This is a genomic window from Cellulomonas taurus, assembly GCF_012931845.1.
In the GTDB taxonomy this organism is placed as follows: Bacteria; Actinomycetota; Actinomycetes; order Actinomycetales; family Cellulomonadaceae; genus Cellulomonas; species Cellulomonas taurus.
Window position 1 is genome coordinate 1261558 of the sequence record NZ_CP051884.1, and the last position, 50677, is coordinate 1312234.

At 70.4% G+C, this 50677-nt stretch carries 74 protein-coding genes and 1 other RNA gene (2 of these 75 running past the window's edge); 16 read left to right on the forward strand and 59 right to left on the reverse strand.

Features of this window, described 5'->3' with window-relative positions; genetic code table 11:
* On the forward strand, positions 1-189 hold the 3' end of the coding sequence (locus HGK68_RS05655; protein ID WP_206155808.1) for a Type 1 glutamine amidotransferase-like domain-containing protein. Its footprint begins 399 nt before the window's first position; only the last 189 of its 588 coding nucleotides appear in the window; its start codon lies off the left edge, out of view; it ends in the stop codon at positions 187-189.
* Between the two features lie 114 nt (positions 190-303).
* Here HGK68_RS05655 and HGK68_RS05660 read toward each other — a convergent pair whose 3' ends face one another.
* On the reverse strand, positions 304-1008 hold the full coding sequence (locus HGK68_RS05660) for an SOS response-associated peptidase (RefSeq protein ID WP_169165077.1): 705 nt from the start codon (positions 1006-1008) through the stop codon (positions 304-306).
* 511 nt (positions 1009-1519) lie between these two features.
* On the opposite strand from HGK68_RS05660, the gene HGK68_RS05665 reads away from it, so the two are divergent.
* From HGK68_RS05665 to HGK68_RS05680, 4 genes are read left to right on the forward strand one after another with little or no spacing between them, the layout of a single operon-like run.
* Entirely contained in the window at positions 1520-2569 is a 1050-nt protein-coding gene (locus HGK68_RS05665; protein WP_169165078.1) for a zinc-dependent alcohol dehydrogenase family protein, read from the forward strand.
* 17 nt (positions 2570-2586) lie between these two features.
* The gene (locus HGK68_RS05670) at positions 2587-3771 is read left to right on the forward strand and encodes a Nif3-like dinuclear metal center hexameric protein (RefSeq protein ID WP_169165079.1); all 1185 of its coding nucleotides are present in this window, start codon (positions 2587-2589) and stop codon (positions 3769-3771) included.
* On the forward strand, positions 3768-4508 hold the full coding sequence (locus HGK68_RS05675; protein WP_169165080.1) for a zinc ribbon domain-containing protein: 741 nt from the start codon (positions 3768-3770) through the stop codon (positions 4506-4508). The genes HGK68_RS05670 and HGK68_RS05675 overlap by 4 nt, the downstream gene beginning before the upstream one ends.
* Entirely contained in the window at positions 4508-5209 is a 702-nt protein-coding gene (locus tag HGK68_RS05680) for a histidine phosphatase family protein (protein ID WP_169165081.1), read from the forward strand. The genes HGK68_RS05675 and HGK68_RS05680 overlap by 1 nt, the downstream gene beginning before the upstream one ends.
* A 12-nt stretch (positions 5210-5221) precedes the next feature.
* Here the strand turns inward: HGK68_RS05680 and HGK68_RS05685 are convergent, their stop codons facing one another.
* A complete protein-coding gene (locus HGK68_RS05685; protein ID WP_169165082.1) occupies positions 5222-5971 on the reverse strand; it encodes a YaaA family protein in 750 nt (249 codons plus the stop codon).
* 55 nt (positions 5972-6026) lie between these two features.
* Between HGK68_RS05685 and rnpB the strand changes: the two genes are divergently transcribed.
* The 3 genes from rnpB (at position 6027) to HGK68_RS05700 (ending at position 7463) form a co-directional block, all read left to right on the forward strand.
* Positions 6027-6411, forward strand: an RNA gene (rnpB, locus tag HGK68_RS05690) — RNase P RNA component class A.
* Positions 6412-6545: 134 nt separating this feature from the next.
* A complete protein-coding gene (locus tag HGK68_RS05695; protein WP_169165083.1) occupies positions 6546-6791 on the forward strand; it encodes a hypothetical protein in 246 nt (81 codons plus the stop codon).
* A 324-nt stretch (positions 6792-7115) separates the two neighbouring features.
* Positions 7116-7463, forward strand: a complete 348-nt coding sequence (locus tag HGK68_RS05700) for a nuclear transport factor 2 family protein (protein WP_169165084.1) — start codon at positions 7116-7118, stop codon at positions 7461-7463.
* 577 nt (positions 7464-8040) lie between these two features.
* On the opposite strand, the gene HGK68_RS05710 is transcribed toward HGK68_RS05700, so the two are convergent.
* From HGK68_RS05710 to HGK68_RS05810, 22 genes are all read right to left on the reverse strand, one after another.
* On the reverse strand, positions 8041-8220 hold the full coding sequence (locus HGK68_RS05710) for a hypothetical protein (RefSeq protein WP_169165085.1): 180 nt from the start codon (positions 8218-8220) through the stop codon (positions 8041-8043).
* A 25-nt stretch (positions 8221-8245) separates the two neighbouring features.
* Entirely contained in the window at positions 8246-9328 is a 1083-nt protein-coding gene (locus HGK68_RS05715) for a hypothetical protein (protein WP_169165086.1), read from the reverse strand.
* Positions 9329-9510: 182 nt separating this feature from the next.
* Positions 9511-9936 carry a hypothetical protein gene (locus tag HGK68_RS05720; RefSeq protein WP_246260625.1) on the reverse strand — a complete coding sequence of 142 codons (426 nt, stop codon included), beginning with the start codon at positions 9934-9936 and terminating at the stop codon, positions 9511-9513.
* 14 nt (positions 9937-9950) lie between these two features.
* Positions 9951-10328 (reverse strand): hypothetical protein, encoded by a 378-nt coding sequence (locus HGK68_RS05725; RefSeq protein WP_169165087.1) that lies wholly within the window; start codon positions 10326-10328, stop codon positions 9951-9953.
* A 5-nt stretch (positions 10329-10333) separates the two neighbouring features.
* The gene (locus HGK68_RS05730; RefSeq protein ID WP_169165088.1) at positions 10334-10819 is read right to left on the reverse strand and encodes a hypothetical protein; all 486 of its coding nucleotides are present in this window, start codon (positions 10817-10819) and stop codon (positions 10334-10336) included.
* Positions 10816-10947: a hypothetical protein gene (locus HGK68_RS16240; protein ID WP_281358424.1), complete on the reverse strand. Its 132-nt coding sequence runs from the start codon at positions 10945-10947 to the stop codon at positions 10816-10818. Before HGK68_RS16240 ends, HGK68_RS05730 begins: the two co-directional genes overlap by 4 nt.
* Positions 10948-10951: 4 nt before the next feature.
* On the reverse strand, positions 10952-12034 hold the full coding sequence (locus tag HGK68_RS15930; RefSeq protein WP_206155809.1) for a peptidoglycan recognition protein family protein: 1083 nt from the start codon (positions 12032-12034) through the stop codon (positions 10952-10954).
* A 42-nt stretch (positions 12035-12076) separates the two neighbouring features.
* On the reverse strand, positions 12077-12946 hold the full coding sequence (locus HGK68_RS05740) for a hypothetical protein (protein ID WP_169165089.1): 870 nt from the start codon (positions 12944-12946) through the stop codon (positions 12077-12079).
* Entirely contained in the window at positions 12946-15639 is a 2694-nt protein-coding gene (locus HGK68_RS05745; RefSeq protein WP_169165090.1) for a peptidoglycan-binding domain-containing protein, read from the reverse strand. Before HGK68_RS05745 ends, HGK68_RS05740 begins: the two co-directional genes overlap by 1 nt.
* A 65-nt stretch (positions 15640-15704) precedes the next feature.
* On the reverse strand, positions 15705-16064 hold the full coding sequence (locus HGK68_RS05750; RefSeq protein WP_169165091.1) for a hypothetical protein: 360 nt from the start codon (positions 16062-16064) through the stop codon (positions 15705-15707).
* A complete protein-coding gene (locus HGK68_RS05755) occupies positions 16064-16486 on the reverse strand; it encodes a hypothetical protein (protein ID WP_169165092.1) in 423 nt (140 codons plus the stop codon). The genes HGK68_RS05750 and HGK68_RS05755 overlap by 1 nt, the downstream gene beginning before the upstream one ends.
* 42 nt (positions 16487-16528) lie before the next feature.
* A complete protein-coding gene (locus HGK68_RS05760) occupies positions 16529-20074 on the reverse strand; it encodes a tape measure protein (protein ID WP_169165093.1) in 3546 nt (1181 codons plus the stop codon).
* Entirely contained in the window at positions 20071-20592 is a 522-nt protein-coding gene (locus HGK68_RS05765) for a hypothetical protein (RefSeq protein ID WP_169165094.1), read from the reverse strand. Before HGK68_RS05765 ends, HGK68_RS05760 begins: the two co-directional genes overlap by 4 nt.
* A 50-nt stretch (positions 20593-20642) precedes the next feature.
* Complete coding sequence (locus HGK68_RS05770) at positions 20643-21206, reverse strand: hypothetical protein (RefSeq protein ID WP_169165095.1); 564 nt, start codon at positions 21204-21206, stop codon at positions 20643-20645.
* 73 nt (positions 21207-21279) lie between these two features.
* Positions 21280-21774, reverse strand: coding sequence for a phage tail tube protein (locus tag HGK68_RS05775; protein WP_169165096.1), 495 nt, complete (start codon positions 21772-21774; stop codon positions 21280-21282).
* A 1-nt stretch (position 21775) separates the two neighbouring features.
* Positions 21776-21994, reverse strand: a complete 219-nt coding sequence (locus HGK68_RS05780; RefSeq protein WP_169165097.1) for a hypothetical protein — start codon at positions 21992-21994, stop codon at positions 21776-21778.
* Positions 21995-22094: 100 nt separating this feature from the next.
* Positions 22095-22526: a hypothetical protein gene (locus HGK68_RS05785; protein WP_169165098.1), complete on the reverse strand. Its 432-nt coding sequence runs from the start codon at positions 22524-22526 to the stop codon at positions 22095-22097.
* Positions 22523-22945, reverse strand: a complete 423-nt coding sequence (locus HGK68_RS05790; RefSeq protein WP_169165099.1) for a hypothetical protein — start codon at positions 22943-22945, stop codon at positions 22523-22525. Before HGK68_RS05790 ends, HGK68_RS05785 begins: the two co-directional genes overlap by 4 nt.
* Complete coding sequence (locus HGK68_RS05795) at positions 22942-23358, reverse strand: hypothetical protein (protein WP_169165100.1); 417 nt, start codon at positions 23356-23358, stop codon at positions 22942-22944. Before HGK68_RS05795 ends, HGK68_RS05790 begins: the two co-directional genes overlap by 4 nt.
* Complete coding sequence (locus tag HGK68_RS05800) at positions 23358-23717, reverse strand: hypothetical protein (protein ID WP_169165101.1); 360 nt, start codon at positions 23715-23717, stop codon at positions 23358-23360. Before HGK68_RS05800 ends, HGK68_RS05795 begins: the two co-directional genes overlap by 1 nt.
* A gap of 10 nt (positions 23718-23727) precedes the next feature.
* Complete coding sequence (locus HGK68_RS05805; protein WP_169165102.1) at positions 23728-24726, reverse strand: phage minor capsid protein; 999 nt, start codon at positions 24724-24726, stop codon at positions 23728-23730.
* The gene (locus HGK68_RS05810) at positions 24723-25061 is read right to left on the reverse strand and encodes a hypothetical protein (protein ID WP_169165103.1); all 339 of its coding nucleotides are present in this window, start codon (positions 25059-25061) and stop codon (positions 24723-24725) included. Before HGK68_RS05810 ends, HGK68_RS05805 begins: the two co-directional genes overlap by 4 nt.
* Positions 25062-25141: 80 nt before the next feature.
* Between HGK68_RS05810 and HGK68_RS05815 the strand changes: the two genes are divergently transcribed.
* Positions 25142-25588 (forward strand): hypothetical protein, encoded by a 447-nt coding sequence (locus HGK68_RS05815; protein ID WP_169165104.1) that lies wholly within the window; start codon positions 25142-25144, stop codon positions 25586-25588.
* 16 nt (positions 25589-25604) lie between these two features.
* Here the strand turns inward: HGK68_RS05815 and HGK68_RS05820 are convergent, their stop codons facing one another.
* From HGK68_RS05820 to HGK68_RS05870, 12 genes are all read right to left on the reverse strand, one after another.
* Complete coding sequence (locus HGK68_RS05820; protein ID WP_169165105.1) at positions 25605-25781, reverse strand: hypothetical protein; 177 nt, start codon at positions 25779-25781, stop codon at positions 25605-25607.
* Positions 25781-26767, reverse strand: a complete 987-nt coding sequence (locus HGK68_RS05825) for a hypothetical protein (RefSeq protein ID WP_169165106.1) — start codon at positions 26765-26767, stop codon at positions 25781-25783. Before HGK68_RS05825 ends, HGK68_RS05820 begins: the two co-directional genes overlap by 1 nt.
* Complete coding sequence (locus HGK68_RS15995; RefSeq protein ID WP_216859262.1) at positions 26764-27159, reverse strand: hypothetical protein; 396 nt, start codon at positions 27157-27159, stop codon at positions 26764-26766. Before HGK68_RS15995 ends, HGK68_RS05825 begins: the two co-directional genes overlap by 4 nt.
* Positions 27160-27755: 596 nt before the next feature.
* Positions 27756-28154 (reverse strand): hypothetical protein, encoded by a 399-nt coding sequence (locus tag HGK68_RS15935; protein ID WP_206155811.1) that lies wholly within the window; start codon positions 28152-28154, stop codon positions 27756-27758.
* Entirely contained in the window at positions 28154-28630 is a 477-nt protein-coding gene (locus HGK68_RS05835; RefSeq protein ID WP_169165107.1) for a hypothetical protein, read from the reverse strand. The genes HGK68_RS15935 and HGK68_RS05835 overlap by 1 nt, the downstream gene beginning before the upstream one ends.
* Positions 28631-28709: 79 nt before the next feature.
* Positions 28710-29741 (reverse strand): major capsid protein, encoded by a 1032-nt coding sequence (locus tag HGK68_RS05840; protein WP_169165108.1) that lies wholly within the window; start codon positions 29739-29741, stop codon positions 28710-28712.
* Positions 29742-29752: 11 nt separating this feature from the next.
* Complete coding sequence (locus HGK68_RS05845) at positions 29753-30139, reverse strand: head decoration protein (protein ID WP_169165109.1); 387 nt, start codon at positions 30137-30139, stop codon at positions 29753-29755.
* Between the two features lie 124 nt (positions 30140-30263).
* Complete coding sequence (locus HGK68_RS05850) at positions 30264-30506, reverse strand: hypothetical protein (protein ID WP_169165110.1); 243 nt, start codon at positions 30504-30506, stop codon at positions 30264-30266.
* 151 nt (positions 30507-30657) lie between these two features.
* Complete coding sequence (locus tag HGK68_RS05855; protein WP_169165111.1) at positions 30658-31275, reverse strand: hypothetical protein; 618 nt, start codon at positions 31273-31275, stop codon at positions 30658-30660.
* 53 nt (positions 31276-31328) lie between these two features.
* A complete protein-coding gene (locus HGK68_RS05860) occupies positions 31329-31721 on the reverse strand; it encodes a hypothetical protein (RefSeq protein ID WP_169165112.1) in 393 nt (130 codons plus the stop codon).
* Positions 31718-31933, reverse strand: a complete 216-nt coding sequence (locus HGK68_RS05865) for a hypothetical protein (protein ID WP_206155812.1) — start codon at positions 31931-31933, stop codon at positions 31718-31720. The genes HGK68_RS05860 and HGK68_RS05865 overlap by 4 nt, the downstream gene beginning before the upstream one ends.
* Entirely contained in the window at positions 31930-33555 is a 1626-nt protein-coding gene (locus HGK68_RS05870) for a hypothetical protein (protein WP_169165113.1), read from the reverse strand. The genes HGK68_RS05865 and HGK68_RS05870 overlap by 4 nt, the downstream gene beginning before the upstream one ends.
* Positions 33556-33691: 136 nt before the next feature.
* On the opposite strand from HGK68_RS05870, the gene HGK68_RS05875 reads away from it, so the two are divergent.
* Entirely contained in the window at positions 33692-33982 is a 291-nt protein-coding gene (locus HGK68_RS05875; RefSeq protein WP_169165114.1) for a hypothetical protein, read from the forward strand.
* A gap of 9 nt (positions 33983-33991) precedes the next feature.
* Here the strand turns inward: HGK68_RS05875 and HGK68_RS05880 are convergent, their stop codons facing one another.
* Entirely contained in the window at positions 33992-35443 is a 1452-nt protein-coding gene (locus HGK68_RS05880) for a phage terminase large subunit family protein (RefSeq protein WP_169165115.1), read from the reverse strand.
* A 68-nt stretch (positions 35444-35511) separates the two neighbouring features.
* On the opposite strand from HGK68_RS05880, the gene HGK68_RS05885 reads away from it, so the two are divergent.
* Positions 35512-36033 (forward strand): hypothetical protein, encoded by a 522-nt coding sequence (locus HGK68_RS05885; protein ID WP_169165116.1) that lies wholly within the window; start codon positions 35512-35514, stop codon positions 36031-36033.
* 11 nt (positions 36034-36044) lie between these two features.
* Here HGK68_RS05885 and HGK68_RS05890 read toward each other — a convergent pair whose 3' ends face one another.
* Together HGK68_RS05890 and HGK68_RS05895 are read right to left on the reverse strand one after the other, a co-directional pair.
* Complete coding sequence (locus HGK68_RS05890; protein ID WP_169165117.1) at positions 36045-36431, reverse strand: hypothetical protein; 387 nt, start codon at positions 36429-36431, stop codon at positions 36045-36047.
* 401 nt (positions 36432-36832) lie between these two features.
* The gene (locus tag HGK68_RS05895; RefSeq protein WP_169165118.1) at positions 36833-37426 is read right to left on the reverse strand and encodes a COG1361 family protein; all 594 of its coding nucleotides are present in this window, start codon (positions 37424-37426) and stop codon (positions 36833-36835) included.
* Between the two features lie 193 nt (positions 37427-37619).
* Here HGK68_RS05895 and HGK68_RS05900 point away from each other — a divergent pair, with 193 nt between their 5' ends.
* Both HGK68_RS05900 and HGK68_RS05905 read left to right on the forward strand, forming a co-directional pair.
* A complete protein-coding gene (locus tag HGK68_RS05900; protein ID WP_169165119.1) occupies positions 37620-37898 on the forward strand; it encodes a hypothetical protein in 279 nt (92 codons plus the stop codon).
* A gap of 159 nt (positions 37899-38057) precedes the next feature.
* Entirely contained in the window at positions 38058-38573 is a 516-nt protein-coding gene (locus HGK68_RS05905; RefSeq protein WP_169165120.1) for a hypothetical protein, read from the forward strand.
* Here the strand turns inward: HGK68_RS05905 and HGK68_RS05910 are convergent.
* From HGK68_RS05910 to HGK68_RS06000, 19 genes are all read right to left on the reverse strand, one after another.
* Positions 38557-39033, reverse strand: coding sequence for an ASCH domain-containing protein (locus HGK68_RS05910; protein ID WP_169165121.1), 477 nt, complete (start codon positions 39031-39033; stop codon positions 38557-38559). The two genes, HGK68_RS05905 and HGK68_RS05910, sit on opposite strands and share 17 nt — an antisense overlap.
* Positions 39034-39044: 11 nt before the next feature.
* Positions 39045-39509 carry a hypothetical protein gene (locus tag HGK68_RS05915; protein WP_169165122.1) on the reverse strand — a complete coding sequence of 155 codons (465 nt, stop codon included), beginning with the start codon at positions 39507-39509 and terminating at the stop codon, positions 39045-39047.
* Positions 39509-39757: a hypothetical protein gene (locus HGK68_RS05920; RefSeq protein ID WP_169165123.1), complete on the reverse strand. Its 249-nt coding sequence runs from the start codon at positions 39755-39757 to the stop codon at positions 39509-39511. The genes HGK68_RS05915 and HGK68_RS05920 overlap by 1 nt, the downstream gene beginning before the upstream one ends.
* Positions 39757-39933, reverse strand: a complete 177-nt coding sequence (locus tag HGK68_RS05925) for a hypothetical protein (protein WP_169165124.1) — start codon at positions 39931-39933, stop codon at positions 39757-39759. Before HGK68_RS05925 ends, HGK68_RS05920 begins: the two co-directional genes overlap by 1 nt.
* A 35-nt stretch (positions 39934-39968) precedes the next feature.
* Entirely contained in the window at positions 39969-41255 is a 1287-nt protein-coding gene (locus HGK68_RS05930) for a replicative DNA helicase (protein WP_169165125.1), read from the reverse strand.
* 148 nt (positions 41256-41403) lie between these two features.
* Positions 41404-42159 carry a hypothetical protein gene (locus HGK68_RS05935; RefSeq protein ID WP_169165126.1) on the reverse strand — a complete coding sequence of 252 codons (756 nt, stop codon included), beginning with the start codon at positions 42157-42159 and terminating at the stop codon, positions 41404-41406.
* Positions 42156-42542 carry a hypothetical protein gene (locus HGK68_RS05940; protein WP_169165127.1) on the reverse strand — a complete coding sequence of 129 codons (387 nt, stop codon included), beginning with the start codon at positions 42540-42542 and terminating at the stop codon, positions 42156-42158. Before HGK68_RS05940 ends, HGK68_RS05935 begins: the two co-directional genes overlap by 4 nt.
* A complete protein-coding gene (locus tag HGK68_RS05945; protein ID WP_169165128.1) occupies positions 42539-42871 on the reverse strand; it encodes a hypothetical protein in 333 nt (110 codons plus the stop codon). The genes HGK68_RS05940 and HGK68_RS05945 overlap by 4 nt, the downstream gene beginning before the upstream one ends.
* Before the next feature lie 5 nt (positions 42872-42876).
* Positions 42877-43074 carry a hypothetical protein gene (locus HGK68_RS05950; protein WP_169165129.1) on the reverse strand — a complete coding sequence of 66 codons (198 nt, stop codon included), beginning with the start codon at positions 43072-43074 and terminating at the stop codon, positions 42877-42879.
* Positions 43071-43265 carry a hypothetical protein gene (locus tag HGK68_RS05955; protein ID WP_169165130.1) on the reverse strand — a complete coding sequence of 65 codons (195 nt, stop codon included), beginning with the start codon at positions 43263-43265 and terminating at the stop codon, positions 43071-43073. The genes HGK68_RS05950 and HGK68_RS05955 overlap by 4 nt, the downstream gene beginning before the upstream one ends.
* Positions 43262-43621: a hypothetical protein gene (locus HGK68_RS05960; protein WP_169165131.1), complete on the reverse strand. Its 360-nt coding sequence runs from the start codon at positions 43619-43621 to the stop codon at positions 43262-43264. Before HGK68_RS05960 ends, HGK68_RS05955 begins: the two co-directional genes overlap by 4 nt.
* Complete coding sequence (locus HGK68_RS05965) at positions 43618-44043, reverse strand: RusA family crossover junction endodeoxyribonuclease (protein ID WP_169165132.1); 426 nt, start codon at positions 44041-44043, stop codon at positions 43618-43620. The genes HGK68_RS05960 and HGK68_RS05965 overlap by 4 nt, the downstream gene beginning before the upstream one ends.
* 1 nt (position 44044) lies before the next feature.
* The gene (locus HGK68_RS05970) at positions 44045-44518 is read right to left on the reverse strand and encodes a single-stranded DNA-binding protein (protein ID WP_169165133.1); all 474 of its coding nucleotides are present in this window, start codon (positions 44516-44518) and stop codon (positions 44045-44047) included.
* 2 nt (positions 44519-44520) lie between these two features.
* On the reverse strand, positions 44521-44871 hold the full coding sequence (locus HGK68_RS05975) for a hypothetical protein (RefSeq protein ID WP_169165134.1): 351 nt from the start codon (positions 44869-44871) through the stop codon (positions 44521-44523).
* On the reverse strand, positions 44868-45812 hold the full coding sequence (locus HGK68_RS05980; protein WP_169165135.1) for a hypothetical protein: 945 nt from the start codon (positions 45810-45812) through the stop codon (positions 44868-44870). Before HGK68_RS05980 ends, HGK68_RS05975 begins: the two co-directional genes overlap by 4 nt.
* Positions 45809-46852, reverse strand: coding sequence for a ParB/RepB/Spo0J family partition protein (locus HGK68_RS05985; protein WP_169165136.1), 1044 nt, complete (start codon positions 46850-46852; stop codon positions 45809-45811). Before HGK68_RS05985 ends, HGK68_RS05980 begins: the two co-directional genes overlap by 4 nt.
* Entirely contained in the window at positions 46839-47312 is a 474-nt protein-coding gene (locus HGK68_RS05990) for a WhiB family transcriptional regulator (protein ID WP_169165137.1), read from the reverse strand. The genes HGK68_RS05985 and HGK68_RS05990 overlap by 14 nt, the downstream gene beginning before the upstream one ends.
* Positions 47309-47566 (reverse strand): hypothetical protein, encoded by a 258-nt coding sequence (locus HGK68_RS05995; protein WP_169165138.1) that lies wholly within the window; start codon positions 47564-47566, stop codon positions 47309-47311. Before HGK68_RS05995 ends, HGK68_RS05990 begins: the two co-directional genes overlap by 4 nt.
* Entirely contained in the window at positions 47563-47892 is a 330-nt protein-coding gene (locus tag HGK68_RS06000; RefSeq protein WP_169165139.1) for a WhiB family transcriptional regulator, read from the reverse strand. The genes HGK68_RS05995 and HGK68_RS06000 overlap by 4 nt, the downstream gene beginning before the upstream one ends.
* A 131-nt stretch (positions 47893-48023) precedes the next feature.
* Between HGK68_RS06000 and HGK68_RS06005 the strand changes: the two genes are divergently transcribed.
* From HGK68_RS06005 to HGK68_RS06015, 3 genes are all read left to right on the forward strand, one after another.
* Positions 48024-48896, forward strand: a complete 873-nt coding sequence (locus HGK68_RS06005) for a YDG/SRA domain-containing protein (RefSeq protein WP_169165140.1) — start codon at positions 48024-48026, stop codon at positions 48894-48896.
* Position 48897: 1 nt separating this feature from the next.
* Complete coding sequence (locus HGK68_RS06010; protein WP_169165141.1) at positions 48898-49443, forward strand: hypothetical protein; 546 nt, start codon at positions 48898-48900, stop codon at positions 49441-49443.
* A gap of 154 nt (positions 49444-49597) precedes the next feature.
* Positions 49598-50176: a hypothetical protein gene (locus HGK68_RS06015; protein ID WP_169165142.1), complete on the forward strand. Its 579-nt coding sequence runs from the start codon at positions 49598-49600 to the stop codon at positions 50174-50176.
* 10 nt (positions 50177-50186) lie between these two features.
* On the opposite strand, the gene HGK68_RS06020 is transcribed toward HGK68_RS06015, so the two are convergent.
* Positions 50187-50677 carry the 3' portion of a hypothetical protein gene (locus HGK68_RS06020; protein ID WP_169165143.1) on the reverse strand. 13 nt of this gene lie beyond the right edge of the window, so the window shows 491 of its 504 coding nt (coding positions 14-504); its start codon lies beyond the right edge, outside the window — the gene reads right to left on this strand; the stop codon is at positions 50187-50189.

Here is a 50677-nt window from a genome sequence, read left to right on the forward strand (position 1 = left end):
CTCACCGGCCTCGCGCTGATCCCGGACGTGGTGCTGCCGCACGCCGACGGCAAGCTGCCGCCGTACCCGCCCGAGCTGATCGCCCGCACCGTGTCCGAGTACGGCGCCTCGCACCGGCTGCTCCCGCTGGCCGACGACCAGGCGCTGCGGGTCACCGACGACGGGTGGTCGGTGATCGAGTCCCGGTGAGCGCCGACCGCGCCTGATCCACCGACCGGACCTGCCCCACCGACCGGCCTGACCCACTGACCGAACCTGGCCCACCGGACCGGACCTGCCCCACCGCACCCGCTGACCCGTGGGTCAGGGCTGCTCGACCGGTGCCACCAGACCCGGGCCGTCGTTCGCCACATTGCCCACCGCGCGCCCGACCTGGCGGGGCACCAGGTGCGGCTCCGGGACGTGCGCGATCAACGCGCCGACCTCGTCCGGGGCGGTGATCGCCGGGCTGAGCCAGTCGTCCCAGCGGTCGGCGGGCAGCAGCACCGGGCACCGGTCGTGGATGTGGCCCAGGGCGTCGGTGGCCGGTCGGGTGATGATCGTGACCGACCACAGCCACCGGGTCGGATCGTCGTCGGACTTGCTGCGGTCCCGCCACAGCTCGTACAGCCCCGCCGCGGCCAACGGCGCATCCGCGTGCAGGAAGAACGGCGTCTTCGGCCCGTGCTCGTGCTGCTGCCACTCGTAGTAGCCGTCCATCGGCACCAGCGCGCGACGAGCGGCGGCCGCCTTGCGGAAGGACGGCTTCTCCAACACCGTCTCCGACCGGGCGTTGATCATCCGGGCGCCGATCGAGGTGTCCTTCGCCCACGACGGCACCAGTCCCCAGCGGGCGGTGCGGAGCTGGCGTTCGACCCCGTCGTCCTCGCGGCGTTCCAGCACCACCGGGACGTCCTGGGTCGGCGCGACGTTCCACGACGGGGCGCGCGGCTCACCCAGGATCCGGTCCACCAGGAGGTCGCGCTCCAGCGCATCGTCGGCGCGGGTCTGCGCATAGCGGCCACACATAGCGCCATTGTGCGGCGACTCGGACGAGTTTGGCGCTTTGTCCGTTTGGGGTTCGCGCCACCCAGTGCTCGGGCCACCCCCGCCCTCGCGCCACCCAACGCTCGGCCGCCAGCGCTCGCTCGCCCACCGCCGCTCGCCCACCGCCGCTCGCCCGCCCGGCCACGCCCGCCCCGCCGCCGCTCGCCCGCCCGGCCACGCCCGCCCCGCCGCCGCTCGCCCGCCCGGCCACGCCCGCCCCGCCGCCGCTCGCCCGCCCGGCCACGCCCGCCCCGCCGCCGCCGAGGTCGGCAGAACCGGCCACTTCGGGCACGGCGAACTGCCGACTTCGGGTGCGAACTGCCGACCTCGGGCACGGTCCGCGCGAGTTGCGGTGCGAACTGCCGACCTCGGGGGCGCGGTGGATGCGGGTCCGGGGGCACTGCCGGGTTCGGGTCGGCGCGGCCCGCGGGCGGCGGGCAGCGGGTGGACGCGGCCGGGGGTGGCGCGTGCGGCGCGGTCGTAGGGTGGGCGGATGCGCGCGACCCTGCTCTACGGCCCCCACGACATCCGCCTGGACGAGGTGCCCGACGCCACGATCCTGAGCCCGACCGACTCGGTGGTCCGGGTGGTCGCCGCCTGTGTCTGCGGCTCGGACCTGTGGGGCTACCGGGGCGTGAGCCCGACGCCGCAGCCGCGCCGGATCGGGCACGAGTTCGTCGGCGTGGTCGAGGAGGTCGGCGCCGCGGTCCGGGACATCCGGGTCGGCCAGTTCGTGGTCGCGCCGTTCATGGTCTCGGACAACACCTGCGCCCACTGCCGCAACGGGGTGCACACCTCCTGCGAGAAGTCGTCGGGGTGGGGTGGCACGGACGCCGAGGGGCTGGCCACCGACGCCGGGCAGGGCGAGTACGTCCGGGTGCCGCTGGCCGACGGGACGCTGGTGGCGATGCCGGAGGCGCCGTCCGAGGACCTGCTCGGGTCGGTGCTGACGCTGAGCGACGTGATGGGTACCGGACACCACGCCGCCTTCACCGCCGGGGTGCGCGCCGGGTCGACGGTGGCGGTGGTCGGTGACGGCGCCGTCGGGTTGTGCGCGGTGATCGCCGCCCGTCGTCTGGGTGCCGAGCGGGTGATCGCGATGTCGCGGCACGCCGACCGGCAGGCCCTGGCCACCGAGTTCGGCGCGACCGACATCGTCGCCGAGCGGGGTGACGAGGGTGCCGCCGCGGTGCGTGACCTGCTGGGCGGTGTCGGCCCGGACGCGGTGCTGGAGTGCGTCGGCACCAAGGAGTCGGTGGCCCAGGCGGTCGCCACCGTGCGGCCCGGCGGCCGGATCGGGGTGGTCGGCCTGCCGACCGGCGGCGGGGAACTGCCGCTGGGCACGCTGTTCCGGTCGAACATCGGGATCGTCGGCGGGGTGGCCCCGGTGCGGGCGTACATCGAGGAGCTGGCCGACGACGTGTGGTCCGGCGCCATCGACCCGGGCCGGGTGTTCGACCTGGTGCTGCCGCTCGACCAGGTCGCCGAGGGCTACGCCGCGATGGACGAGCGCCGGGCGATCAAGGCCATGCTGCGGCCCTGACCGGTAGATTCGCCGCCATGAGTGTCACCCTGGCCGAGGTCGTCCGACTGCTCGACCGCCGTTACCCGCCGCGCACCGCCGAGTCGTGGGACCGGGTCGGTCTGGTGGCCGGGGACCCCGACCACCCGGTGCGCAAGGTGCTGTTCGCCGTCGACCCGGTCGCCACCGTCGTGGACGAGGCGCTCGACTGGGGCGCCGACCTGATCGTCACCCACCACCCGCTGCTGCTGCGCGGGGTGCACTCCGTCGCGGCCACCGAGTTCAAGGGCGCCCTGCTGCACCGGCTGATCCGCGGCGACTGTGCGCTGTACACCGCGCACACGAATGCGGACGCGGCGACCGGTGGGGTCGCCGACCAGTTGGCGACGCTGCTCGGACTGGTGGACACCCGGCCGCTGGTGCCCCAGGCTGCGGAGTCGTTGGACAAGCACGTGGTCTTCGTGCCGGTGGAGCGGACCGCCGCGCTGGTGGACGCGCTGGTGGACGCGCTGGCGGCCGCGGGGGCCGGAGCACTGGGGGAGTACAGCCGCTGCGCCTGGACCACCACCGGGGAGGGCACCTTCACGCCCTCCGACGCCGCCCATCCGACCGTCGGCCGGGCGGGGGAGGCGGCCCAGGTGGTCGAGGCCCGGGTGGAGATGGTTGCGCCCCGTCGACTGCGCGGTCAGGTGATCGCCGCGATGCGGGCGGCGCACCCCTACGAGGAGCCGGCCTTCGACGTGCTGGAGCTGGCGACCTGGGACGGCCCGACCGGGATCGGCCGGGTCGGCGAACTCGACCCGCCACTGACCCTGCGGGCGCTCGCCGAACGGGTCGCCGCCGTGCTCCCCGCCACCGCGCAGGGCATCCGCTACGCCGGACCCGACGACGCCACCGTCCGCACCGTGGCCGTGCTGGGTGGTTCCGGAGACTCGCTCTTCGACCAGGTGCGGGCCAGCGGCGCCGACGCCTACGTCACCAGCGACCTGCGCCACCACCCCGCCTCCGAACTCCGTGAACGCGCCGAGTTCGAGGGCGGCGCCCCGTACCTGATCGACACCGCACACTTCGCCTCCGAGTGGCCCTGGCTGCCCGGTGCCGCCCGCGCCCTCGTCGACGACCTCGCAGCCCACGGGACTACCGTGGAGACCCGCGTCAGCACCCGCCGCACCGATCCCTGGACCGGCCGCGTGCCCAGCCCTTCGGAAGGACCCACCCCGTGACGACTGCCACCCCGGCCGACCAGCGACGACTGCTCGACGTGCAGGCGCTGGACACCAAGCTCGACCAGCTGCGCCACCGCCGGAACTCGCTGCCCGAGCTCGCCAGGATCGCCGAGCTGGACGCGCAGATCGAGGACCTGGACGCCGCGATCGCCACCTCGCGCACGGCGGTCGGTGACCTGCGCCGGGAGCTGGCCAAGGCCGAGGCCGACGTGCAGCAGGTCCGCGACCGGGCGGCCCGCAACGAGCAGCGGCTCGCCTCCGGCACCGGCTCCGCGAAGGACCTGCAGGCGCTGCAGAGCGAGATCGAGTCGCTCGCTCGGCGCCAGGGCGACCTGGAGGAGGTCGAGCTGGAGGTGATGGAGCGGCTGGAGTCGCACGAGTCGGCCCTGAACGAGCTGACCAGCGCGCACGCCGCCCTGTTCAACCAGCGCGCCGAGGTCCAGGCCACCCGGGACGCCGCCTGGGCCACCATCGACGCCGAGGCCGACCAGGTCGCTGCCGAGCGCGCCCGCACCGTCGAGCCGCTGCCGGAGAACCTGGTCGCGATCTACGAGCGGCTGCGCGGCAAGCTCGGTGGCTTCGCGGTCGCCTCGCTGCGGCACGGCCGCTCGGAGGGCTCCGGGATGATGGTGCCGCCGATCGAGCTGAACGCGATCAAGGCCACGCCCGAGGACCAGCTGGTCTACTGCGAGGAGTCCGGCCGGATCCTGGTGCGCGGCGAGGACGCGTTCTGATGGCCCGCCCCGGACGCCCCTCGGGCGCCGCCCCGCGTTGGGACGACGCGCAGCCCACCACCGTGGTGCTGGTCCGGCACGGCGAGACCTCCATGACCGTCTCCCGCGGGTACTCCGGTTCCTCGGAGCCGGGTCCCTCGCTCACCGAGCGCGGCCGGGCGCAGGCGGCCGACGCCGCCGGGCTGGTCTGCCGGGTGGGTCACGACCTGTGGGGCGACATCCCGTTCCCGACCGAGCTGATCTGCTCGCCGATGGTCCGCACCCAGGAGACCGCTGGGATCATCGGCGCCAAGCTCGGCCTCGACCCCCGGGTGGACCCCGGGTTCCAGGAAGCCGACTTCGGTGCCTGGCAGGGGCTGACCGCCGAGCAGATCGAGGAGCGGTGGCCCGGTCAGCTCGAACCGTGGCACACCCGCGCCGACATCCGACCCGAGCACGGCGAGTCCATCGCCGATGTCGGCGTTCGGGTCGGCGCCGCACTGGACGGACTGCTCGACGCCGGCACCGACCGCACCGTGGTCGTGGTCTCGCACGCGGTCGCGATCCGGGCGGCGCTCGGCGTGACCATGGGCGCGCAGCCCGGGTCGTGGAGCCAGCTGCGGGTCGCCCCCGCCTCGGTCAGCATCATCCGGCTGTTCCACGACCGTCGGCACGAGATCGCCGTCGTCGGTGTGCCCAGCGAGGGCTGGCGTCAGGGCTGACCCTCGGCGCGCTCAGACCACCAGGGACAGCGTGCGCCCGCGAGCGTCCAGCTCCACGTCGATCAGCTCGCTGCCCACCAGCTCCCACGCCGCCTTCGCCAACGACTCCGGATCGGTCGGGGCGGCACCAGCACGGGTCAACAGGTGCCGGGTCAGCACACCCCGGGTGTGCTTCGCGTGGTGCGAGACCACCGACCGCTTGCCGTCCAGCTCGCGCAGTACCCGCACCTGCACCCACGGCACGTCCTTCTTCGGCTTCCACGCCGCCAAGTACGCCGCCGACCGACAGTCCACGACCAACTCGTCCCGCCCGTCCAGCACCGCGCCCACCACCGGTCGCCAGGCCGCCGCCAACGGGCCGACCCCCGGCAGGTCCACCCCCATCGACAGCCGGTACGCCGGAATCCGATCGGTCGGCGACACCAGCCCCCACAACCCCGACACCGTCCGCACCTGATCCAGCACGGCCGGATCCTCGATCGTGTCCAGCCCCGCCGCCGCGTACAGCACCCCGGTGTACACCCGCCGCGCCTGCGCCGTCGGAGCCTCGCGCAGCAGGGTGTTCCGGGCCACCTCCTCGCCCAGCGTCGCCCCCACGCCCAGCAGCTCCACCGCGTTCCGCCGGCCGCTGGCCGTGATCAGCGCCGACAGGGTGCGCCGGCGCCGCGCGGTCAGCGCGGGGGAGGACAGTGCCGCGAGATCGAGCGCCGGGCCGTCGGTCGGGGCGGTCTTGCCCTCGGAGGGCGGGAGCAGGATCAGCACCGGAAGATCGTAGTCGGCGCCGCGAGGGTGTGAAGGCGGGTACCCTGATCGCGGATGAGCTGGCCAGGCGGTCGCGTCGGATCTTCGGATCCGCCGAGGAACGTCCGGGCTCCTTAGGGCAGGGTGGTGGGTAACGCCCACCCGGGGTGACCCGCGGGACAGTGCCACAGAGAACAGACCGCCGACCACGACCCTCGGGCCGAGGTCGGTAAGGGTGAAACGGTGGTGTAAGAGACCACCAGCGTGCCGGGTGACCGGTGCGGCTAGGTAAACCCCACCCGGAGCAAGACCAGACAGGGAGCGTTCGAGGGCTGCCCGCCCGAGCTCCCGGGTAGGTCGCTGGAGGCGTGCGGCAACGTACGTCGTAGATGGATGACCGCCACTCGCACTCGGGAGACCGGGTGCGGGGACAGAACCCGGCGTATCGGCCAGCTCATCCACCTTTCTTGGCCTCTGACCTGCGAGGATGTCTCGGTGATCGGCGCTTCGGGGGCCTTTTGGGGGCTCACGCCTTACCAGCGTTGACCAGCACTTACGCCAATCGGCCTGAACGCGCAGCCCCCAGGGAGCCCCCATGGATCAGCCCGAGTACGCGCGCCGGACGCCCGAGCAACTCGCCGCAGCGGCGGCCGCGATGGACCGCGCGCGGGCGGCCGGTCTACCGGCCGACGTGCTCTCGATCCTTCTGACCGCACGGCGCGCCTGGTGGGGGCAAGCAGCGTGGCCGGCGCGAGCCGATCTGATCTACGTCCTCACCCAGCCCGCCGCGCGCGGCGTCGACGAACTGCTCTGGCGCGAGATTCGGAGGCGACTCGGCTGAGCTGGCATGACGACAGGGCTTCCGTCCCCCGGGGTAAGGGCATAGGTCGGCGCGGGGGTGTTTCGAAGACGGTCGGTTCGCTGGCGCACAGCTATCGGTCTACCGTGAGGCACTTCACCACCAAGGTCTCGGAGACCCGCTGTGCAGCATCGCCCGGCGGGATCGTCGCCTCGTGGACACCTCACCAACACAAGCGCAGCGCGGTCGCTCGCGAGCTCGCCGACGTCGCCGTCCGCTTCAGTCGCAGGCACCATCGAGGCTGCGTCGTCCGAGACCCCAGCTTTTCGGCCACGCCCGACCGTGGTCGTCCGCCATAGTGGCGGTGTGGACACCACGCGCGATCTCGTTCAGCGACACCTCGACTCCTTCAACGCGGGAGACGCGGACGGTCTTCTGGCTGACTTCGCACCCGACGCCATCTGGGTCACCGGGGACTACGCGGTGCCTGCTGGTGAGCTTCGCTCGTTCTTCGAGGGGGCGATGCGCTCGATCAGGCCGCGTCTGAGCTTGGTCAGGACAATCGCCGATGGGGAGGCAGTCGCTGTTGAGATGACCGAGACGTGGACCCACGACGATGTGACCAAGCGTGCGTCCCTGATCGCCGTGTTCGACCTGGCGGCCGGTCGGATCAAGAAGGCGAAGATCTATCGGGAAGGCTCGGCGGACGCCTAGGGCCACGGCCTCCCGACGATCGCTCGCGTGTGGGGGAGGCTTTGCTGGTGGCGTGCTCTAGCCACCCGCTACGACAAGCTCGCCATCACCTACCGCGCCGCAGTCGTCATGGCCGCCTGCATCACGTGGTCACGGGTTTAGGAGACACGCCCTAGCTCTTCGACCGTACGCCGGCTCGCCGTCGCGCGCGCCCTGACCAGAACGCGTCAGCACGACCAGCGCAGATCGTCCGGCAGCCCCGCCGGCGTCGTTGCGCGCCCCCACTGCGAGACGTCCGTGCACCCGACGGCGACGATCGCGCCGCACGAGCACGTCCACGCAGTGTGGGAGTGGCCGGGCGTACACCCGCAGAACATCGACCCTTCACGCGCGCGGTACTTCCCGAGCGCCGGCCAGCCCCAGCCGCACGCCGGGCAAGTCGGCGGAGGTATGCGGACGAATCCGCTCGGGGTCCGGATCCAGCCGGGGGGTCGATCACCGGGCGAGTGTGGGCGCCGGGTGTGACACGGTGAAAGCTGCCCAGCAACGACGAACGCCCTACCCGAAGACCGGGAAGGGCGTTCGTGCACTACAGGAGCTACCTGCCTGCCAGCATCGAGTGGCGGCCGTCAGCTTCGTCGAGGACTCGCTGTCGCTCTTCGAGCCGACGCTCTTGTTCCTCGAGTGATCTGAGCACCTCGATGCTCGGATGCATGCTCTTGTGCTTGGCGATGTAGTCGCGAGCAGCTGCGATCGCGCGCTCTTCGCTCGTTGCCATGCTCATCTCCCCCTTCCGCGGACACTCACACCGTAGAACTTGGGATAAGGCTCCGCAGCCCTTCGGCCGCCGTCGCCAGGACGAGTCTGACCTCCCGAGAGTCCAGGCACCGGGAGTCCGGTGCTGGCCGGTCTGCCGGGATGTCGACTGACAAGCATCCAATCATCTTTCCCTGTGAATCGGTGATCGGCACGGCGATAATCTGCTGGTACTTCCGGATCAGGTCGAGGTACTCGTCTCGCTCGAAGCCCCACCGATCGCGGTCGGGCACCTGACGCCAGGCGGCCTCGTTCATCTCCGACTTGTTCTCATGCTTGCGCTGCAGCTCGCCCCAGTCCTGGAAGCGTGCCTCGCCCTTCTCCCAACATCGGCCGATCAGACCCTTGCCTTTAGTCCAGGCACGGTCGCTCATCTGAGGGTGCGAACTGAGTCGTTCGTGAGCCTCACGAAAGAGGCACGGGGCTTCGCCGCCTCGGGGGGTGTAGATGCTCCAGACGTTGGCGCCCGCGACGTCGACGTCGACCTTGGTCAACTTCGCGACCTCGACGAGCACGCTGACCAGGGTCTTGTGGAGCTCAAGCTCCTTCTTCTCTCGCCGACGCCGCGTCTTGATGCGGGCAAGTCCCCAGATCGACTCGACCGCCGTGCCGGCGACCAGGAGGAGAGCAGTCCAGAGGGCAATGGTTGGCCAGGGCGACGGATCCTTCTCCGATCCTGGGTACGCCCTAGCCACCACCTGAGCCACGCCAGCGATGACTGTCACGCATACCATCACGATGCGCAGCTCCGTCACATGCTGCTCGACACGCGCAAGTCGTTGCGCGATGACGCTGCCTTTCACCCTGTCACCCCTGCTAGTGATGCCCGCCAGGGCGGCAGGCTGCCCGGACAGTACCGCACCAACTCCTTCGATCACGAGCAGACTCAAGGGGTCAAGCCGTGCGGCGCACCCAGTTGAGGTCGTAGCCGTCAGGCACTGCACCCGAACTGCGGCCATCGCTTCTTCGTAGGTGTCGCCCGACTCGGTGAGCTCCCGGGTATGCGGGTCGTGCCCGGTCGCGTCGTGGTTCGGCGGCTTGAGCGAGATTGACGCGTGCAGGGTGGTCACCGCGGGATCGTGGGCCGTGCCGCGCGGGCACGAAGACCGTGCTCCTCCCTCCCGGGAGAGAGCGGCGCACGGTCGTTTGGGCGCTCAGGCTGCCTGCTGATCTGTCTCCCACGCAGGGTCGCAGCATTCGGCCGCGGCCAGCCGGGACGGCCACTCGCGCCCGCACGACGAGCACGCGTGCATCAGTTCGCCCGGTGCTTCGCGCCGACAGCCTGGACGGCGGCGCTGACACCCGTGGGCTTCCACAGCCCGTAGTGGGTGGCGACCGACACCACGAACGCCGGCAGCGCCGTCATCAGCGCGACCCCGAGGTCGAACACGCTGCCCTGATCGATCGCGCGTGCCAGCTCCACGAGCAGCGACGTGACCAAGGTCAGCGCGGCCAGCAGCCACGCCTTGGATGACCCGGACACGACCCGGGTCGTGACCAGGCCCACGAGGACCGGCAGGACCACGGCGATCAGGAACTGCACGACGGCGGCCGGGTCGAGGGTGAACGCCGCCACCTCGGCGCCCGGCTCGGCCGCGGTCGCCGGGAGCACGGGCAGCAGCAGCACGGTGAGGAACAGGGCGACGGTCAGCGCCGCCCGGCGGAACAGTCGGGACATGGTGGAACCTCCGGTCAGTGGTCGGTTGTTTCGTGGCGCTTGGCCCGTTCGACGGCGATCCGTGCCATCTCCTTGGCGACTTCGTCTCGCACGACCCCGGTCAGGGTCGTGACCGTGGTGATGAGCCCCGCCTGCGAGGTTGAGCACCGCTCCTGGTCGGCGCGCCGGGCGGCCTCCGAGCGGTCGACCGCGACGGACAGGCGCGAGTTCTCTGCTTCGAGTCGGGTGTTGAGTGCTTCGAGCCGGTCGAACTCGTTGTCGCGTGCGGTGAGCCGGTTCGCGGCTGCCTGAGAGTCCTCCTGGCGGGCTTCGCCGCGGCGCTTGTAGACCATGCCGAGCACGGTGCCGATCAGCCCCAGGACGGCGACGATGATGGTCGTCGGGTCGATCACAGCCGTTACCCCCTGGTGGACCCGGAACGCTCCTCCTTGCGGATCAGCGGCTCGAACGGATTGCGGAGCGGGTCCTGCAGCATCGTGAGGTCCTTCAACGTGATCGCGGCCCACACGATGACCCCGGACCAGCCCGCAGACTGCCCGGTCCAGATCGACGCGATGAACCCCCCGACCCAGCAGAACGACACGATCACCGACCCCAGCAGGCCGTTGCGTGCGACCTCCGGGCGTCCGGTGAGGACCGCGGCCACCGCGAGAGCCGCGACGACGCCGAATGCCACGCCCCAGATCCTGAGCATCGGGTCACCCGGGATCGCCCAGTGCAGGAAGTTCCTCACGCCGGAGAACGAACCCGACGTGAAGTCCTGCGGCCGGACCAGGCACGCAAGCCCGAGGAGCCCGTGCCGGGCCGCGCAGATCGCCATGTACACCCGCGCCCGGGGTGTCATGCGTTCGCCAATCGGCGGCGGGGACGGGAGCAGGCTCACATCGCCTCCACGATCGTCGCGAGGACCCGCAGCGGGATCATCAGGGCGTACATCACCAGGTAGATGACCCCGGCGGCGCCGGCGACACCGAACGCGACCGCGGCGGTGACTGCGAGGAAGGTGCGCACCGGGTCACCAGGTCTTGTAGTTGTTCGCGCGGGCGGTCGCGTACGCGGCCTCGGTCTTCGGGCCCCAGACACCGTCCGAGTCGGTGCCCCACGCCTTCTGCAGTGCGGCGATGGTGGCAGTGAGCGCGGCGACAGACTTCGGTCCCCAGACGCCGTCAGGAGTGGTGCCGATGACCTGCTGGGCTGTGGCGTCGCGCTGCCCGTTGATCGCCGCGCGCACGATGTTCACCCGCCAGTCGGTGTCGTCACCCCAGTATCCGTCCTGATCTGCCCGGACCGCGGCCTGGGTCGCGCGGGTGACGCTGGCGCTGCGGGGGCTCGGGCCAGCTGTCGCGTGGCGTCCCGCGTTGATCGCCTCCCACGTCACCGGGCCGACGATCCCGTCACCGGTGAACCCGAGCGCACGTTGGTACGTCACAACAGCGGCATGAGTCGCGGGGCCGAAGACGCCGTCAGCGCTCACCCCGAGGAACGTCTGCACGCGCGTGACCAGCGTGCCGCGCGACCCCTGCCGGATGGTCGCGGTGGGCACCGGCGCGGGGATCGGGTTGGTGGCCTGGGCCGTGGCGCCCGCCAGTGCTGACACCCTGGCGAGGAACGACGTCCAGGGGAAGTTCGGGCCCGGGTCCCAGTGCGTCGACCGCTTGAAAGCCTTCGACACGTCGTCGTGTGCCACGAAGCCCCTGTGCCCGGCCTTGAGTTCCGCGACGGACAGGTGCTTGACCGGGATCCCGTACTTGCGGACCCACTCAGCGCACTGCTGGGCCGTGAGTTCCAGCATGGCCGTGGAGAACTCGTCACTCCACTCGGCTGCTGTCTGTCGCGCGTACCCAGCGAGTTCGATCTGAAGACCGTTCGCGTTCGCGCCGGGTGCCGCCCATGCGGTGTCCTCGTCGGCGACGCAGCGCACCAGGGAGTCGTCGTCCGCGCAGATGTGGGCAGACGCGCGAGTGGAGGCCTTTGCGAAGTACGCGGCGATGTTCTCCGCCGTTCGCGACGTCTCGGCCGCCTCCATGGTGTGGATGACGATGACCTCGACTGCGGATGCGCGACCCGCGTACTTGTTCGGGCTGGCGATGGTAGCCATGGGCTCCTCCTGGTAGACGAGCCCAGCGTCAGGGTGGGGGTGTCACACACCCCGCTGTCGCTGGCGCAGTGACCAGGACCCGGTGTGGCCGCCGTTCTGTCGTTGGCGCAGCGGCCAGGAGTCGGTACCGGTGAGGGTCTGGCGCTGCCGGAGCCGCCAGGCCCCGTTCACGGTGACAATCCGGTAGCGGGGTGGGGTGTACGTGAACGAGGCGGTCGCCTCGCGCACCCGCACGCTCTCGTTCGTTCCCAGCAACGGCAGGGGCGGGTGCTCCCACATCGCCCGGGTGGAAACCACGACCCGGGGGTCACCGGTGTACGGGACGCTCAGCACGACACCGGGGCCAGGCTCAGGTCCGGGGCGCTCGGGTCTGGTGCCGGTGTCGGACGGCCACTCGTTCAGGTCAGCGGGGGTGATCCAGTCGCTGAGCGGGATCTCGTCGAGGCTCGGCCATACCGGGGCCCACGTCGAGGGCGGCACCGCTGCTCGCACGTCCGTCGCTGGCGTGCCGGCCACTGTCGCCCCGTCGACCACGACGTTCACGACGTCGTCCGCCCACGTGCCCTGGTCCGTCTCCCACTCCACGCGGGCACCGTCGGGCACCAGCGGATCGACCGGAGTCAGATCCCGGTCCCGCGTGTCCCACGCGTACAAGCCCCACGCCTGCCGGGCGGTCCACTCGGGACGATCGGTCGTGCCCTCACTGGTGTACCCGATGCCCGATTCCGCGAGCCCGTACAGCACCGTCCACGCACCAGGTTCCACCGGCGGAGCGGGTACCGGCCACACCCACCACGGCGGCGGAGTCTCGTGCTGGCCGACGTTCGAGGCGACCATGATCGCCTGAGCGACCGGCCCGAGCTGACGGGTACGGATCTCGTCAGGCGGCTGGATCCAGTCCGAGGTCCCCATCAGTCGGCGCCCGGCCAGAACCGGCCTTCGATGTAGCAGGAACCGGACGCGATCTCGGCGACCCACAACCATGGGGGCTGCTCGGTCCCGTACTCCCAGGACGCGTCGTCCAGCATCCGCCCGGTCACGGGGGCCGCGTCCTCGTCTTCGTCGGGGTTCGCGTACTCCTGCGGGTAGTACCCGGCGGGCTGGTTCGCCCACCCCCACGACATGATCAGCCCTGCCTCGTCGAGCTCGTCGGCGTACTCCGACCACGGGTTGGTCTCCGCGGTCAGGGGGTTCCCGATCAGGCTCAGGAGCCGGGCTGCGGTGATCGGCCGGCTGAATACCGCCACCGAGAATGGGCGCGCGGCCCCGGACGTGGTCAGCTCCGTGCGGACGATCGACCCGTAGGACCCGAACGGCACTCGGATCACGGTCCATAGGTTCGAGAACAGGGCATGCCGGGGCACGTACCCGGCCGGCGACTCAGCGTCGAACGTCGCCCGCGCCTCGGTCACGGAGCCCTTCGAGAGGCGCTTGACTGCGGCCTTCGCCGGGTCGGTCGCGTTGCGCTCACGGTCCCGGATGGCGTCGAGGGTCGGGTAGTCGCGGGCGTTCGTGTCGACCGTGACCGTCACCGAGTCCTCGGAGTAGTCCACCGCTGCGGCGTGCACGATCAGGTCCTGCCCTCGGAACCCTCGGATGCGCCCGTTGAGCCCCTCCTGGATCTCGTACCGGGACAGCTCCTGCGGGTCGATGTCCGCGAAGGTCACGGTGCCGGTCCACCCTGGGTGGATGTCGCGGGCGAGCATCTGCGCACCGGCCTGCAGGCCCTCGTTCTTCGCGACGTTCTGCCCGAAGTCGATCTTCTCCTCCACACGCAGGATGTTCGGGTTGTACTCCGGGTTCGGGCCGAGGTCGTCCCCGTCCGGGCCGTAGAGGCGGGGCATCACGGCCGGGGCGTAGGCGATCGGCATGTAGAAGCACTCGAGAGTGCCGGTGTTCGATCCGGTCCCGAAGCTCGCCGCCCACGTCTGCGGGCCGACGATCCCGTCCCGCTGGATCCCTGCATCGGTCTGCACCGCGATCGCTCGGCGCCGGTCGGCCTGGGTGAACCGCCCGGTGATCGGCATCCCGACCTTGCGCTGCCAGTCCGACACGCCCGTGCGGGTGTCGGTCATCGCGTCGCTCGTGCCTACCCGGATCGTCTTCGACGGGTTCGTGTTCGGGTACGGGGGCGTGTTGTCGGGCCGCCAGTTCGGGTACCGGGCGTTGCGCCACCGGCCGCCGTCGATCGCGATGCCCTCCCCGAACAGGACGTTCGGTGCCTGCGTCCAGTCCTGCGACAGGTCGATCTGCACGCCGCGCTGCCCGTTGTGGACCGTCCACTGCACCGTGGTCGTGTCCTTCAATGCGAGGATCGGTGCCCGCTCGTCGCAGTGCACCGTCCACTGCCGCCCGTCGGTGAGGGCGGTCGCGAGGAGCTGCTGGACGTACCCGGTGACCTTCGGCTCCCACCCCCCAGACACCGACGTCATGCACCCGGTGATGACCGGTGCGAGTTCCTGGTGCCGGCGAGAGACCGTCGCGTTCAAGGTCTCCGCGATGACCTCCCCGATGTCCCGGGGCGCGGTCAGGAACGACGGCTGGCGCAGCTGCAGGTCATCTGACATCACGGCACCGGTGGCGGTGACGTTGAAGACCCCGTCGTCCTCGGAGTGCCCGAACGACACCAGAACCCCCGCGAACCGGGACCGGATCCCGCCACCAGACTCGGCGACGCGGACCATGAGGATGTCGACGGACGCTCCCGCGACGCACCAGGCGGGCAGCTGGTGGAACGCGGTGATCTGAGGGAACGTCAAGGTGGCTTCTGATGACCCGAACGGCTCCGTGCGTGACCACGACGGGAACCCGGCCGGGGCACCCAGGTAGTAGGTAACGTCGACGCCCTCGACCACGATCTGGTACCGGGCGTAGTCGTGGGCGATGATCTCGGTCGGTGCCCAGTCCACCGGCCAGCCGTTCGCCATCAGGGCTGGGGTGGGCATGACCTCGGAGCGTCGACGGATCATCACGTCGGGTGCCCCCGCGGGCGGGTCCTGAGGCTCGGGGATCGGCGGGGGAGTGACCGCACCACCCGGTGTCGCGGCGGGCGGGTCCGGGATCGGGGCGTCCCCGACGGTGAGCGCTCCGGCGCCGGCGACCGCCCAGTCCCCGGCCCCGCTGAGCCCGCCTGCAAGGTACTCGGTGACCAGGTCGGACATGTCCGAGATCAGGGTCGAGGGGATCTCGTCCTGCACGATGAGTCGGGCGATCGTCCAGTGGTGTGTGGGCCCGCCGTAGGTCGCCACCTCCCAGTTCGTGCCCAGGGCGGTGATGCCGGCGGTGGAGATCTGCGTGCCGTCGATGTAGACAGCGCCGTCGGAGGTCGCGGTGATCAGGTGCCGCCCGGCGAGCGGCCCGGTGTCCGCGGAGCCGATGAGCCACCCACCTTCGGGTGTGCACATCAGCCCGGAGGTCGAGTAGATGCCCGGAGCGGTGCCGGAGGGCGCGCCGGTGAGCGAGGCGACGAGGTGCAGCGTCCACTCGGTCATCGGTCCGCCGCTGGCGGTGAGGGCAGCCGACGCGCCCTCGGAACTGGACGCCAGCCGCAAGACGATGTGGCCGCTCTCGGCGACGACGTCGACAGTGCCGCCCCATGTCGCCACGGACCAGGTGTCGTCGCCTGACCAAGGCCCCGTGGGGAGCCCCGCGGGGTCGAGGTCGAAGATGTTCACGCGGACACCCGGAAAGTCAGGGCCCCAGGGTCGAATGTCAGGGGATCGCCCTCGTCCGGGGTGACCACGGATGACAGGGTCGCTGCCACGAGCAGAGCGCCGTCGGCGGCGTCGAACAGCCCCACACCAGCGATCGCCCATCCCTCGCCCGCCACACCACAGTCGAGCGGGGTGGTGTTCGCGACACCGTCCGAGACCGGACCAAACGCCTCGTGTGACACGGGCAGTCCGCTCATCGCGATCAACTGCCCCGAGGCGTCCAACCACCCGGTCCACAGTTGAGCCGGTACCAGAGGGGAGCGGTTCGGGCCGAGCAGCGCCTGCACAGCACGAGAACGCCAGGACGGGCCGATCATCACATCACCACCGGGATCGTGAGGGTGTACTCCTGCATGGACCGCATCGCGCGGTGCTTGTCGATCACGTCCCCCGACATCGGGGTGACGTCGGCGGGCTCGCACACGAACGTCTGGCGGTGGCCCTCGATCTCGACGGTCACCCCGTAGGAGAACGCGGAGACCGCGGCGATCAACTCGTTCACCCGGTTCTGCGCCGCGATCCAGCTCGCCCCGCGGCACCGGACCTGCACCGTCAACTGCTGGGTGTCGAGGACCGCGCCCACGAGCGCGCGCCCGTGCTGGTACTTGCCCTCGACCGTCGTGCGCCGCCATGTGCGCGCACCCGTGCCGACAGCGATCAGCTCGAACGGGGCGTCCTCGATCACCAGCGCGGAGCCACCCAGCCGGGCGATCGTGACCCGTGCGTCCAGGTCAGCCATCACACCTCCCGGTTGTCGGGTCGAATCATCACCGGGGAGGTGTCAGCGTCGGCCAGCCATCGCTCGGCGGGCCTTCTGACGGTTGGCCCACGGGCGAAGGTCGTCCATCGAGCGGAGCACGATGTTCCCGGTGAAGGTCTGCGGGTCGTGGCGCTCGTGCGTGACAGCGACCGGCACCGTGATGACGTTCGGCGCCGCCGGGGTCGACGAGGCGCCGACGACGCCGCCGTTGCGGTAGCCGCCCCGGTACGCCGCCATCGCCTCCCGCACCGCCGAGACGCCACCGGAGCGGGCGAGGGCGTTCATCTGGTGCACCCACCCGGGGCCGACCGCGCGCGTCCACTCCGGGCGCATCACGGCCTCGCCGCCGGAGATCCCGATGAACCCGATGTCTCGTCCCGGGGTGTAGCCGGGGTAGATCCCTCCTTCAGCCATGCCGATGTTGTTGCCGGAGCCGGTCCAGATCGAGCCGTCGGGACGGATGGTCCGCGGCTGCTGGAAGTTCGCAGCGTCGTTCAGGCCGTCGAGGAACGACAGCCCCAGGAGTCGGCCGGCGTCGTAGATGGCCTGCGGATTCTCACCGAGCTTGTCGGCAATGGCCTGGACCGTGTCAGCGGTCCCTTCCTCTGCGGCGATGCGCATGCCGAGACCGAGCTTGGTGCCGATGCTCGCGCCGCCGTTCTCGATCGCCGCCTGCGCGACGCGCGACTGCTGTTCGATCTGACCGCCGATGTCGTTCAGCTGGCTCTGCGTGTCGTTCGTCAGCCCGATCAGAGACTGGTCGGCGAGCAGTGCGTCGATGCTCTCCTTGGAGCCTTCGGGACCGAGATTGATGAGCTCCTGGAGCGTCTGTGCGTTCAGGCCCTGGTCCGCGAGGGACTGGATGTTCGCGGCGAAGGTCTGCGCCGTCGAGAGCATCTCCTCCATCTGCTTGCGGTAGTTCGCCACCGGGTCGCGGCGTGACTCCACGTCCGTCAGAGCGGCGGCCGCGTCGCTGGCCTCCTTGCGGGCGTCCGTGACTGCTTCCTCCGCTCGGACGATGTCGTTGGTCGACGCCTTCTTGCGCCCACGGGTTTCGGCGAGGGACGCCTCGGCGTCGCGCACCCGGCGCGCGGACTGGGTGACCTTGTCCTGCGCCGCAGCTAGCTCGTCGTCGGTGGACGTGTTGAGGTCGGCTTTGCCGATCGTGGTCGCTGAGTCGTACGCAGATCGGGCTGCGTCTGCGGCGGAGTCGAGGGCCTTCTGCTGCTCCTCGGTCGCCTCGGCGATGGCACCAGAGAGCCGCGTGTACGCCTGCTCGAGCACGAGCTGGCTGCTCGCGGTCTCGGTCGACTGGTCGCCAACTCCGGCGACGGCGTCGCCGTAGAGCTGAATCTGTGTCTGGCCCTTCTCCAGTGCGCCAGCGAGGCCCTCGACGTCCTTCCTGACGATGTCGACGCCGTCGTTGTTCTCGAGACCGAACCACTTCTCGGAGCGATCGTCCAAGATGTCGTTCACGCGCTGTTGTGCGTCCGCCTCGCCGAGGATGGCGCGCGTGAGGTCGTTCACGTCGCCGCCCATGTTCGCGTAGATCTCGGCGGTCGAACGCTTGTTGCCGTCGGCCTCAGTGAGTTGCCGAGCAACGAACGCGGCCGTGCTTTCCGTCATCGACCCGGTCTGCTGGTCGAGCGTCTCCTTCAGCTCCTTGGCCCGCGCGTTGGCCTCCGACTGCGCAGACGCGAACGCGGCCACGGCTGCGACCACGCCGGTGATCGCGATGCCGACTGGCCCACCGAAAGCGCCGAGTACCGAGGACCCCAGCGACTTCGCGGTGCTCGCCGCAGAAGCCAGCGATGCCTTCACGGCCACACCAGCGGACCGCACTCCGTTCAGCGCGGTGACGTCCAGACGCCGCAAGGAGGTGCCCATCCCGGACACCGAGGTGCGCGCCGCCAGTAGCGCCGTCTGCGTGCGGGTGGCTGATCCTCCCGCCGCGTCGAGCTGGGCCCGTGCCGCGACCCACGATGCGCGGAAGGGCGTCAGTGCACGGGTGCTGGCGGTCGTGGCCGCGACCAGGCTGGTCCCGAACTGTCGGGCCGATACCCCTGCCGTCGTGAGGGAACCCCGCAGTGCGTCGAAGGCGACCTGCTTGTTCGTGACGAGCCCACCGACGCGCTCGAGGTCCGCGCGCGATGCGGCCAGCGCGGACCGGAACGGCACGAGCCCCCCGGACGCTGCCGTCGCCATCGCACCCCGGAGTTGGCCCACTGCGCCGACCGTGGCCCCGGCCGCGGCGCGGAAGGTACGCAGGCCGGTAGCGGTCGCCGACGCGAGCTCTGTGCCGATGGTCCCGAACAGTCCGCGATCGCCTGCCGCGGCAGAGAGCCGCACCAGATCCTCCCGAGACTGCCTGATCGCCTGCCGGAACGGGACGAGCTGCCCGAACGTGACCTCACGCAGCTGATTGCCCATCAACCGGTTGGCGATGAGAAACGCCGTGGCCGCGAGGGCGGCGTTGCGCAGAGGCTCGGGCAGCTCACCGAAACCCTCGGCCACGTCTTCGACGAACCCCAGCGCTGCGGTCCCGGTGCGCAGCAGGGAGATCAGGGACGGCAGGAGGTTCTCGGTCACGGCGCCGGCCGCGTTGCGGAACGCGGACTTCGCGGAGTCGAGGGTGGCGCTCCACCCGCCAGAGCCCTTGATCCGCTCCATCAGGCCGCCCATCGAGGCCGTGGCGCCATTGATGCCGTTGGTGCCGTTCTCGATCCCGTCGATCAGCCCGGTGATGGCCTGCTCGGCGGACACGTTGCCGGCCGTGACCTCCTTCTGGAAGTCCGCGGTCGTCATGTTCGCCTGGTTCGCGAGGATCTTGAGCGCGTTCACGTTGTTCTCGGCGAGCTGCAGGATCTCGTCGCCCTGCAGACGACCCTTCGACTGGATCTGTCCGATGACGAGTGCGAGCTGCTGCACCCCGGCTGTGCCCTTGCCTGCAGCGGTCGCTGCGTCACCCAGGCCGCGCATCACCGGGATGATGTCGTCGGCGGCGATGCCGAACGAGAGGAGCCGTTGCGCGGAGTCTTGCAGGTCGGGTAGTGCATACGGGGTCTGCCTGGCGAAGGCGAGCATGTCGGATAGGAACTCGCGCGCCTTGTCCGCCGACCCGAGGAGGACCTCGAGGGAGATCTCTGCCTTCTGCGTGAAGTCGTTGAACCCGATACCGACCGACGCGATCTGCTTCGCGATGTACCCGAGCCCGGCGACCCCGGCGACCTTCGTCAGAGACCCGGACAGCGACCCGAACGCCGCGGAGACCTGCGAGCTCATCGTCTGGGCTTCGCGCCCGGTCGAACGCATCCCCGCTGACGCCTGCTGCGACGCGCGAGTGATCTTCTCCGACGACTGCTGCGACGCCGTCGCGGCCTGCTGAGCTGCGGAGCTGATCCTCTGGGACGAGTCCTGCGCCATCCGACCGGCAGCGGCCAGGGACTGGTTCGCGCGGCCCGTCCACTGCTGGATCGCAGTCGCGCTGTTCTGCAGCGCCTGGCGCAGAGAGGTGTCGTCGCCGCGCAGGGCGATCCCGACTGTCCTGGTGCCCGGGGTCAGGCTCATGCGGTCCTCCTCGGGACGACCATCAGGTGGATGTGGTCCCGCACCTCAGGGGGCAGTGCCTCCCTGCGTGCGGCGAGGGCCTGGCAGTGGACGCACGGGACGGCCTCGACGCGCGCGGCCGTCGGGTCCTCCATCGCTCCGGAGGGCACGCCGCATCCGGGGCAGTGGTCGCGGGACTTGATGACGGACGCGACCGCGAGGTCCTGTGCGTCCTCGGACCAGGTCAGGAACTCGTCGTGGGAGACCCCGTGGACCTGGCAGGTCCGCAGCTCCTCGGCGAGCCGCCAGTCGGCTGCGAGACGGTCGATTGCCCAGTCCAGGTCGCGGGGCTTCGACTGGTCGAGGCAGTCCCGCAACAGCGCGTCCGACAGGGCCGGAGGGGTGTCATCCCACGCGTCCTGGGCGTCGTCGTCGTCGAGTCCGCAGCACACCGCGATCAGCGCGACCGCGAAATCGTCGTCGTCCTGGTCGTAGCTGTTGAGCAGGTGCCTCCACTGTGCGCGGGTGGCGCCGGTCACCGAGACGGACCGGGTGCGCTCCCCGGTCACGACCCGGTGAGTGCCCACGGTCAGATCGCCCCGGCGGTCTGCTGCGCCTGCAGGGCGCCGAGCCAGAGCAGACCGATCTCGCCCTGCGAGTAGTCCCCGTCGTCGAACAGGTGCTCGACCTCGTCGCGGGTCATCTTCGGGGACACGCACGCGGCGGCGATGAGGTCGCGGGCCATGCCGTCCTCGTCCCACGGGGCCGTGCCCTCGTTGCCCTCGGCGGCCCACACCGCGTGCGACTCCTCGGTCGGGGGGTTCGCCGCGACCAGGGCCTTCCATGCCTTGCGGCCCAACGGCCGGAACATGAACTGTCGGGTGACGTCCTTGAGCGCGAGGTCCGCAGCGGCCACGGCCTCGGTGAGACGGGCGATCTGCGCGGTGTCCTCGTCGACCACGGCCTGACCCGCAGCGGTGCGGGCGTCCTCGTCGTCGCCGGCGAGCTCGCGGGCCTGCCGGATGCGAGAGCTCGCGGTGCTCAGCAACTGCTCCGCGGTCTGTTCGAGTTCCGTCCGCGCCTTGAGGTACTCCTCCTCGACGTCGGGGTCGAGGACGATCGGGACGCGGACGGGGCGGAACTTCTTGTCCATCGGGTGCTCCTTGGGTATGCGGCTGCTCGGCCCTGGCAGGGGGATGCGGGGCCGAGCAGCACGAGGGGTGGGGTCAGGCGAGGACCTTCACGGGCCGCAGCGGCGTGGAGGGCGTGAGGTTGATCGCGGTGGTCGCGGCGTTCGCCCCGAGGTCCCAGTTCGGGACCTGGGAGGCGATCTCGGCCGCGATCGTGAAGACCTTGTCGCCGACGGCACCGGTCTGCTTCGTCCGGGACAGGACCAGCACGCCCGTGGTGTCGGCGAGCATCGTGTCGAGGGCGTCCTGCCGCTCGACCGCGTCCGCGTCGGTCCCGGTGCCGTCGTCCTCGGCGATCGTGACGATGACGTCCTGGAAGGTCTCCGGGCCACCGATCTGCGCCTCGGTCTTGTACTTCATCAGCGGGACGTTGATCTTGTTCGTCTGCGGCTCGAGGCCCTGGATCTGGGAGAACGCGGCGGCCAGCGGGATCCCGGCTGCCATCTCGGCGTCGGTCGGAGCGCCGCCGGGGTCGGCGACGGTCGGCAGCCACCAGGCGGCACCACGGCCGCGGAGCATGTACAAGGACATGTCAGCCCTCCTCGTTGGTGGCGCGCCGGGACGACTTCGCCTTGGCGTCGGTGGTCTCGGTCTCGGCCGGGGCGTCACCCGGGCGGGACCGCTCGACCTCGACCTCCTCGGGCGGGACGATCTCCCAGCCCTTCTTCGACCAGACCTTGTCGAACGCGTCCTGCGTGGTAACCGCAGGCTCCGTGTCCGGCAGGCCCGAGTGCTTCATCAGCAGCGTCATGGGTGCTCCCGCGGATCAGTGGTGAAGTGCTGACACCCGGTCGGGGTGCAGTCCGCGAGTGGGCGCGGTCCCTTCACCGCCCACCATGCGGAGGGGGGTGTCACGCGCCCTGGTAGCGGATCTCGAAGGTCTCGACCCACTTGGCGGGGTTGTCCTGGGCGATGTGCCCGTCGTTCTGGCTGCGGGTCTCGAGGACCGCGGCACCGGGGACGGTGAGGGGGTGCAGGGGGCGCCCGTGGCGGTCCTGCCCGGTGATCGCTTCGCGGACGTGGTCACCGATCAGCCGTGCCTGGCGGCGATCGGCGCCGATGGACGACAGCTGCAGCGTCAAGACCGCCCAGTCGTGGCCACCGAAGTGGATCGATGTGGGCGTCGGGCCGCCGACCTGCTCGATCGTGACCTGCGGGATCGTCCACTGTGCGGCGTCGACCTCGATCGCGAGGTCCCGGCCGCCGACCTTGTCCGGCAGCGCCCCGGCGAGCAGGAGCTCCACCCCGGCGATGACCGGGTCGGGCCGGTAGAAGACGCTCACTGGTTGCCGCCCTGCAGTCGGCTGATCACGTCGGCGACGAGCTTGTCGGCTTCGGCCATGAGGAACTCCTGGGCCTTCTCGGCGGCGGGCCGCCAGTGCGGGTAGGCGGGCTGGTTGTAGGACCGGCCGAGCGCGTCGATCCCGGAGAACCCGTACTCGAGGCGTGCGGCCTGCGGGGCGTTGGTCGAGATCACCGAGACGGGAATGGCACCGTCGTGCCCGTTGGTGTGGGAGATCGACCGGCGGTAGTTCCCGGTGGGGGCGCGGGGGCCGGGTCGCCCGGAGGCGCCCGCGCGGACCTGGGTGCGCACCCGGGCGCCGGTGCGCGCGATCATCCGGGCGGTGTCGTTGCGCAGCATCCGGCCGGTGAGCTTGAACGCGGAGGCGAGACCGCCGTCGTCGACACGGACCTCGATCACGGTCGCCCCGGTCGGGTCGGTCGGGCGTAGACGATGAGCGCAGCGCCGGCCGACGACCGCACGGCCCCGAGCACTGTTGCGGTGCGGGTGATCAGCTGGGTGTCACGGGACGCCGTCACCTCGATCAGCGCCGCGGGATCCGGGTCGTCCATGTCCGGGGTGCACACGACCTTCCAGTCCCTGGCGCGCACCTCGAGGCCGGGCAGTGCCTCGGTGGTCTGCCCGGAGGACACGGGCGCGACGATCGCGGCGACCGGGCCCACCGTCGTGCCACCCTCGGCGACCTCCTGCAGGGTGTCCGGGTCCGTGAACCGCCGCCCACCCGTGGTGATCGTGACCTCGGTGCTGGCGCTGGCGACCGCCTGCCGGACCAGAGACTCAGCGGTGGCGAAGATCGGGGAGAGGTCGACCATCAGTCGGTCGCCTCCTTCGCGACCTCGATCAGCGTCTGCAGCGCGAGCGCGATCGGGCTCGACCCGAGCGAGGTGAACTTCGACTCGACGACCGAGACGAACACGTCGGGATCGATCTCTTCGAGGAACGCGACGACCGCGTCGGCCACTGCTCCGCCGTCGGGGTCGCGAACGACGGTGACGACGCCCTCGCCCTCGATGTCGACCGGCCCGAACTGGACCAGGGTCACCTGCGGCACCGTCCCAGCCGCGCCGGCCTCGACGACGAAGTTCGCGACGCGCTCGGAGACGTCCTGCCCGTCGATGACGACGGAGCCACCGCCCGGGTGAGCGGAGATCTTGAACGGGGTGAGGGCCATGCGGCCAGAGTCAGGCCGGGGGTGCCAACCGCTGGTGCCGCTGCTGCGCGACAGAGGCTGCGGTGCCATCCGCGAGGTTCTGGGTGACGGCCCTACGTCGGGCGACCTGCCGGTCCAGCGACCTGCGCCGTGGCACGCGGGCGATCGCAGCTGCCCGGGCTTCCTCAGCGGCCCGCTGGTCTGCGCGCTGCTGCTCGGTCGGGGTCCGGTCGGCTACCTCCGCATCGCGGGCGGAGGAGATGTCCGGGCGGGGCGTCGTCGCGCGCCGGCAGTTCGGGTGCGAAATCGGGTGCTGCCGGGCCTCGTCGAGGCGCACGATCAAGCCGTCGGCCTTGCGCGGGTCGTCGTGGGACGTCCAGCCGCACGCGGAGCCGTCCATGACCTCCCACCACCCGATCCCGAGTTCCTCGCCCTGGTTGAACCCACCGTTCTGGTACGCCTCGGCGGACTTCGTTCGGGCCACCATGTCGGTGTAGGTCGACAGTCCGACCCGGCGGCCGTCGGTGTAGGTGATCGCGGTGACGCCGTGGTCGGCGAGGTCGGCGGCCAACCGGACGCCGGCCTGCTCGGCGGTGAGCCCGGTGTAGAGCTGTGCGCGCAGGTGATCGCGTGTCAGGCGCTGGACCAACTGGCGAGTCGAGTCGCGGATCCCGGTGGTGGCGCGCAGCAGGTCGTCCATCGTCTCGGTCGCCAGGTGCGTGATGGCGTCGAGGTCGATGTCGGAGAACACCGCGGTCGTGGATGCGACGGTCGCGGCGCCCCACGCCCCCGCCTCGTAAGCCTCCCGGAGCATCCCGGTCACATGCCGGGCGGCGATCTCGTCGGCGGCGTCCGCGAGCTCCCGGATCTTCGCCTGCAGCAGGGCAAGCCGGTGCACCCGCATCGGCCGGGTTAAGCCCGGCCAGAGGCGCTGCAGTTCCTGCTGCTCGGTGAGGATCTGCTGCCACACCGCGTCCATGTCCGCGCGTAGCGCGACGGTGAGGGCTTCGATCTCGTCGGGCTGGGTCACCGGTACCGGTCCGGGCGCCGGATCCGCGCCGTGGTCACGCCCGCCGCCGTCGTCCCGCCCTGCTCAGCGGCCCATGCCGCCTCGAGCCGTGCGATCTGAGCGTCGAGCCCCGCGAGGTTCGCCGTCGAGAGCCCGACCGAGAGGACACCGTCGAGCGTGAACGACTTCGTCTCCTGCCCGCCTGCCGCCGCGTTCGCGCGGCGGCGCTTGAGGACCCGTATCGCGACGGGCAGCCAGTGCCCGAGTGCGTCGAAGTAGTCGTCGATCGTGTTGTCGTCGGGCTGCTCGCCGACCTCGTCGCGGATCCGTGCGAGATCCAGGTCCGTCATCGCCACAGGTGCCTCCTCTCTACGGCAGGAGTGTGAGCCCCTCGGTGTCACCGAAGAATCACCCGCCGATGTCCGATGAGGGTGAAATGGAGACGGACACCCTCATCAACCTCGCGGCACCACTGGTCAGCCTCATCGGGATCGTCGTCACCGCTTTCGCGGTGAACCGACCGCTCAAGCGCATCCAGTCCATGAAGGAGGCTGTCGACCTGCGGGCAGTCGCCCCCTCTGAGCTCGTCGACGACATCGACACCTACTTGCGGGTGAACGCTACGAAGCTCGCGAGCGTGAAGTGGCGCAGCCCGATCGGAGTCCTCGGAGTGGTCGTCTCCGGGGCCGGGGCTGTGATCTTCCTCATCGCCGCGTTCCTGGGTGCGGCAACGGAGATCGACCCAACCGCGTGGCTGTGGTGGCTCGCCGTTGGGTACATGGCAATCGGGATCGGGATGGCTTACGTCTCTGACTGGAGAGTTCGTCGCAGTGAGAAGAGGCGTGTAGAGGCCGCCGCCAGCGCAGAGTCGGCAGTCGACTAGCCGAAATGGTCAATGGTCAGGGGTAGAGCCTTCCGACGGTCTTGACCTCGGCGACGGTGATCCCCGCCTTGTCCAGGAACCAGTACAGCCCACCGGAGACGCCGGCGGCGATTGACGTGCCGACGGTGGACCCGACCTGGCCTGAGTCGGGGTTGGTGACGTCCGCGTAGACCTTCCACTGTTCGACGGCCATCAGTCCTCCCAGAGCACCATGAGACCGGGAGCGCGGTTCGTGGCGAGGGTGCCTCCGCTGGACGCGGATCCGCGATTCTCTCGTAGGGAGATGCCCCACCCGTTGTGACCGTTCCCGACGGGGATCACCCGGTAGGGCAGGTCACGCCCGAGCAGGCGCGTGGTGATGATCGATCCGCCGACCGCGTCGCCGGGGGCGTAGGTGAGCGCGGCGAGCGGCTGCCACGGCGCCAGCCCGGGGGCGAACGCGACCCAGGGGAGTACCGGAGCGATCACCCCGGTGGCCAGAGAGCTCGAGGCGGTCAGCGTCGCACCCGACAGTGTGTACGGGAGGACCGCGGGGATCGCCCCGACCGCCTGAGCCTCTGACGCGTACGCGGTCGCGTAGAACGGGTTCGGGGGCGCGGACTGGATGGCGGTGGTCACCGCTCCCATAGAGCAGGTGAACGACACCCCGTCACCGGTGGCACGGCCGGCGTTGTCCCGCGAACGTTCGAGCACGAACACCGGGCTGCCGTAGACCGACGGGTTCGAGGCGTTGAACACCACGACCAGGCAGGACCGCCCGGAGCACGTCGAGACGATGTGCTCCTGCGGGGTGTCCGAGGCCGCCCCGGTGCTGGACGTGGTTCCGTCGGACACCGCCGTTCGCGGCACCAGGACGCCTGTGATCGTGGGCCCGGTGACACCCTTGCCGACAGTGATCGTGAGGCCCGGGGCGACGGGAGCCCAACCGGACGACCCGTACTCGATCTTGACGAACAGCGGGTGCGTGGCCTGCAGCTGGTCGTCGAAGCGCCAGATCTCGAAGCCCTGCGTCAAGCGGATGTTCGTCGGCGCGAGGACGGTCGCCCAGTCGATCTGGCCGGCCGTGGGCACCTTGACCATCCCGACCTGTGCGAGCGCCGCGGATAGCCCGGACCCCCATGCGCGGAACGCGCTGTCGGTCGCGTTGGTCGGGGCGACGGTGAACGAGGTGTGCGTCATGGGCGCTCCATCGGGAACCAGGTGATCGTGATGTCGACGGGTCCGCCGTCGACGTGCCAGAAGGCGTCGGTGCCGTCGATGACGCCGCTGACCGGCCCCTCGGCGTCGGTTTCGGAGCCGACCGCGACGTACTCGTAGAGCAGGCCGCGCCCGCCCGGGTACGGGGTGCTGACTGCCCTGCCAGCGTCGGCGTCGCGCCCGGCGGCCGTGCGGTACAGGCGGAGCCGTGCCGCGCCCGTGAAGCTGACATCGGTGATCACGAACCCGGGTGCGAGAGCGACCGTGCCCGGGCCGGACGCCGCGGTGATCGTGGTGGCGCGGCGTGCGGTGAGGGCGTCGAGCGCAGCGCGGGTCATCGAGGTGTCATCGGCGATGAGGGCCGCTGTGTCCACGTCGGAGCCACCACTCCCGCCGCCGGAACCGTCGGCGCCGCGCGGGATGGTCAGGTCGAGGTGCAGGTCGGGGAAGTCCCCGCTGATCGACGCGTCGGCAGGTGTCCCGGGTGCGCCGGTCGTGACCGTTCCGATGGACAGGCTGGGGGAGACCCCGTCCGCGCCGTCGCGTCCGTCCTGGCCTGCGGGACCTGTCTCGCCCTGGGGTCCCGGTTCGCCGTCGGCACCTGCGGGTCCGCGGTCGCCCGGGTCGCCCTTCGCTCCTGGCGGGCCGTCAGGACCGACGGGACCGACGGGACCACGCTCGCCCTGTGGGCCGGGCTCTCCGGTGGGGCCCGGGACGCCGTCAGCTCCTGCCGGACCGCGCTCACCTGCCGGGCCGCGTGGCCCTTCAGGACCCGCGGGACCGACCGTGCCGGGGTCGCCTTTGGGCCCCGCAGCACCGTCCGTGCCCGCCGGGCCCTGCGGACCGGGCTCGCCCTGCGCGCCAGGCTCACCGTCGCGTCCCGGTGCTCCTGGTGCACCCTGCGGCCCGACAGCCCGGGGGATGCCGACCACACGGGTCGGGCGCTGGACGATCTTCACGACCTGGGTGCTCACGCTGCCTCCCGGGTCACGTCGTGGTCGACGCGCACCGCGCCGGCCGCCAGGGGGATGACCCACCCGTCGGCGCGGACCAGCTCGATGTCCCACGCACCGACGTTCCGGGCGTTCCACGCGGGGTCCTCGGTCACGGCGTGGGGGATCAGTCCCGCGACGGTCAGCACCCCGGCGTCGTGCGTGAGGGTGAGCCCGGCGCCGACAGCCAGCTCGTGCCAGATCTCCCCGCCGACCTTGCGGCGCAGCTGTGACCGCGCCGACCACCCGGTGAAGTCCTGCACGATCGTGCCCTGCTCGTCCTCCTCGGAGAACAGCAGGGTGAACGCGCAGTCCGAGCCCTGGCGGACGAGGAGGTCGACCCGCGCGAGGACCTCCTGGCCGACCTCCTCAGCCATCAGCCCAGGTACTTCTTGAGGATCCCGGCGCGGGCCTCACCGGCGGCCTCGAGCGCGAGGACTGCGGCGGTCTCGTCGGGGTGCGCCTCGATGTGCGCGAGCACGTCGGGGACGTTCGCGGTCAGGTCGAGCTTGGTGCCCGCGGCGGCGTGGGTCAGGGTCTCGGAGACCCCGTCCTCCCGGCCCTGGGCGTGCCCGGCCAAGGCCCCGCGCACGAACGTCGGGTCGAGGTCCTCGAACGGCAGACCGATGCCCTGTGCCTGCTCGGTCTCCTCCGGGGTCAGGGGGTCCGGGGTGGGCGGGGTCGCCGTACCGTCGCCGGTGGTGATCGGGGTGGCGGCAGGTGCGCCGTACTCCTTGCCGTCGGCGGTCAGGTGCGCGCCGACGTGCACACCATCGGGGACCTTGTCGCCGGCCGCGTAGGGCTTGCCGTTCAGGAACACGGTGCCCGCGAAGTCGGGGCGGATCTTCGTCATCGTGGTGCCTTCCTCGTGCGGGATGTGGGACGGGCCGTCAGCAGCCGGGGAAGCGACTGCTGACGGCCCGTTCAGGGGGTCAGCTCGGGGCGACGACCGACGCGACCAGCAGGCCGTTGATGTCACCGGCGACCGGCAGGAAGATCGAGGCGACCTTCGTCCAGGTCACGACCGGGTCGGGGTCGGACCACTGGACGACCATCAGGCCCGGGGCCTGCTCCTGCGCGAAGTCCACCGCGTTCGACGCGACGAGCTGGCGGGCCTCAGCGGTGATGCCCCACTGGGACTCGCCGACGTTGTCCGTCACGTAGACGAACAGGTGGTCGTCGATGACGCGGGTGATCACGTCGTCGACGTTGACCTCGCCCTCGTACACCTCGATCGGGGGCAGGCCGTAGGTGGCGCGCACCTGGTTGAGCTGCTCCGGGTTCAGGGTCGGGGGGTTGGCGACGCCCTGCCAGAACGCGGTCCGGTACTGCTCGTTGCGGAGCAGGAAGTTCCGGACACGCTCGGAGGTCACCGCGCGCTGCACCGGGCGGCCAGCGTCGCGGCGGACCTGCCGCTGCCAGACCAGCTCGTCGTCGATCGCGGTCGCGGCCGGGTTGGACCACAGGACCGCCGGGGTGACCTTGTGGGTGGCGGCCAGCCCGAAGTCCGCCTCGTCGACGAACCCGTTCTCGTTGATCGTGACCTTGCCGGTGGACAGGAACTGACCGCGTGCCAGCTCGGCACGGTTCAGGACCGAGGTGGTCAGCCGCTCGACGTCGTCGTAGATCGACTCGACGATCCGGTCGATCACCGGGGTCGCGCCACCGGACTCGGCGAGCTGCAGCAGGAGGTCCTCGCTGATCGGCAGCTTCTCCGACAGGGCCGGGAGAGCCAGCTCCTGCAGCACGATCGAGTCGGGGCGCTTCCCGATCGGCGCCTCCGCGTCGTACGACCGGAACTTCGCGGTCGTGGTGCGGTGGGTGCGGCGCACGGTCTTGGACTTGCGGCCCTGGACCCGGACGTTCGGCAGGACCGAGGTCAGCGGGTTCTCGATCGGCTCCGGCACCTGGCGTGCGGTGAGGGTCGCCACGACGGGGTCGACCAGCTCGAGGATGTTCGGCATGTCGGTGCTCCTCAGATGTACCGGATGCGGCCCGCGGCGTCGGCCTTGCCGGCGGCGTCGAGCGAGATGGGCAGGTTGGCGGCACGGACCTTGCCGTGGGTGAGCGCGGCCGCGACGATGCGGGGCTGCCCATCGACGGGCCGCGGGGCGACGAGGTGGCCCGCGAAGACCTCCCGGCCGTCGGTCGCGGCGTTGTCGTAGGGGCCGTACAGGCTGGTCGCGGTGACCTTCGCGAGGTTCAGGCCGGACGGCAGGTAGCCGTCGGGGTAGTGCGTCTCCGCGTCGAACAGCGCCGGGTCGAGGGTGATGGTCTCGGTCGAGTCGAGGCCGTGGGCGGAACCGAGCCACGACGGGTCGTCGACGCCCGTGATCTCGGTGGTCTTCGGGCTGATGGACATCAGCTGCTCCCAGGGTGGGTCGGGTGTGGGGTGCGCACGGCCCTGGGGGCTCGGCGTCCACGGGTCAGCCAGTCGTGGTCCTGGTCCGCTCGGGGCGGTCGGGTGGAGTGTGCGGCGGGGGGTGTCACACGCGCGGCGGCCAGGACCAGTGGCCCGGCTTCGGCTTCTCCGAGTACGGGAGGTGCTGGGAGAAGAACATCCCGGTGGGCGTGAGGACTGTCGCGTCGATGCTGGGGACGCCGTGCTCGGGCACCGGCTCGGTGTTGTGCACGGCGGTGACGATCGCGGCGCGCGGCTCGGGCAGGTACTCACCGGCCGGGGTGCCGTAGGACTGGTAGTGGACGATCCGTCCGATGGTGGGCTGCATGGCCGCTCCGGTGGGGTGAGTGGGTGGGTGGTCGGGGCGCAGGTCGCGCTGCTGCAGGGGCAAGGAGTCCGGGCGAGAGCAACCCCCAAGCGGCCTTCACGGAGTAGTCGTGAACGGGCCCGGTCCGTGTTGACGCCCCGACCACCAGCTGTCAGGCCGCGGGCTTGGTGTAGCCGCGCGACGCGGCGATCGCGGCGGCGCGCTCGGCGGCGGTGCCCTTCGCAGGCGGGGCGGCCGGGGGCTTCGAGGGGTCGGTGTGCGGGGCGGTCGGGGCGGCACCGAACAGGCCCGGCGCGTCAGTCTTGAGCTTCTCGATCGCCGCGGTCACGGTGGCATCGTCGGCACCGACGGCCACGTCGATCGCCCGGGCGGCCACAGCGACGTTCGCGGCACCGGCGGTCCCGAGGAGACGCTCGACGCGGGCGGCGTGCCGGTCAGCGGCAGCAGCGGCCTTCTCAGCCTCGGCCTCGGCCTTCTCCTTGGCGGCGGCCTCCCGGTCACGCTGAGCGTCGGACTTGTTCGCGTCGTCCGCGGCCTTCGCCGCCGCGAGGACCTGCGCCGCGTCCTCGACGGTCATCCCGAGCTTCTCCGAGACCTCGCGCAGCGCGGCGTTGCGGCCCTGGGCCTTCTCGGACGCGGCGATGTCGTTGAGCTGCTGCTGGGTGAACGTCGCGGGCGGTGTCGGGGCGGGCGGGGTGCTGCCCGGGGTGCCCTCGGGGTTCGGGTCGGTCATGTAGCGCAGGCGCAGTCTGGCGCGCGACTTCGGCATCGGTGCTCCCTGTGTCGTCGGGGTGGACGAGGGTCAGGGTGTCGCCGGGGGTGTCACGCGCTGCGGGAACCCACGAGGTGCACGGCGTCGGCTGGGACGGACCGGTACACGCGGAGCTCGCGGATCGTGGCGTCGTCGTTCGGGATGACCTCGAACCCGTACCGGAGGTCGCCTGCGTACACACCCCACAGGTCCCAGCTGTCCTCACCGTCGATGACGAAGGTGCCGCCGGACATCGACCATGCGGACAGTGGGTCGGGGGCGAAGCACACCATCGGGTAGCGGATCGGGGCGTGCAGGGACAGGGACCGGATGCGCAGTCCCCGCTCCTCGATCTGCTGGCGGCGGCTCGTGGGGGACCAGTGGAAGACGAGCCGGTTGGGGTGGATCGGGTAGTCGGTGATGCTCTTGTCGTCGTGGACGGCCTCGATGACGACGTCGTTCACGGTGCCTCGCTCGGGATCGTCTCGCCCCGTTCGGCGTGCTCGCGTCCGTCGAGGGCATCATGGGTGATGAGCCACCCGAAGGATCCGTCCGGGCGCGGGACCGGCTCGGTGGTCGGCCCGCACACGCACGCGTCGGTGTGCTCGTGCGCCACGGTGTCGTTGACCGGCAGGACGTGCACCTCGCCGCCCGCCGCGGTCGCTGCCCAGCTCACTCGGTCGCCTCGGTGCCGGTGGTGGCGGGCTGAATCCCGAGCATCTGCGCGGCGGCCGCGGCGTTCCCGGTCGCCTCGACGAGCTTGACCGCCTGGTCGAACCACTCGGTCTTGATCGCGTCGACTTCGGCCTGCGCGTCGTCGATCGGGAGCCCGGCGGCGACGAGGACCTTCACCGCGGTCCCGGTGGAGATCCCGTGGACCGGGAGGAGGTCCTTCACGGTGTCGATCGCGGCGGGCAGGTCGGAGGGCATCGACGTGCCCAGCTCGATCGTGGCGCTGGGGGTCGCCCCGGCGGGCAGGATCCCGGCGGCCTGGGCGATGCGCATCGCGAACCGCAAGATCAGTGGGTACTTCTCGTCGCGGACGGTCCGCATCTCACGGAGCAGGGACCGGGCGGGCTGGAACCCGAGCTGCAGCGCGTACCCGGACGGCACGTCGTTGGGCTGGACCCGGCCGAGCAGGGCAAGGGCGAGGCGGGAGTTCGTGGCGAGCCGGTCGAGGAGGTCCTTGTCGAACTCCCGCAGCGCGGTCAGGTTCTTCGATGTGTCGAGGAACCCGGCGGTGGCGTCGGCGGGCAGACCCCACTGCTCACCCGGCCCACCCGTCAGGCCACCGGCCGGGACACCTGTCGTCACGAGCGCCGGCGCGGCGGTCTGGGACGCGGCGGCAAGGTCGGTGTCGGTGTTTCCGATGTCGTCGAGGATCTGCGCGATCCGGGTCAGCAGCGAGGTGCCGAAGGTGCGCTTCGTGGCGGCGTCGTTCGGGACGTGCACGACGGGGATGAAGTCGATCGCCATGTCGACCCACCCGTCACCGTCCGGGTCACCTGTCAGGACCCGACGGTGCGGCGTCCTGGTGAGCTCGGGGGAGTACACGGTGGTGTTCGGGAGGCGCTCGGACGCGTCGTAGTCGACCTGCCGGTACAGGCACGTCCACGCCCGGGTCCCGCCCCACGGCGCGGACACCGAGGTCTCCAGCCGGGTCAGCTGCCAGGTCTGCCTGCGGATCCAGTCCTTGCCGTCGTTGTCCGTCCACTCCCACGCGACGTGCACGATCGGGGCGAACTCGTCGTCATCCCACCCGGGAACGACGGTCAGGGTGTCGGGGAAGTAGAACCCGGGGTCGTACACCCGCAGCGTCGGGCGCTGCTTCGTGGTGGACCACCCGAGGACGTAGACGCCGTCCCCGTCGCCGATGCTGTTCTCCTCGCCCTCGAGGAGCTTCTGGTTCAGGCGCTCCTTGACCGCCCACTCAGTCAGCCAGGTCTTTACCTGCTCCGGAGCGTCGTCGGGGAGCGTGATGACCTGGTCGTCGCCGAGCAGCAGCGCCCGGGCCGTGTCCACCAGCAGGGCGGCGTCGCCGTACTCCCGGTAGTTCGCGGCCTGTGGGTCACCGACCACGAACTCCTCGCCGCGCTTGCGGAAATCCCCGGTCCACATCGCGTCGGGCAGCCAGTACCGGCGGGTGTTCTCCCGGTAGGCCGACAGCACCCGGTACGCGGTGAGGCGGCGGACGTCGACGAGGTCGATCCAGGTCGGGGCGCCGACGGGTCGGGTGTTGTCCGCGATCTCGGGGATGTGAGCGAGTGGGGCCCACTGGTCCTGGATGTGGTCTCGCACTGGTGCTCCCGAGGGTCGACTGCCTGGCCGGGCCATGGTGGCGAATGGGGTACCAGCCGGACTGCCGGAGTCCCCTCAGTCCGAGGCTCTCCGTGCCGATGGGAGCCGCATGCCGAGATCTCGCAATGAACGAAGTTTGGCTGAAGTCGAGCAGGACTATGCCTGGCAGGTCTACCAGCGCGCGCTCCAGTACCTGGCGCAGATTCCACAGAATGAGGATGTGCTCCGAGCCAGGCTCTCGCTGCAGGCGCAAGCGCTCGATACGAAGCGCCCGAACCTCAGCCGGACCACTTTCGATCCGTTCTTGAACGACGACACCGTCCGCGAGAACGCGATGCAGCTGTTCATCGCTGCGCTTAGGTCGAAACCAGGACAGGACATCTACGCCTCGATCGCCGAGGTGACGGAGGCCGGACGCACTGTCTGACACGTGCATTCAGCGACCGCGCATCCCTGCCCACCGTGTTCGCCCGGTCGGTGCGGTCCCGATCGACCCGTCGGAGTGCTGCGGGAGGAACAGCGCGGTGAGGGCGTGGACCATCGCGTCGATCCGGTCGGGAGAGTCCCCGGTCCCGGTCCAGCTGATCATCTGCGCTTCGAGGGTCGCGAGGCGGTCGGTGCCGTCGGCGGCGTGCCGGACCCGTCCGATCTCGTAGAACGCGGCCACGGACTCCGCGCGGGTGCGCTTGGACTGGGTGGCGTGCACCCGGCGGACGGGTGGGGGGAGACGCCCGGCGTTGCGTGCGACGGAACGCCACGCCGTCCGCATCACCTCCAGCACCATCTCCCCGCCCTGGTTGTCCTCCACGACGACTTCGGTCGCGCCCCAGTCGAGGACGGCGTTCCACACCCGCGACGCCCACTCGATCGGGGTGCCGCGACCTGACCGGTCGTCGAGGACCCACCCGACGCCGTCGCGGTCCATCCCGACGACGACGATCCCGGTCTCGTCGGATGTGGTCTTCGAGGTGGCTGCTGGGTCGACGCCGACGATGATCTTCGCGGCGCGGTGGTGGAAGTCGCCGGTCTTCCCTCGGTTCGTCTCGATCCACGGGGACTTCCAGACCGCGCCCTCCACCGGGGTGGGGTGCTGCTGGTACAGGGCCGCCCAGGACCGTGCGGTCTGCTCGGACTTGCGGATCTCCCACTGCTCCTGGGTGCGGCCCTGCGCGGACACCATGAACTCCCCGACCGTGGTGCGGCTGAGGGGGTCGGTGGTGGGGTCCTCGCACTGAGCGGGGATGCTGATCTCCTTCCACCGTCCGGCGGTCTCGCCCTTGAGGAGGCGGCCGGCGAGGTCGTCCTCGTGCCACCGGGTCTGGATCAGGACCACGGGGGCGCCGGGGGAGAACCGGGTCGCGACCGTGCCGGTCCACCACTCCCACACTGCCTCTCGGATGGTCAGGGAGTCCGCGGTCTCGTGGCCCTTGAACGGATCGTCGATGATCATCAAGTCCACGGGGCGCCCGGTGAGCGCCCCGCCGACGCCGACGGAGTACACGCCGCCCTGGTGACGGTCGAGCTGCCATTCGGCTTGCGCGGAAAGATCCGGTCGGATGGTCAGGCCGAGGTCGGCGGCGTTCGAGGTGATGTCGTCACGGATGGTGCGGCCCCACCGGCGGGCAACCCCGTGCTCGTACGACGCGACGGCGATCCGCAGCTCCGGGTTCTGCAGGAGCGCCCACAGCGGGAACCACCGGGACGCGCGCTGCGACTTCCCCTCCTGCGGGGGCATCGCGATGATCACCCGTGAGTCAGGGGTGGTGAATGCCTCGACCAGCGCCTCGTCGATCAGGTCGAGTGCAGGGGTCTGCTTCACGGTGAGGTCGATGTGCTGGGCGAGCTGCCCGGGCGTGGCCCAGCGGGGCGGGGGCGCGGGCTCGAACATGCGGGCGGCGTGCTCAGCCCATGCCAGTTCCGTCACACGGAACCACGCCGGGCGGCTACCTTCACGTCGTGGACCTCTCGGGTATTGGCAGCATCGCAGGTGTGGTTGTGGCGCTCGGGGCGCTGGTGGTCGCAATGGTCGCGCGGCGCGACTCGAAGCGTGCGGCGGACGCAGCCGATGACTCCGCAGCGGCTGCGAAGGCGTCGGTCGACCTCGAAACGGCGAGAGAACAGCGACACCTCGAGCGATCTGACGTCGAATGGGAGTTCGCCTCGCCCGATGAACGCACCGTGGTGCTTCGCAATGCGGGCTCCACTACGGCGTACCGGGCCGAGGTGGTGTTCACGATCCGAGGGGAGCGCTACGTCGTCGCGCACGACGAAGTGCGAGCCGGAGGGGCGGTGGAGTTCGATTCGTCCGAGATTGCACTTCAAGCCCGGAGCCAGTATCAGGCTGAGGTCGCTGCCGAGGGAGACGCGGGAGTGCTCTATATCGCGTACCCGACCATCCGCGCGAGGGCTCGCGTCACGTGGGAGACGAAGCTCGGGACGCCGGGATTCCGGCAGCTTGGCCCCTACCCCTCGCCCTGAGGTCGCCACATTCATGCGGCCGTCCCTGCGAGCAACCGCAAGTGCCGGGGCACGACCTCGGACACCTTCGCCTGCTGCTCAGGCGTCAGCCCAAGGTCGGCGAGGATGGCGCGGATGGCTCCGGCGACGAGTTCCCCCTGCTGCTCGGCGAGCCGGACCCGTCGTTCCTCGACACCGGCCTTGATCGCTTCCCGGCACACGACGACGAGGTGCGCGCGTTCCTTCGCATACAGGTCGTACCAGATCGATGGGCTGGCCGACTCCGTCTCATCGACCCCCTGGTGTTCACCCGAGCCTCGGTCGACGACCTTCGTCGTCCCCCACACCAGGGGGTGCCGGGTCGCCGCGTTGTCCGCCCCGAACCCGGACACGGTCATGCCGTCCTCGAGCTCCTGCACCCGGGCACGCAGCCACTGGACGTGACCGGCTGTCCACCGGACCTCCTCGAGGAGGGCGTCCGTCGGGGACACGTCCACCGGCAGCCCCAGGGTCCGGACCGCGACCTCCGCCGCTTCCTCCTGCCGGCGCCTCGTCGCGGCCTTCACGTTCTGCCGTGCGCGACCCCCGTGCGAGTCGCACACCTCCTGACCTACCCGCCGGGACTTCGTGCACGGCTCACCCTTGCGGGGCCCGGACGAAATGTGGCCGGTGCAGCCGGGGTGACCGAGGTGGTCTCGATGGGTCTGCCCGCACTTGGTGCACTCGATGGGTGCGGTCGGCCGGGCCATGAGCGGTTCTCCCACGGGTTCGGGGTCCACGGTGTGCGCGTGGTCGCCCTCGGAGTGTCCGGTGGGGGGTGCTACTTCGCGACGAGCGCCTCGAGTGACTTGGCGATTCTGCGGATGGCGCCGAGTTCGGAGTCGGACGACACGGACTCGGTCTCGTGGGTGATGGCGTCGAGTTGCAGCGTGTAGGTGTCAGTGTGGGTCCGTCGACCTGAGCCCTTGTACTTGATCGTGACCGTGCACGCGTCCGGCGCGGTGCTGATCTTCCCGCGTGCCGCGAAGGTCTGCCAGGTGTTGTTGAGGGCCTGGCCCGGGTTGAGGTGCGGGATGACCGGTTCGTAGCGGAGGCGGATGTGCCGTGCGGGGTCGTCTTCGGCGGTGGCTTCGATCGGTGGGTCGAAGGTGACTTGGACGTCGCGGGCGACCGTGCTGCCGAAGTTGAAGACCCGGAACACGACTGTGACGTTCGACCTCGGCGCGGGGAACAGCTCGGCCGCGAGGTAGGGGCGGGACCGTTCGCGGCTGTCGCGTGCTGCCGCGATGAGCGCGCCGATCGCGACGAGCGCGGTGATGACGGTGGCGATCGTGGTGATCGTGCCGCCGTTGGCGTTGAGCCAGGACCAGAGGTCGTCGGGTGGCTCTGGTGAAATCGGGGGGTTCAGTCTCATGGCCTGATGCTGGCAGACGGCCGGGTGTTGTGTCTGACATTTACGCCGTGGGCTACCGGCCGGCGGCCCGGGCGATTGCGGCCTCCGCGAGCATCCGGGTGCGGTTCAGGTCCGCGGTCGCATTGTCGAGTAGTCGCCCACCGACGCCGACGCCGCGCGAAGTGCCAGGTCCCGTACCCGTACCGTGCCCGGCATGACAGCAATCGTGATCACTCTCGCCCTCGCAGGAGCCGCTCTTCCGGCTCTCGGGGCGGCTCGCATCTACCGCCGGCTCAGGAAGGAGCAGGCTCGGCAACAAGCCCTGATCGCTGAGCGTAAGAACGCGGCCAAGACGATCCTCGACTTCAACACCGAGAACGCCGCGTGGGGCGATCTAGGCGAGGAACTCAATGGAGCCGGGTGGGACCTCTTCTGGGTCATCGCCGGATTCACTCTGACAGCAGCCGCTACCGTCCTTGGTACTTTGTCCTGAGTTCGCCAGTTCCAGCGGCACGTCCGCGTGGCAGGGCTCATGCAGCGGACAGCAGCGAGTCCGGTCATGGTCGGCGAGCCACTTCGGGTGATCCCCGAGGCGGTCGTCGACCTTGGACCACCTCACGCCCGCACCGCCGAGCGTGGGATGCTGCCAGCCATGGAGTACGGATGGGTCGGCACCGTCGCGGCTTTAGCGACAGCCTTCGGCGCGGGCAGCGTGCTGACGAGGCTGCTCGACGTGCGCAAAGAACGTCGGGCAGCGAGGGCCGCTGTGCTTGCCGCGCTGCATGTCGTTGACACGGGGCGATTCCAGAGCCAACCCCCGGGGTTCGACGCGAAGCTTCGTGAACTTCGAACAACGGCGCTACTGGCACGCCTGCCGCGCCGTCCTGTAGAGGAGCACGTGGACCTGGCTCGAGCTCTGCGGACTCTGACGATGTGGCAAAGGAGCGAGCCTGACGCAAATCCGTCTGACTTGTTCCTGGAGAACGCGGCTACGACGTCGTCCGAGTTGGTCACTGATCTGATCTGGCACCCTCTGATCGGGAGAATCAGGCTCAAGCAGCGTCGCCTGGGTATGTTGAACGAGCTCAAGCTGATTCGGCCCGAACTGGGGCCGTTGATCTGGGGCGACAAGCCCTGGGTCTCATCCTCCATCACGCCACCTCCCTGAGCTGCTCGCGGGTCGCTGCCAGCAGCGCGTCGTCCGGTCGCCAGAGCCCAAGTCGACCGGTCGCGGGGATCGGGCGGGGGAGCGGGCGCGGGTTCGCCAGCACGAGGTGGTGGTGGTCCGACATGGCCCAGGGCGAGCACGGGCCGTAGGGCACCCCGGGCCGGAAGCACGAGCGGACGGCGCGGAGGCGGTCCATCTCGCTGTTGTGCCCTCGGTGCTCGTCCACGAGGTCGACGACGCCGATTACGCACCTTGTCGGCAGATCTAGACCGACGGCCGTCTCGCGGGAAATCCCGAAGCGGCGAGCGACCTCCGCCAGGACCGGGCTTCGCCAAGCCTCGGGAGCGAACGATGCCCCGGCGTGGATCGCGACGGGCCCGCGGTACCGGCCGAGCGACTGGACGCGGTTCTCGACGTCTTTCTGACCGTGGATGATCGCCCACGCCCACGGCTGCTTCACGGTCAGGACCCTCACGCCGCACCACCGATCTGCAGCAGCGGTCGGGTGTCGCCCGTTGCGTACGCGAGCTCGATCGCCGGGGCCACGGAGTCGAACACCGAGGTCCCGGACGGCAGAACGAGGTGCGCGAGGAACTCCTCCTCGAACGTCGTGATCCCGGCTTCGACGGCCTCGAGCTTCGCCTTCACGACCAATGCGAGAGCGCGCCACCGCTGCCGGGATGCCTGCTCGTAGGCGCTCTCCGCGGCCGACGCGGTCCGGGCGCCGCGGGAGTGGTGGGTGAACTCGCGGTCGTTGCGGTCGGGCAGCGGGAGGGTGAACCGGATGCGCTTGCCGTCCTTCACGAACTGAATGGCGGCCCTGCCCCCTTCCCACCCGTAGGAGAACGAGGTGGCGCCGTATCGGATGAGGGTGCGTTCGATCTCGGACCGGGACCGATCCGACGAGACGTCGGTGTTCGCGGCGTAGGTACCCATCACGCCCATCGCACGGTCTGGGTGGTGGGGGACGTCTGCTCGATGGTCCGGTGCAGGTACGGCGCCTCGGTCCCGGGGACGCACTCCGGGAGTCCGGGGCCCTCGATCAGGATCTTGATCGAGAGCGGGTCGATCTCGGTCTGCACCGCGACCACATGGGTGTGCTCGGGGAGATCGAGGATCTCGGAGAGGTCTTCCGGAAGCAGGCGGAGCTTCGCCCTGCCTCGGGTGTTGTGGGTGGAGTCCATCAGTGCTCCTTGAGTCGGATGCCTCGGCGGGCGACGTCTTCGGCGACGAGCCCACGGATGTACGCGGAACGGGACTTACGGCCCCGCGCGATGTTCATCAGCAGGTGGCCGGTCGGGGTGAAACGGGTGGTGACGGTCTCGGTGCGGGGCTCCGTGCCGTCCGGGGGTCTTCCCATGCCCGCATCGTGCGGAGGGATGTGTCACACAGAACTCAGGCGGCCATGTCCACGAACCGGGAGTAGTGCAGCTGGTGGCAGAGCGTGACCGTCCCGGTCGGGCCGTTGCGCTGCTTCGCGACGATCATGTCGACCTCACCCGCCCGGGCGGACTCCGGCTCGTAGTAGTCCGGGCGGAACAGCAGCACCACGGCGTCCGCGTCCTGCTCCAGCGACCCGGTCTCGCGTAGGTCGGACAGCTGGGGGGTGTGGTCGGTGCGCATCTCCGGTCCGCGACCGAGCTGCGCCGCGGTCAGGATCGGCACGCCGGCCGCCTTCGCGACGAGCTTGAGGTTGCGGATGTACTCCTCGAGCGCGACGCGGCGTTCGGGACGCGGGTTCACGGTGCCGAGCTGGACATAGTCGATGACGACCAGGTCGGGGTGGAGACGGTCGATCGACGCGCGCAGGTCCGCGGTGGTCAGGTTCGGGGTGTCCACGATGTGCAGCGGGGCGCCCTCGAACGCTGCTCGGGCCTGTGCGATGCGCTCCCAGTGCTCCGCGCTCAGAGACCGGGACAGGACCGCGGACAGCGGGATGCGCGCCTCGGCGGCGAGGATCCGCCAGATCACTTCGTCGCGGCTCATCTCGAGGGTGTGCAGGAGCACGGTCTTCCCTTGCCGCAGTGCAGCGTCCCGGGCGACGTCGACCAGGGCCACGGACTTCCCAGAACCGGGGCGGCCGGCGAACAGGATCAGCTGCCCGCACGACATTGGACGCATCGAGAGCCCGAGATCCCGCCACGGCCACTGGATCGCGTCCGTCTCGTCCGGTGGGATCTCTAGGTCTTCGAGGACTGCGTCAATCACGTCCCCGATGCTCGTGCGCTCGGCGCTTGGATCCGGACGAGCGGCGGCGGCGAGTTCGGCCATCGCCGCGGACGCGACATCCTCCGGGGTGCCTTCCATCCCGGACGCGACCTGGGCGATCCGGGTCGACGCCGCCACGAGCCTGCGCCGCGCGGCCATGTCCCGGACGATGTGCGCGTAGAACCCGGCGTTCGACGTCGTCGGGACCCCGGCGATCAGGTCGTGGAGGCGAACGATCCCGCCTGCGTTCTCGAGTGTCCCGGCACGGGCCATGAAGTCCGCGACGGTGATCGGGTCCACGCCAGTTCCGGCGTCGGCGAGGGAGGTGATCGCCTCCCAGATCTGCTCGTGCGCTGGCCGGTAGAAGTCGTCCCCGGCCAGGAGAGGCGCGACCTCGGTCAAGGCTGCTGGTGACCGCAGCACGGCACCGAGGACCGCTGCCTCTGCGGATGGGTCGTGTGGAGGTTCCGTCATGCTGCCTCACTCCCGGCTCCGACCATCGGCTTTGAGCGCGCATCTCGCAGTCTGGCTCTCGACAACCGCTGAGTGTTGTACGTGCCGCAAACAGGCTGAGGGGTTGTGCGAATCAGGTGTCGTTGACGGAGCGCGCGCGACACGGAGCTCACGATTCACACCCGGTGACAACGTGATCGATGTACTCCTGCTCGATGTCGCCGCCCCGGAGTTGCTGGAGGGCATCACAGGCGTCGCGTCGAACCTGCGCGTCGTGCTCGGCGAGCCACTCCTGCGCGAGGGCCGGGTCATCCGCGAGGCTCTGGGCGACCGCGGTCTCGAACCCCTCGTTGAACGACCTCGCGTGCGCCTCGCTGTCGCCGTAATGCACGCGCACGACGGTCGGCTCGGCTGTCGCCAGCAGCCCGGCAGCAGCGAGCATGGCAGCGATGCGAGCCCGCAGCCTGTCGCTCACCGGTGAGCCCCAGTAGTCGCGCCAGCCTGGGTCACTCATCGGCTCGTAGCCATCGCAGACCAGCGGGTAGTCGGACCACGCCCGTGCCGCCCGCTCCACGGCGTCACCGTCCTCCGGGGCCGGGTGCGGGGCGTCCGGGCGGGGCCTGTAGCCCGCGTCCCAGAGGTGCTGCGTCACGTCATCGACACCGGCCCGGGACAGGTCAGTGCCCTCCGAGGCTGTGAACACGTGGTCGCGGAGGGCCTTGAACGCGGCGTAGGCGTCGCCGACGCGCGGCGTGGGCTGGTCGATGGTCGGTGCACACGGGCCTCGGTGTGCGTATCGGAGCGGACAGGCCGGGTTGCTGCACGCCTTGTCGCCGCCGAGGCGGGGCTGCCGATCAGCCACCTCTGCGTCCGTGAGTGCAGATGCGCGGTTCTTGTCGGTCGGCGTGGTCTGGTCGGTGCTCATGCTCGGCCCTCCTCGGTCTGCGGGGTGACGTCGGCGCGGCGCAGGCGGACGAACCCGTCGTGCATGCCGGTGGCTATCAGGTAGACCGGCACTCGCTCGTCGCCGGCGAAAACGGTCCCGTAGTCCGGCTCGTACTCGGTGGTGCCGTTCTGGAGCGATCTGGCACCGACGATGACACCGGTCCGGGGCATCGGGCCGAACGCCTCGGCCACGCCGCGGTCACGCATGCTGCTCCACACCTTGCGCCGCAGGTCGTGGTGCCCCTGTCGCTTGCGCCACCGGTCCTGCTCGGTCAGGTCGGCATAGCCACGGCTCAGCACGTCGCGGAAGTCGAACGACACTTGCAGGCCGAGCGTGACGGTGGGCTGGTCGGCGGCGGTCATCGGGTCACCGCCGTGATCGGGAAGGCACCGGGCGTCTCGGCAGTGATGCCGCTCCATGTGATGAACCACCCGTCGGGGCCGTCGGGCCCGACGAGGGTGATCGCGTGCAGGTGCTCGACCTGGTCTGGGTCGGTCGGGTCGCACAGGGTCGCCTCGGCGTCGTAGTCGCTGACGGCGTCTGCGAACGTCTCGTGGTCGACGTGCCCGTATGCGAAGACCCAGTCGCCGCCCTCGTTCTCGATGATCGGCACGCCGCGGTACGTGTAGCCCGCGCCATCGTTGAACTCCTCGGCGGTCAGCGGGGGAAGCGGCGGGTTCGGGTGCTCCATGGTGCTCACTGGTCGTTCTCCTTCGTGTCGTCGTGTTGGGTGTCTGCGGGGATGAGTTCCATCTGCCCGCCGTTGGGCATGGCGCGGATGATCTGGTCGGCCTGGTCGCGGGGCATCGGGCCGGAGATGACCTGGTCGGCGTATGGGGCCATGTGGTCGGTCGCGTCGTGGCGGACGCGGACTCGGACGTACTCGGTGGTCATTGGTCCTCCTTGGTCGCGTACCGGTCGCACATGTCCTGCACCGCCTCGGCTCGTGTGCGCCGTTCTGGGGCGTCGGGGTAGTGGGCGCGGTACCGGATGCCCTCGGACGGCCCGAACAGCCCCACGGCCCGCGCGTAGCCCGCGTGGTGGGTGCGTCCGCAGCGGGGGCAGGGCGGGCGTCGGGTGCTCACTGGTCGCGCTCCTGCGTGGTGGTGCGTGTGACCTCTCCGGCGGCGATCACGAGCGTGTCGCCCGGGTAGGCGACGACATCGCGCGCGTCCTGCCTGATCGCCAGGTACTCGCACCCGGTGGGCCACCAGACCTCTGCGGTCGGGCAGTGCTCACGGATCAGGTCGGCGAGGCGGGTGACGTGGACCCGCTCGGGCCACGCGGTGGCGTACGGGCGCTTGCCGGGCGTGGTGTGCCCGGTGCCGCGCAGTCGGGGCCACGTCACGGTGGCGACGACACCGAGGTCAGTGTCGGTCAGCTCGACGACCGGAACCGTCGGGTCCTGGTCGAGCAGGTCGTAGATGTCCGGCTGGCTCACGGCAGTGCCTCCGCGTGGACTCGGATCAGCGCGCCGGGGACCGCGTGCGGCCCATCGGCGTAGGCCTTCGTCACGTCGGTGTGCACGACCTGCGCGTCGTCCACGTAGACCCCCGCGGACTTGAGCGCGTCGAGAGTCGAACGCAGGAGCTTGTCGATGTCCGGCTTCACGACCGGCAGCGGCCGTCGCGCCACGGGCACCGACCGAGGCCGAGCGAGGAGGAACAAGATTTCCACGCTCACCGCGCCCTCGACCGGGGCGGGAACGAGGCCCTGCGCAGCTTCCCGGACGTCGGCACGCCAGGACTTCACCTTCGTGCTGGCCGACTCCACGAGGATCCCGCGACCACCCCGGTTCCCGAGGTACCGCTTCGAACCCTGCGGTGCCGGGGTCCCCGGCACGAACACCTCGACGCTGCCCATGTCAGAAGGGAGGCACGTCGGAGTAGCTGGACGCCCCACCATCGGACGCCCACGGGTCACGCCCCTGCTGCTGACCGCCGCTCCACCCGCCCTGCTGCTGACCACCCTGACGCTGGGCCCGGGTGACCTTGGCCGAGGCGCTACGCAGCGACGGGCCGACCTCGTCGACCTGCAGCTCGACGACGGTGCGTTTCTCGCCCTCACGGGTCTCGTAGGACCGCTGCACCAGCCGGCCCTGCACGATGACCCGCATGCCCTTGGTCAGGGACTCGGCGACGTTCTCCGCTGCCTCGCGCCAGATCGAGCAGCGCATGAACAGCGTGTCGCCGTCCTTCCACTCGTTGGTCTGACGGTCGAAGGACCGCGGGGTGGACGCCACCGTGAACGAGGCGACAGCCGCGCCCGACTGCGTGTAGCGGAGGTCGACGTCGGCGGTGAGATTTCCGATCACCGTGGTCACGGTGTCTCCGGCCATGGTCAGGCTCCAATCTGGTTGGGGTTGGTCTGCCCGGACGCGATCTGCGCGAGCATCTGGTGACGGCGGGCCTGATACGCGGCCACGTCGTCGGGGTCGACGTCCGGCAGGGGTGGGGGCGCGGCAGCGAGCCGGGCACCCCGGATGCGCTTCACCCCTGCGATCACGTGCGCGGGCATCAGGTAGTCGGTGGTCTCACGTCGGTGCGCCCGGACTGCTTCGAGTGCGTCGTCGATCGGGAGTTCGCACACCAGGTCGTGCCAGGCGGAGACGGTCGCCCGGTCGACGCGGCGGTTGTCCCCGATCTGCACGAGCGCGAGGAGCTGCGCGGTCTGCTGGATGTCCACGCTCACGCCCCGATCTGGTGGCGGTCGTGCTCGGCCTGCAGCTCGGCACCCAACGCCAGGACGTCCATCGCCGCGTCCGTCGGGGACAGGCGGCGCGGGCCGCGGCGGGTCTCGTGCACGACCGACGCCAGCGCGGAGGGGTGCAGGCCCTTGCGGTGCCATTCGGCGAGCCCGGCGCGCACCACGTCGAACGGGATGCCCTCATCGAGGAGGGTCTTCGTCTCTCGTGACAGCTGGCCGATCACCCGGCCCGGAGGACGGTCGTCGCAGTGGTCGATCCACTCACCGATGAGCGTCTGCGCCGACGCGGGCGCATCGGCGTCCGCCGCCGTAGGCGGAACGGGGGTAGGTGGCTGGGGGACGGGGGTAGGGGGAAGGGGGAGCGCGCCCCCGCGCACGTAAGGGGGTACCGCAGGGCTTCCCGAAGGGGTCTCGGTACCCATCGGGAAGGCATCCCGGAAGTCCTCGCGGAGGGTGTCCACGACGGCTGAGACCTGCTCGAACGGTGAAGGGAGGTCCCCACCACGCCCACCAGGAGCCTTCGACAAGTCGTCCAGCGGTAGCCGCGCGAGTTCAACCGCGAACGCCTCCCGCAGCCGCCCCGACTCGATCTGAGCGGCGTCCTCCCGCATCCGGAGCATCACCTTCGGCTGCTTCCACACGCCGTCATTGCGGACGAACGTGCGCAGGAGGACCTCCTCGGTGTCCTCGTCGAGCACGACGAAACGTGCGCCTTCGAGCGCGGACAGGGCCGCCTCCACGGACTCGACGGTTTCGCCGCTGACCTTCTTCGCCCACCGGCGAGTACGCATCGGCAGCAGCCCGGCGTGGGACAGATCAGGCTGGGACAGCAGGAACAGGTACATCCGCTGGGCGGCGACGTTCAGCGCGATGAAGTCCTCGTCGGCCCAGATCGCCGTCAGGATGCGGCCGTGCTGGCGGGTCATCGGTTGCTCTCGATGAGGTCGATCTCGACCGGGGAGAGCTCGTACCCGAGGACCTTGAGCAGCTCGTACTGCCCAGCCGGGTCGGACTGGATCGCCAGGGCCAGGGCGAGGAGCGCGCGATCGGGGTCAACGCGCGCGACGTCGGCGGCGTCGGACACCCCGAGTGAGCCGAGCCACGTCCGGGTCACCGTGCGGGGGAGCCGACTGGCGAGCGTGGCCACCACGCCCTTGCGCAGCCGTGGGAGCGCGTCGCGTGGTGGTCGGCGTGTCCCGGTGAGGTACGGGTGAGCGAACTCCGAGCGCAGCTCCGCGGCCACCGCGGTGGGCACGTCCGTCCCGATCCGCTGCGACGCGACTTCCTGCCGGAACTCCTTCGTGCCCACGACCCGCAGGACCTTCTTCGCGGCGGCCGGCGGCAGGTTCACCATCGCCTCGGCGTCGTCCAGGGTCATCACCCCGGTGTGCAGCTGCTTCTTCGCGTCCTCAGACAGGGCGAGGAGCGCGAGCCGCCGGTCGACGGTCTTCTTCGAGACCTTCACCTGCTGCGCGATCCGGGTCGCGGTCAGGCCCTCGAGGGTCAGCTGCTCGAACCCGCGCGCCTCCTCGATCGGAGTCAGGTTCTGCCGGTGCCCGTTCTCGCGGAGCATCACCCCGACCTGGTCGGCGACGGACCGCAGGTCGGTGCGGACCACGCACGGCGCGTCCCACTGGCCCACCGCGATCGACGCCTGGCGGCGCCGGTGCCCCGCCAGGACCGTCCAGTCGTCTCCGGCGGGCTCGGACCCACCAGGGCAGGGGATTCCGTCGTGGGTGTGCTCCTGCAGCACCCCGGTCGGGTTGCGCCGCACCTGCTCGTCGCAGTCGGCGCACACCCCGGCCGGTTTGCCCCAGGACCCGGGCACGACGACCAACGGTTCGATGATGCCGTTGTCGCGGATGTCCGCGGCCAGCTCGGTCAGGTCACCGAGATCAACTCTCGGGTTACGCGGATGGGGACGGATGGACCGCAGCGGGAGCATCCGCAGGTCACGAGGCGACACGAGCCCAGCCCTTCATGTAGGTGCGGCGGAGGTATTTGACGGTGCGGTCTGTCACGTCCTCCCGGTTCAGGAGGGTGACGATCTCGTCGGCGGTCATCCCGGCCTCGGTCATCCGCAGGACGAGATCGCGTACCCGGGGGTGCAGGTCCCCGGGTGCGGGGTCAGGCAGGCCGTCGAGCATCGCGGCCGTGAGTTGCCGTGCCGGCGTCGCGTCGATCACGTCGACGTCCACCACGGTGACCTGGTGTCGGTCCTGCCAGACGACACGCTCGGCGCGGGTCAGCCCGCCGGCCACCCCGGCGACATTCATGCGCTTCACCGTCGGGGAGCACCGTTCGAGGAGTGGGCACCGACCGCACAGGGCACGCGCCGCGGCGATGTCCTCTGCGGGGGAGTGCTCGTCGATCTCCACCAGGTCCACTGGTGGGTCGTTCTTGGGGTAGCACAGGGCCCTGGTCACGATGCCTCCCGCAGGGTCTTGCAACGCCTGGACAGCGTCGCTGGGTCGTCGTCGTACCGGGCCACTGCGGCGGCGCGTTCCAGCTCCGCCCCGGCACGGATGTCAGCGGCCGTGAAGCTGTCCGCCGCACGTCGGGCCCGGTGGTCCCGGGTCCTGCGTTTCCACGCGTAGGCGAGTTCGTCACGGCGCGGGGACGGGGGCATCGACGCGATGTCCGACCACCGCACCGGCAGGTGCGCGACCGGCCCGGTCATGCCGCACCGACCTGGGCTCGCGCCAACCGGCGGCGGTGCAGGGTGCGGCGCTCGTCCGGAGACGTCCCGCCACGCATCCCGTACCGGGCACCCTGTGCCTCGGTCTTCATCGCGTCAGCGAGACACTCCTCGATCACCGGGCACGCGGAACAGATCGCACGCGGGACCGCCCACTCCGCTTCCGTCGGGGTGTGGTCGTCGTCCGGTTCGAAGACTTCGGGGTGCTCGTCCACGCAGGCCGCGCGGTACAACCAGTGCTCGTCTTTCTCGTAGTCGGGAGTGACCGTCCCGGACCGGACGACGGTGAACGCGCTGACCCGCATCATGCGGAGGCCTCTCGAAGTCGAGGGCGCGCGACCGGGTCGAGGTGGGGAGTCGTCATGCTGCGCAGTCCCTTCGGGTGAACGGTGCGCTGACCTGCACCTCGGTTTCGGACGCGGTCGCTACCGTGCTGCGCATGGCACAACCGAGCGTGTTCGGAGAGATCCCCGGCTACCCCGTCGCTTCCTCGTTCGGGAGCAGGGCGGAGGTTCGACTCGCTGGCCTTCACCGGCATGAGATGAATGGGATCTCTGGGAACGCCGCCCAGGGTGCGGACGCGGTCGTGGTCTCGGGCGGATACGTCGACGACCGCGACTACGGCGACCGGATCGTCTACACCGGACAGGGCGGGCAGGAGAAGGGCGTACAGGTCAAGGACCAAGAGCTCGTGAAGGGGAACCTCGCGCTCGCACGGTCGGAAGAAGCCGGGTACCCCGTCCGCGTGATCCGCGGTGAGGGCGGAGACGAAAAGCACTCGCCGGAGACCGGGTACCGGTACGACGGCCTGTACGTCGTCACCGAGCACTGGCAGGAGCCGTCCCGGCACGGTCCGCTGATCTGGCGCTACGTTCTCGAACGTGCCGATGGCGGCGCCGCATGGGATAAGCCCGCACCGCCGGCTGGCACCGAAGTCCCCGACCGCGTGCGCAGCGTGATCCAGCGTGTGGTGCGGAACAGCAAGGTCACGCAGTGGGTCAAGGACAAGCACGACGGCGTCTGCCAGTTCTGCGGGATCCGCCTCGAGACCGCGGCCGGCTTCTACGCGGAGGGCGCCCACATCCGCGCTCTCGGCGCACCGCACCAGGGCCCCGACGTCACGTCGAACGTGCTGTGTCTTTGCCCGAACGACCACGTGCTGTTCGACAAGGGCGCCCTGTACCTCGCAGACGGGAAGGTCCACCGCCTCAGCGACGGGGTGGTGCTCTACGACCTGCGCACGGTGGCCGGGCACGACATCGACTGGGCGCACGCCGACTACCACCGAGAACACTTCTCCACGGGAGCGTGACGTGTACTGGCCGCAGTTCTGGACGTCCTTCTTCGCCAGCTCCGGGGCGGCTGTGGTCGCCCTGGCCAGTGCGGTCGGTGTCTTCTTCCTGAGCCGCAGAGCGGAGCGACGGGACGCTGCGCAGAAGGACCGGCATGCGAGGATCGGACGGATCCACGCCGCCGCGCACAACGAACTCCTGCTGTCCGCGGTGAGGTGGCGCGGGCTCCACATCGGCCGCGGCGTGGCAAAGCTCATGGAAGAGGTGCACGCCTTCTCGGCGGCGGAGTGGTCGGAAAACGAGGCCGTGGCTCGGTGGGCCATGGAGAAGGTGAGCAGCTCGACCAAGGCGCTTCCGAAGGCGGAGCGGTGGTGGCTGCTCCCCGGGCACTCGAGACGGCGCCAAGCCGTCCTTGCCCCGGGCAGTGAGATCGCAGCCGCTCTTGCTCTGTGGGAGAGCGGTGCGATCTCGGATGCCTGGTTCGAGGAGCGGCTCAGCCCCGCCGGGAAGAAGGAGCTGGAGTCCACCAGGGCCGCCCGGCGCGAGCGCAGGTCGCGGCGGGCGTAGCCGGCCATCAGCGGGTCCTCGTGTACGTGCGCAGAGCTCGCAGGCGAGCCCAGGTCCGGGCCAGCAGCCCGGGCCGCGCGGGGGATGGTGGGAGGTACAAGTCGCGGTGGTGCATTGGGTACTCGGGCATCACGACTCCGCTACGTTCGGGTCTGTGGACTTCTGGGAGGTGGCGCTCGACGGTTGGGTCGGCGCAGTAGCCGGCGCACTCGCCTCGATCGGCGTAGCGATCTGGGTGCTCCGCCGCACGCTCGCCCACGACCGCGCACAGTTCCTCGAGCAGCTCAAGGGAGAACGGGAACTCGCGCTCGAGCAGAAGCAGCTCGAGTCATTCGGACAGGTCGCGGCATGGGCGCAGCAGCTGAATCCGACCCCGGTAGATCGCGAGCGGATGCTGGTGATACAGATCGGTCTGGTTGGCGCGGTGCAGGCCTGGCGCACATACCTGCCCGCCCAATCAGACCCAGTCGGAACAGGGGTCGAGGCGCTGTGCTTCTCGTGGCTCAACAGGGCATGGCGTCGCCAGAGGAACCAAGTAGACGCCAACGCAACGCTTCGACCCGAGATGCGCAAGGGAATGGTCATCGACGAGGAGCTGGCTGATGAGCTGATCCAGACACTCCTCGAGCTACGGCGCTGGCACCAAGGGACCGTGGACGACGTGGCGATCGTCGATCGGCTCCGAGAAGCCCTGGCTCGCTCCAAAGCCGCGCACGCCGAGATCCCGAGGTAGGCCGCGGCGCTCACGCGGCCTCCTCAGCCAGCAGCCCGTACAGAGCGGTGATCTCCATGGACATGCGCGTGTACGCGGGGTCGTCCTTCGACAGCCCGGAGGCGTCGTCGGCGAGGCGCTCGGCTGCCTGCAGCCACAGCTCGTCGCGGGTCAGCGGCACCCACCCCTCGGGGCGGATCCACGACCACCCGTGGACCCGGTGGAGGACCGGGACGGTGCCGGGGTCCTGCCACTGCGGGACCGCGTACCCGCGGCGGCGAGCCCACTCGCGCTGCGACTCGATGCGGCCGTGCGCGCCCGTGGTGCCGGTGCCCTCCACGAGCACGAGGTTCACGACGGAGTTCGTCACCGGGTCCTTGCTGCCCCCAGCACCTCGCGCCCGGCGGTGCTGCAGGCTGTACTGCACGAACGGGAGCAGGGTGTCCGGGTCGACGACCTGCCTGCCGGTGACCACGCACATCCCGCCGTCACGGCGGATGACCTCCGCGCGGGTCTTCCTGG

Excerpts from the sequence above, each read along its gene's own strand:
- HGK68_RS05835 (WP_169165107.1), bottom strand. The coding sequence starts at position 28,630 with ATGACGAAGATCCGCCCCGACTTCGCGGGCACCGTGTTCCTGAACGGC.
- HGK68_RS05855 (WP_169165111.1), bottom strand. The coding sequence starts at position 31,275 with ATGCCGAAGTCGCGCGCCAGACTGCGCCTGCGCTACATGACCGACCCG.
- HGK68_RS06005 (WP_169165140.1), top strand. The coding sequence starts at position 48,024 with ATGGCACAACCGAGCGTGTTCGGAGAGATCCCCGGCTACCCCGTCGCT.
- HGK68_RS05840 (WP_169165108.1), bottom strand. The coding sequence starts at position 29,741 with ATGCCGAACATCCTCGAGCTGGTCGACCCCGTCGTGGCGACCCTCACC.
- HGK68_RS05980 (WP_169165135.1), bottom strand. The coding sequence starts at position 45,812 with ATGACCCGCCAGCACGGCCGCATCCTGACGGCGATCTGGGCCGACGAG.
- HGK68_RS05995 (WP_169165138.1), bottom strand. The coding sequence starts at position 47,566 with ATGACCGGGCCGGTCGCGCACCTGCCGGTGCGGTGGTCGGACATCGCG.
- HGK68_RS05900 (WP_169165119.1), top strand. The coding sequence starts at position 37,620 with ATGACAGCAATCGTGATCACTCTCGCCCTCGCAGGAGCCGCTCTTCCG.
- HGK68_RS05920 (WP_169165123.1), bottom strand. The coding sequence starts at position 39,757 with ATGGACTCCACCCACAACACCCGAGGCAGGGCGAAGCTCCGCCTGCTT.
- HGK68_RS05925 (WP_169165124.1), bottom strand. The coding sequence starts at position 39,933 with ATGGGAAGACCCCCGGACGGCACGGAGCCCCGCACCGAGACCGTCACC.
- HGK68_RS05750 (WP_169165091.1), bottom strand. The coding sequence starts at position 16,064 with ATGATCGGCCCGTCCTGGCGTTCTCGTGCTGTGCAGGCGCTGCTCGGC.
- HGK68_RS05880 (WP_169165115.1), bottom strand. The coding sequence starts at position 35,443 with ATGTTCGAGCCCGCGCCCCCGCCCCGCTGGGCCACGCCCGGGCAGCTC.
- HGK68_RS05915 (WP_169165122.1), bottom strand. The coding sequence starts at position 39,509 with ATGGGTACCTACGCCGCGAACACCGACGTCTCGTCGGATCGGTCCCGG.
- HGK68_RS05710 (WP_169165085.1), bottom strand. The coding sequence starts at position 8,220 with ATGGCAACGAGCGAAGAGCGCGCGATCGCAGCTGCTCGCGACTACATC.
- HGK68_RS05930 (WP_169165125.1), bottom strand. The coding sequence starts at position 41,255 with ATGACGGAACCTCCACACGACCCATCCGCAGAGGCAGCGGTCCTCGGT.
- HGK68_RS05795 (WP_169165100.1), bottom strand. The coding sequence starts at position 23,358 with ATGGTCGACCTCTCCCCGATCTTCGCCACCGCTGAGTCTCTGGTCCGG.
- HGK68_RS05895 (WP_169165118.1), bottom strand. The coding sequence starts at position 37,426 with ATGAGACTGAACCCCCCGATTTCACCAGAGCCACCCGACGACCTCTGG.
- HGK68_RS05850 (WP_169165110.1), bottom strand. The coding sequence starts at position 30,506 with ATGCAGCCCACCATCGGACGGATCGTCCACTACCAGTCCTACGGCACC.
- HGK68_RS05775 (WP_169165096.1), bottom strand. The coding sequence starts at position 21,774 with ATGTCCTTGTACATGCTCCGCGGCCGTGGTGCCGCCTGGTGGCTGCCG.
- HGK68_RS05825 (WP_169165106.1), bottom strand. The coding sequence starts at position 26,767 with ATGACGCACACCTCGTTCACCGTCGCCCCGACCAACGCGACCGACAGC.
- HGK68_RS05755 (WP_169165092.1), bottom strand. The coding sequence starts at position 16,486 with ATGGCTGACCTGGACGCACGGGTCACGATCGCCCGGCTGGGTGGCTCC.
- HGK68_RS05780 (WP_169165097.1), bottom strand. The coding sequence starts at position 21,994 with ATGACGCTGCTGATGAAGCACTCGGGCCTGCCGGACACGGAGCCTGCG.
- HGK68_RS05660 (WP_169165077.1), bottom strand. The coding sequence starts at position 1,008 with ATGTGTGGCCGCTATGCGCAGACCCGCGCCGACGATGCGCTGGAGCGC.
- HGK68_RS05670 (WP_169165079.1), top strand. The coding sequence starts at position 2,587 with ATGAGTGTCACCCTGGCCGAGGTCGTCCGACTGCTCGACCGCCGTTAC.
- HGK68_RS15935 (WP_206155811.1), bottom strand. The coding sequence starts at position 28,154 with ATGGCTGAGGAGGTCGGCCAGGAGGTCCTCGCGCGGGTCGACCTCCTC.
- HGK68_RS05845 (WP_169165109.1), bottom strand. The coding sequence starts at position 30,139 with ATGTCCATCAGCCCGAAGACCACCGAGATCACGGGCGTCGACGACCCG.
- HGK68_RS05740 (WP_169165089.1), bottom strand. The coding sequence starts at position 12,946 with ATGGGGACCTCGGACTGGATCCAGCCGCCTGACGAGATCCGTACCCGT.
- HGK68_RS05770 (WP_169165095.1), bottom strand. The coding sequence starts at position 21,206 with ATGGACAAGAAGTTCCGCCCCGTCCGCGTCCCGATCGTCCTCGACCCC.
- HGK68_RS05965 (WP_169165132.1), bottom strand. The coding sequence starts at position 44,043 with ATGGGCAGCGTCGAGGTGTTCGTGCCGGGGACCCCGGCACCGCAGGGT.
- HGK68_RS05945 (WP_169165128.1), bottom strand. The coding sequence starts at position 42,871 with ATGGAGCACCCGAACCCGCCGCTTCCCCCGCTGACCGCCGAGGAGTTC.
- HGK68_RS05800 (WP_169165101.1), bottom strand. The coding sequence starts at position 23,717 with ATGGCCCTCACCCCGTTCAAGATCTCCGCTCACCCGGGCGGTGGCTCC.
- HGK68_RS05950 (WP_169165129.1), bottom strand. The coding sequence starts at position 43,074 with ATGACCACCGAGTACGTCCGAGTCCGCGTCCGCCACGACGCGACCGAC.
- HGK68_RS05760 (WP_169165093.1), bottom strand. The coding sequence starts at position 20,074 with ATGAGCCTGACCCCGGGCACCAGGACAGTCGGGATCGCCCTGCGCGGC.
- HGK68_RS05665 (WP_169165078.1), top strand. The coding sequence starts at position 1,520 with ATGCGCGCGACCCTGCTCTACGGCCCCCACGACATCCGCCTGGACGAG.
- HGK68_RS05935 (WP_169165126.1), bottom strand. The coding sequence starts at position 42,159 with ATGAGCACCGACCAGACCACGCCGACCGACAAGAACCGCGCATCTGCA.
- HGK68_RS05815 (WP_169165104.1), top strand. The coding sequence starts at position 25,142 with ATGGAGACGGACACCCTCATCAACCTCGCGGCACCACTGGTCAGCCTC.
- HGK68_RS05820 (WP_169165105.1), bottom strand. The coding sequence starts at position 25,781 with ATGGCCGTCGAACAGTGGAAGGTCTACGCGGACGTCACCAACCCCGAC.
- HGK68_RS15930 (WP_206155809.1), bottom strand. The coding sequence starts at position 12,034 with ATGGCTACCATCGCCAGCCCGAACAAGTACGCGGGTCGCGCATCCGCA.
- HGK68_RS05905 (WP_169165120.1), top strand. The coding sequence starts at position 38,058 with ATGGAGTACGGATGGGTCGGCACCGTCGCGGCTTTAGCGACAGCCTTC.
- HGK68_RS05695 (WP_169165083.1), top strand. The coding sequence starts at position 6,546 with ATGGATCAGCCCGAGTACGCGCGCCGGACGCCCGAGCAACTCGCCGCA.
- HGK68_RS05940 (WP_169165127.1), bottom strand. The coding sequence starts at position 42,542 with ATGACCGCCGCCGACCAGCCCACCGTCACGCTCGGCCTGCAAGTGTCG.
- HGK68_RS05720 (WP_246260625.1), bottom strand. The coding sequence starts at position 9,936 with ATGTCCCGACTGTTCCGCCGGGCGGCGCTGACCGTCGCCCTGTTCCTC.
- HGK68_RS05680 (WP_169165081.1), top strand. The coding sequence starts at position 4,508 with ATGGCCCGCCCCGGACGCCCCTCGGGCGCCGCCCCGCGTTGGGACGAC.
- HGK68_RS05970 (WP_169165133.1), bottom strand. The coding sequence starts at position 44,518 with ATGGCCGGAGACACCGTGACCACGGTGATCGGAAATCTCACCGCCGAC.
- HGK68_RS06000 (WP_169165139.1), bottom strand. The coding sequence starts at position 47,892 with ATGATGCGGGTCAGCGCGTTCACCGTCGTCCGGTCCGGGACGGTCACT.